Origin of the sequence: Mycobacterium ostraviense, assembly GCF_002705925.1 — a bacterium.
Lineage (GTDB): Bacteria > Actinomycetota > Actinomycetes > Mycobacteriales > Mycobacteriaceae > Mycobacterium > Mycobacterium ostraviense.
Window position 1 is genome coordinate 4,853,650 of the sequence record NZ_NKRE01000001.1, and the last position, 53,959, is coordinate 4,907,608.

The window sequence follows — 53,959 nt, forward strand, 5'->3', positions numbered from 1 at the left end:
GATACGGCACCGGCATCCGATCCTCACGCACCCACGCATACGCCGTCTGCGGATGCACACCCACCGACCGCGCCCACGCCGCCAACTTCACACCGGCTAATCAAACATACATTCACTCACAAACACGTACATTTACGCGCGTCTTGCCGAACAATTCGCAACCCTTGGCAAAGTGGTGTGCCCCGGTGTCGATGAAGCAGTGACCCCGACCCGAGAGGGTGGCGCTGTCGTCGGTCTGGCCCAGGTAGTTCAGCACGTTGGTGGCGGCGGCTGCTGCGCCGTTCTTCGCGAAGATCGCCGCTTTGGGCAGGGGCTTACCCCACGGGCAGGTGATCGCTGTGATGTCACCGACCGCCCATATCCCCGAGTGTTGTGTCTGCATGGTGGCCGGGTCGACTGCGATCCACCCCGGTTCACCGAGGGTGATCGCGGGCTGATGCGACGGAACGAACACCAGCAGATCGAAATCGACGCTCTGGCCATCCTGGAAATGGATTGTCCGGCCGCCTGGATCGATGCGATCGACGGTCTGTTCGCAATAGACGTCGATGCCTTCAGGATTCAGCAGGCCGACGAGTTCGGGACCGGCGTCGGGACCTGCCGACGGCATCGGTTGCTGCTCCGGGGTACAAATCGAGATCTGAGTCGCGGCACGGGTTCCGTTCTCACGCAACAAGTCTGCGGCCAACAGAGCCCCCTCATACGGGGCCACCGGGCATCGGTACGGCTGCGAGGTGATCAGGAACACCAGCTTGCCTCCGGCGAATACCGACAGCGCGCGGTGTGCGGACGCTGCCGCTGCTGTGGCGTAATAGTGGACGGCCGAGCCGCTGGCGACCGCTTCCGGCAATCCGGGGATCATCTCGATAGCGATGCGTGATCCCGCTGCGAGCGCGTTTGCTTCATAACCGATTTCGGAAATGTCGGCCAATGCGACCGTCTTGGCATCGGGATCCACACCGGTGACCCTGGCGGTGATGGTGGTGATCCCGGACAACGCTTCAACGGTGGAAAGGATCGGGACGCTGTCCTAGTCGCGCCATCCCCGCATGACCCACGGCAAGGTGAATCCAAGGAAGTGCGAAAAGTCTTCATCGATGAGGGTGATGTCCAGATCCGTTACCGGCGTTGCGGATCGGCGGATCTCGTCGACACGCTGAGTCCACCGATCCCGGCGCCGACGATGACCAGTTTCTTGCTCACTGTTGATGCCTTTCATTCTCGCCAGACAGTGGATAGCGGGTTGGCTCAGGCGGCCGTCATTACGCGCTCGCCGGCCCCAGCGTTCCGGTGAAGCTCCCTTCCGCGGGTGAACCTCACGATCGAGGTTGGATATTTCAGCTGAAAACTTCGACAGCCCAATACTTTCGGTTACGCAGCTGCGGATTAGGGCGTCGGCTGGCGGCTCGACGGCCCCGTCGGATCGAGGCGACCGCTCGTAGTCTTCAGAATGTCGAATGCAGTTGACAATAAAATAGTAGAAGGCGGCAAGTGATACTGTCAACCATAGTTGTCTAATACGGACAGGCGGGACCGGGCGCGCGCGGTCCCGCCCATTACGGCGGCCGGCGGTGCTCAGACATGGCCGCACCGCGCTGACCCGGGGTGGGTCTCGACCGGTGCGGCTAGTGCAAGTGCAGGGCAAGCGCCAGTGCCACTACCACGAACAGCAGCACAAAAAGCGCGACGACGACAAGGCTGACGAGCGCCGCAGGGGTGATTCTTCGCCGGGGCCGGGGTTGTGGCTCCGACACCCCCGCAGTTTGCGCCGAGTCCGGCGGCGTGGAGCCGGGCGTGACACCTCCGCCGGGTTCGAGGGCCGGGGTTCTCGCCGGATCGGGATCCGGGGGCAGCGCGGTCATGGGTTTGTGGCCTCCCTCGCGGCTCAGGCATGGTAACTGGCAACCAGGTCATTGGTGGGTACCCCGTCGAAGCGATGTCACACGGTCCATGCGTTGCCCGGTGGGCCGCAGGTTGCCGGTAAGGGCGACGGCGTTGTCGGCTTACCGCTCGGCTCGTCTGCGGTGGCTTGTGGGTGGCGAAGTCGCCTTGCACCCGGCTGCTGCAGATGGCGAACCGTCAACCGTGGGAAACCTCACACCGTCTGCCACCACGGCCCAAAATGCCAGCGCCTCACCGGATTTTCCGCTGCCGGAGCTCTCACGAATCTCCGTGAGTCCCAAGGCGATCCGGGCCAAGACCAAGACGGCCGCAGTGCGACGCCGGAATTGCCGAACCGATGTGTCCACCGTCGGCATTCGACCGGCGACAGGTTTCACAGCCACAGCACCGGGCCCCGAGCGATCTAATTAGATGTACTATCGGTCGGTCGGATCTGCGGCGTAACGCGTCGCCATGCCGCGTTTCAACAGATGCCAACGGCAGCGCCGCCGCTTGGGTCCGCAACATAAGGAGTGGTCGATGAACGGGATAGTGGCTTCGGGTGTCCGCGGCACAATGACGAAAATTGCACTGGTCGCGGCGCTTGTCGCGACGCCCATGGCGGGTGTGACGGTGCCGGCGAACGCAACTCCCGGCTCCGGTCGCACGCTCGCCCCGCCGGTTCTGCTCGACGATCCCAACCCTGGCGATCCTTCCGGCGCGGACGCTCCCACCAGCCCCAATGATCCGCGATGCATCCAGATGCCGTTGGACCCGATATGCCACGGTGGCCCGTATTACCAGGGTCCCCCCACCGGCCCCGACGATCCGCAGTGCGCCAGGATGCCCGGCGATGGGGTGTGCGCCGGGGGTCCGTATGCCCCCAAGCCCATGGAGCCGGTGGCCCCACCGATGGACACGGACCCACCGCCCGAGGCCCCGCGGGTCGACGCGCCACAGCTGCCCGAGGCCCCGCACATCGATGCACCACAGATGCCCGAGATGCACTTCCCGTCGGCACCCGGTCACATTTAGCGGGCAATGCTTTCGGCCGCGATGGCGGCTGCGACGCACCCGGCACTGACGCAGACCGGCAGGTGCTCGCATTGCCGGCCGGTCTGGCGCCGAATCCCCCTGAGCGCCAGCGCCTTCAGCGCACCAATCAGGGGTCGGCGGCTTGGAACTCGAGCCTCGACCGATTCCTGCCCTGCGGCGGGCTGGTGTCTGCAGCGTTGCCCGGCGTCAGGCGGCGATGCGTTCCGCCGCCGCCTGATCGAAGCGATCCAGCACCGTCTCGGCAACCAGATGGTGTGCACCCAAAGGCGCTGTGATCGGAATGCCGGCGCGATCCGCGTAGCTGTGCACCCGGTCGGTCAGCACGCCCGGCGCGAGGAACCACGACGCGATCGCCAGCCGGCGGGCGCCGCGGCCGAGCAACTCGTCGACGGCGATGGGCAGCGAATCGGGCGCGGTGGCGAAGGCGATTGTGGCCCCGGCCCATCGGGTGCCGGCGGCCAGCTTCGACGCTACCGCCGCGGTGCGGGCGTTGGCCGAAGCACTCGACGACCCGATTGCCACCACCAGCACACCGAGGGCGTCATCGCGGCGCGAAGCCCCGAGCTCCGCCAGCCGCTGGTGCAACACCGTCACCAACCGGTCGTCCTCGCCGAGCACATCGGCCCGCCGGACCGTGTTAGTGCGCCCAAAGGCGACAGAGCCGGCAATCTGGCGGGGGATGTCGACGCGGGCGTGGTACGCGTCGGCCAGCAGCAGGGGAGTGACGATGGCGTCGGCAGCACACTCCCGGAGCACTTCGGCCAGGCTCGGCGGATTGTGTTCGCAGAACGCCACCTGCACGTCAACGCCCGGCCGCAGGCCAGCCAGGCGGTCTGCCACCGCCCGCGCATTGGCCGCCGACCGAGGATCCGCGCTGCCGTGCGCGGTCAGGACGAGTGTCGTCACGATGCGTGCAGCCCGCATTCGGTCTTGGTCAGCCCTTGCCAACGGCCGCTGCGCGGGTCGGCGCCGTCACTCGGCTTGGCTGTGCATGGGGCGCAGCCGATCGACGGATAGCCTTCGTACACAAGGGGATTCACCAGCACGTCGTGTTCGGTGATGTAGTCCTGCATATCCTGGTCGGTCCAGGCGGCCAGCGGATTGACCTTCACCAGTTTGAACGCTTCGTCGAAGCTGATCAGCGGGGCGTTGGCGCGGGTCGCTGCCTCGACCCGGCGCAGTCCGGTCACCCAGGCCGAATAGCCGCGAAGGGTCTTGCCCAGCGGGACGACCTTTCGCAGCCGGCAGCACTCGCCCGGGTCGCGGGCGAACAGGTCCTTGCCCAGTAATTCGTCTTGTTCGCCGACCGAATGCTCCGGAGTGACATTGAGGACCCGGACGTCGTAGACGGATTCGATCGCATCGCGGGTGCCGATGGTCTCCGCGAAGTGGTATCCGGTGTCCAGGAAAATCACCGGCACGCCCGGCCGCACCTTGGCGGCCAGATCGACCAGCACGGCGTCGGCCATGTTGGAAGCGACCACATAGTTGCAGGTTGCCCGGCCGCGGGGTCCGTTGACGCCGCCGAAGGTTTCATCGGTCCAGCGCAGCAGTTCGGTGGCGCTGGCGCCGTCGAGTTCGGCTGCAGCGCGCGCCGCCAACTCCCGCAGCTCCGATTCGGTCGGTTTAGTTGCCGGGGAAGTCATCGCAGGTCGTCCTCCTCGGCCCGAATCGCCCACTGCGCGAAGCGTTCGCCGTCGGCTCGATGTTTGATGAAGTTGCGCACCACCCGCTCGATGTAGTCGCCCAGCTCGTCGCTGGTGACCTTGTGCTGACGCAGTTTGCGGCCGAAACCACTGTCCAGGCCGAGGCTTCCGCCCAGGTGCACCTGGAAGCCCTCCACCGAACCGCCATGACCGTCGTCGACCATCTGCCCTTTGAACCCGATGTCGGCGACTTGGATTCGCGCACACGAGTTCGGGCAGCCGTTGATGTTGACCGTGATCGGTACGTCAAGTGCGGAGTTGATGTCTTCCAGCCTGCGCTCCAGTTCGGGCGCCAATGACTGTGCCCGGACCCGGGTTTCGGCGAAGGACAGCTTGCAGAACTCAATTCCGCTACACGCCATCAGATTACGGCGCCAGCGCGACGGGCTGGACTGGAGACCCAGCGCCTCCAGGCCGGCGACGGTGGCGTCGAGCGAGGCGTCGGGTATGTCGAGGATGACCAGCTTCTGGTACGGCGTGAACCGGATCCGATCCGACCCGGCCCGCTCGGCCAGCTCCGCCGCCGCCGACAAGATGGTGCCGGACACCCGTCCGGCGATAGGTGCGACTCCGACGGCGTTGCGGCCGTTTTTGAGCCGTTGCACCCCGACGTGGTCGATCGGATGCTTGATCGGCTCGGGGGCCGGACCGTCGATGAGGGGACGCTTGAGGTATTCGGTTTCGAGCACCTGCCGGAATTTCTCGATACCCCAGTCCTTGATCAGGAACTTGAGCCGCGCCTTGGAGCGCAGCCTCCGGTAGCCGTAATCACGGAACACCGAGGTCACTGCCGCCCACACCTCGGGCACCTCTTCCAACGGCACCCAGGCACCGACCCGCTGGGCCAGCATCGGGTTGGTCGACAGCCCGCCGCCGACCCACAGGTCCAGTCCCGGCCCGTGGTCGGGATGGTTGACACCGATGAACGCGACATCGTTGATCTCGTGCGCGACGTCCTGCAGGCCCGAGATGGCGGTCTTGTACTTGCGCGGCAGGTCGGCGAAGTCGGGCTGGCCGATGTAGCGGCGCACGATTTCGTCGATCGCCCAGGTCGGGTCGAGCACCTCGTCCAGCGATTCACCGGCCAGCGGTGAGCCCAAGATCACGCGCGGGCAGTCACCGCAGGCTTCGGCGGTCTGCAGTCCGACCGCGTCCAGCCGCCGCCAGATTTCGGGGACGTTTTCCACTTCAATCCAGTGGTATTGCAGGTTCTCCCGATCGGAGATGTCGGCGGTGTCCCTGGCGAATTCGGTCGAAATCTGGCCCAGGGTGCGCAGCGCCGCCGTCGAGATGGCGCCGCCGTCGCAGCGAACCCGCATCATGAAGTACTTGGCCTCGAGCTTCTCGATGTTCTCGTCACCGGTCCAGGAGCCGTCGTAGCCCTGTTCACGTTGGGTGTACAGGCCCCACCAGCGGAACCGCCCGCGCAGGTCGTCCTTGTCGATGCTATCGAATCCGCTTTGGGCGTAGCTGTTTTCGATACGTTGCCGGACGTCGAGCGGGTTGCCCGCCTTTTTCAGCTCTTCATTGGCGTTGAGTGGCTCCCGATCTCCCAGCGCCCATTGGCCCTCGTTGCGGGGCTTGGCGGGACGGGTTGTGGTCATTGGGCCGTTCTCCTTCGCGAACATTGCCGACCTTGGCGCGCGGAAACCACCGATTCTTACGGGGAGGCGCAGATCCGGTGGCCAGCTGGAGGTACAGGTGGGCTGGGTCTACGACGTCAAGGCCGACAGCAACAGCTGCAGACGCGCTTGAGGTCGATGTGCCGACGCACTACCAGCGCAAGAAGCGGGGTCGAATGGGCGACGGTCACACCGACATTCTGCCATGGCCCGCAGCCGGCCGTGCGACCAGGTCCGATTTGTTCTCACCGTGAGCAAAATCTGGGGGCAATCCCGGCTGGATGGGGGAGGAGCGTGGCTGCGGCGCCCTGGTCGGGAGGTCGACCGGGCGATCGCCGCCAAAACGTTATTTGGCCGCGCTAGAAACTGTTGCGCTAAGAAAATAATTGTCGCCTTCGTTTCCGGATTAGGGGTTGTACGGGTCGGAGCACGTGGTCGGGCATATCAAGCGCTCGCTGCCCAAGCGTCGGCATTTCATGTTGTCCAGAATCTCGCCGCGAGTGCGGGCTCCTATGCCAGTGCCGAGGCCGCTAATCCCGCACAGAGCATGCTGAATGCGATCAACGCGCCCAGCTTGGCACTGCCGGGCCGTCCGCTGATCGGCAACGGCGCCGACGGAGCCCCTGGCACCGGGGCAAATGGCGGGCCCGGCGGCGTATTGATCGGAAATGGCGGCGCGGGCGGCTCTGGCGGAACCGGCCAAAACGGCGGAAATGGCGGGCCGGCAGGGTTATTCGGCAACGGCGGCGCCGGCGGTAACGGCGGAATCGGCAATACCACAAACGGTGGCAAGGGCGGGGCCGGCGGTGCCGGCGGATTGTTTGGCTCCGGCGGTGCCGGCGGAAACGGCGGGCTGTCAATACTTTTCGACGGCGGCCAGGGCGGGGTGGGCGGCGCTGCGGGAATCGTCGGCAGCGGCGGAGCAGGCGGCGCCGGCGGATTTTTCGGTGTGGGTGGCGCCGGCGGCCAGGGCGCACCTGGCGCGACTGGGGGCGACGGCGGCCGCGGCGGCGACGCCGTCGTCATCGGCAACGGCGGCAACGCTGGTAACGGCGGCCTGGGCCCACCCAACGGTAACGGTGGCCTGGGCGGCGCTGGCGGGTCGTTGCTGGGCCAGCCGGGTCTGACGGGCACCGGGTAGGCGGCGCGGCGCACCGGCACGCCGTGCGAAGATTTGGCATGACTCTTCGCGAGCGACCAGTCGAGCTACCTGGGATGCTGCGCAGTCGCGGACAGCCGTTCGGGCTGTACGTGCATGTCCCGTTCTGCGTGACCCGATGCGGGTATTGCGACTTCAATACCTACACCCCGGCCGAGCTGGGCGGCGTCAACCCGGACGCCTGGTTGCTGGCCCTGGGGACGGAACTCGAGCTGGCGGCCACACGGCTCGACGCGCCCACGCTGAACACGGTATTCGTCGGCGGCGGGACGCCGTCGCTGCTCGGTGGTGAGCGCCTGACGACGTTGCTCGGCATGGTTCGCGACTGTTTTGCGCTGGCGCCCGATGCCGAGATCACCACCGAGGCGAATCCCGAGTCCACCTGGCCCGAGTTCTTCGACGCGATCAGGGCGGCCGGCTATACGCGGGTATCGCTTGGCATGCAATCGGTGGCGCCGCGGGTGCTGGCCACCCTGGATCGGGTGCACTCGCCCGGCCGGGCCACCGCCGCCGCGCGCGAGGCCATGGACGCAGGCTTCGAACACGTCAACCTCGACCTGATCTACGGCACCCCGGGGGAGTCCGACGACGATCTACTGCGTTCGATAGAGGCCGCGATCGACGCCGGCGTCGACCACGTTTCGGCCTACGCCCTGGTCGTCGAGGACGGAACGGCGCTCGCCCGGCGCGTGCGGCGCGGTGAGCTGAGCGCCCCGGACGGCGACGTGCTCGCCCATCGTTACGAGTTGGCCGACGCGCGGCTGACCGCGGCCGGGTTGAGGTGGTACGAGGTGTCCAACTGGGCCCGCCCGGGTGGCGAGTGCCGACACAACCTCGGGTACTGGGACGGTGGCCAGTGGTGGGGCGCCGGTCCCGGTGCGCACGGTTACGTCGGCGCGACGCGATGGTGGAACGTCAAACATCCCAACGCCTACGCCGAGCTGGTGGCCGGTGCGACGCTGCCGGTGGCGGGCTTCGAGCAGCTCGGAGCCGACGCGTTGCACACCGAGGATGTGCTGCTGAGAATCCGGTTGCGTCAGGGGTTACCGGTGGCCCGGCTCGACGCCGCCGAACGCCAACGCGCCGAAGCCCTGTTGGCCGGCGGGGCGGACGAGGCGTTGCTCGTCGCCGAGGGTGACCGGTTGGTCCTGACCGACCGGGGGCGCTTGCTGGCCGACGCCGTGGTGCGCACGCTGCTGGGGTGATCCGCGGTCACGCGGAGGTATGGAACCACTGCCCGACCATGCGGGCGACCTCGATGTAGAGCGGGATCCCGATCGTGACGTTATAGGCGAACGTCAAACCCAGCGATGCGGCGAGCGGCAGCGTCGGACTTGCCTCGGGGATCGCCAGCCGCTGCACCGCCGGAACGGCGATGTAGGACGCCGCGCCGCACAGCACCGCGAACAACACGTAGGTGCCCGGCTTGAAGTCGCTATTGGTCAGGTAGGCGTAGCTGTGGGCGACCACGATTCCGAGCGTCGCAAAGAGGTTCGGCGCCACTAGGCCGAAGAAGATGAACCCCCGACCCGCGGTCCTCAGGTCCTTGAGCTTGCGCGATGCCGTCATGCCCATCTCGAGCAGGAACAGCGCCAGTACACCCTGGAAGGCGGTGACGAAGAAGGTGTCGTCGTCGTGGACGACTTTCTCTCCTTGCAGTCCGCTGACGAGGCCGATGACGATGCCGCCGAGCAGCAGACACAGCCCAGGGTTGAGGAAGACTTCCTGCAGCAGCTCACGCGAGAACAGGGATGCCTTACGGCTGCCTTCCGCGGCTTCCTCCCAATCCGGGTGCTCCTGCTTTTCCAGCGAGAGCTCCAACTCCTGCTCGATTCCGCGGTCGTTGATGGCCTCGAGGGTTTCCCCGCGGGCCGGCCGTGCCGCGGTTCCCGGCCCGAGCGAGACCTTGGCCGGGGGGGTGTAGCCCGGCTCGTCGGGCATGTACCCGGCCTCGTCCATTCCCCGGTGCCGCAGGCGTGCCACCAGATAAAGCGCCACCAGGCAGCCGGGAATCTCCATGACAGCCAACATGACCGGCATGTAGGCGTTGAAGGCGATGCCGACGCTGGTAAGCACCGCGACGCAGGTGGCGAAGGTCCCCGCGGAATCCGACCCGTAGTAGCCGGCGACAGTCGCTCGATCGACTCGCCGCATCGAACTCATGCGGCTCAGCAGCAGATAAGCCAGACCGCCGATCGCGAAGTTCAGGAGAAAGCCCAAAACCATGAATCCGACGATCGTGCCGATGCTGGACGCCTTGATCTTGGCGAGCTCTTCACCGCCATGCCAGCCGATGGCCAGCAGCAGGTACATGGTGAGGCCCTGGTAGATCACGTAGGGGAACTCGAACCGCACCTTGAGGATCGGGATCAAGAACCCGAAGTAAAAGAACAGCAGCAGCGGTTTGAACAGGTTGTGGCTGAAATTCTCCCAGAACTCATGCAGCATTGGCGCCTCCCATGCTTCGTGCCGCGATCCAGGAAGCAACCACCTTCAGCGGAGCGACCGGGAACACCCCAGACAACGCTGAGAATTTAGCGAGGCTGCGGCCGGACCGCTACTCTTGACGCGCGCAAAATCCCTGGATTCGCGGTATTTTCGGGCACCCAGCGACCCCCGGTACTGCCGTGTGGCAGTCCGCGGTGCCAATTGTGCTGGCAGTGTGCTGTCAGCACCCTAATGGCGTGAGTTCAATGTGAATCAGCTGCCAATATGCTGTGATCCGGTTCGGGCTATCAGCGTGCGGAAGAAATCAGTGACGGCCGGACACCGATGCCCCGCTTGCGGTGGGTCACCGTCCGCCACGCAATGGGCGAGTAGTGCGTCGTGGTCTCCTCGAAGCCATCGACCTTGCATACCGTAAGCACGCCGGTGTCCTGGTTGATCGAGAGCTCCTCGCTTTCACCATGGACTTCTTCGCCGTCCGCGAGATGGATCACGAACATGTGCTGGTCCCTCCTCGTGCGCTTGCCTGCGGGTGGGCATACGGCTGTCGCCGGCGGACACACACCCGGTTAGGCAGTGATGCTAGGAGAGTCGCGCGCACAGCAATCTGGCGTTATGTGGCTGGCAAGTAAACGATTGGTAAATGTTTGGCGTTTCCTGTGTCTGGCGTGAGCACTGGCGAGCCGCCGGGAACGACCGCCCACCTGGCGGCAGCCTGCGGAAGAAGACAGAAACTCGGCCCGGCCAGGTGGCGCCACTCCGGCCCGATGATGCCATGAGGAAGGCCCCCCACAGCGATCGACTCACGGTGAGCCCTGGTGCGGACGGCATCTGCGCGGCAAGGCCACGGAAGCATTTAGTAGGTTAGGCTACATTTACTAATGCTGTGGAGGGGAGCATCGCGATCAGTACTGCCAGTACCGCTGAAGTGTCGATTCCGATGCCGGCCAACCTAGAGCCGGCTGATCTTGCGGCCGGGTTGGCCGCCGCCCTCTGCGAGACCCGCGGCGAGCAGTACCTGCTCTACGAGTACGACGGGCAATGGGTCCTGGCCTTGGGCGTGCAGGCGATGGTGGAGCTGGACAGCGACGAGCTGCGCGTGATCCACAATGGCACCACTCGCCGGCAAGCCTGGTCGGGGCGGCCGGCGCTGGTGCTGGGCGAAGCCATCGACCGGCTGCTGCTGGAGACCGACCAAGTCTTCGGCTGGATCGCCTTCGAATTCGGCGTCTACCGGTACGGGCTGCAGCAGCGGCTGGCGCCCCGCACGCCGTTGGCCCGGGTGTTTTGGCCGGGAAGCCGCATCGTGATGACCCGGACCGAGATTTGCTTCATCGGGGCCTGCGCGCAGCACCGCCAGGCGGTGCACCAGTTACTGCGCGACGGGATAGCCGGCGTGCCGCAGTCCCGCAGCGTCGACTTGTCCGCCGACCCGTCCGGATATCGCGACCGGGTGGCCACGGCCCGCCGCGAGATCTTGGCCGGCCGGTATCGCAAGGTGATCCTATCCCGTTGTGTCGACGTGCCTTTCGAGCTGGACTTCCCATCGACCTATCGCCTGGCGCGTCGGCACAACACTCCGGTGCGATCGTTCATGTTGCAGCTTGGCGGAATTCGGGCGCTTGGCTTTAGCCCGGAACTTGTCATGTCCGTTCAGCCCGACGGCGCCGTGGTCACCGAGCCATTGGCCGGCACACGTGCGCTGGGCCGAGGCGTCGCAGACGACCTGCAAGCTCGCCGCGACTTGGAGTCCAACGCCAAAGAGATTGTCGAGCATGCTATTTCGGTGCGCACGTCATTTCGGGAGATTGCCCAGATCGCGAAGCCGGGAACCGCGGCCGTCACCGATTTCATGACGGTGCGCGAGCGCGGGAGTGTGCAACACCTCGGCTCAACGATCAGTGCGCGCCTAGACCCCACGAGCGATCGGATGGATGCTCTGGAAGCGCTTTTTCCTGCCGTAACGGCGTCGGGAATTCCCAAAGCGGGCGGGGTCGAAGCCATTTTGCGTCTCGACGAAGGTCCGCGGGGATTGTATTCGGGTTCGGTCGTGATGTTCTCCGCAGCCGGCGGCCTCGATGCGGCGCTGACGTTGCGGGCGGCCTATGAACGCGACGGGCGCACGTGGCTGCAAGCCGGCGCCGGGATCATCGAGGCCTCGCAACCCGAGCGGGAATTCGAAGAGACCTGCGAGAAGCTTTCTGCGTTGGCGCCGTACCTGGTTGAACGTCGGTAGCCGGCGCCGGAGTCCGGTTCGACCGGACCCGCGCGGTGATCAGCAGCACATCTTCACAGGGACTTTCGGCCCTAGCGGACCGTGAGGCGGCCGGGGACGCTTCGACTCAAGCGATCAGTTCGACTGCTGTTCGGGCCGAAGAAGAAAGCGGGGTCGCTGCGGGGTGTACGCGCTCAAGCCGTGGTCGGTGGGGGAATTCCCCAATGTCACAGTGCTTTCCGGCCCACGGGTGTCGGCTTCGCAAGGTGAGTACATGGCGCGTTCGGTGGGGCGGGTGCTGGCCCATCACGAGATCTCCGGAGGCGCTCGGGTTCGGTTGAAAACCGGCGCCTGTGGCCGCGGGCCGCTGGTCATGCAGGTGAACCTGCGCGTCGGCGACCTACCGGCGCGGGTGCTCGCCGTCACGACGGGTATCGACGACCTGACACCGGCATTGCTGCGGCTGGATCGTCATATCGCGCGGATGTACGGGCAGTGGCGACCTCGCTCCTGGCCCGATCCGACCCGCAGGCTCTTGACCATCGCCACCGGGGCCGTCGTGGTACGCCGGAAATCGGCGGTGCTGCAGCGCACCACGCCGTTGGAGGCGGTGGCGGTGATGGATGCCATGGACTACGACGCGCACCTGTTCACCGACGTGGAGACCGGCGAGGACGCGGTGGTGTACCGGGCCGGCCCCTCGGGGCTGCGACTGGCTCGCCAGCGCCATGTGTATCCGCCGGGATGGGCGTGGTCGTCGAGCACGTCAGAGCCGGCGGTGCCGCTGATCGTGAATTCCCGCCCGACGCCGTGTCTCACCGAGGACGCAGCAGTGCACCGCGCCGGTGAACACCGGCTTCAGCTGCTGTTTTTCACCGACCCGGCCACCGGTCGCGGCAACCTGCTCTACCCGCGCTACGACGGCAACCTCGGATTGATCACTCCGTTCCAGCGTGTCTGACTTGCATGTAACCGGGGTTCACAGATATATTCACTGTTACTGAACGGCACACATAGCTGGGAGACCCCTCATGCCGAAGGAAATGACCAACCTGCAGCTACTCCATGAACTTGAGCCCGTGGTGGAGCAGCTGCTCAACCGCCACCTCTCGATGTTCAAGGAGTGGAACCCGCACGACTACATCCCTTGGTCGGACGGCAAGAATTTCTATGCCCTCGACGGCCAGGACTGGGAGCCCGGGCAGAGCCAGCTCACCGATGTGGCCCAGGTGGCGATGGTCCAGAACCTGTTGACAGAGGACAACTTACCGTCGTACCACCGCGAGATCGCGATGAACTTTAGCATGGATGGACCCTGGGGGCAGTGGGTCAACCGATGGACCGCCGAGGAGAACCGGCACAGCACCGCGTTGCGTGACTACTTGGTGGTGACCCGCGCGGTGGATCCGGTCGAGCTGGAGAAGCTTCGCATGGAGCAAATGACACGGGGTTTCAGCCCGGGCCAGAACCACCAGGGCGATATGTTTGCTGAGAGCGTATTCGACTCGGTGATGTATGTCTCGTTCCAGGAGTTGGCCACCCGCGTGTCGCATCGCAACACCGGCAAGGCCAGCAACGACACCATCGCCGAGCAGTTGATGGCCAGGGTGTCGCACGACGAGAACCTGCACATGATCTTCTACCGGGACGTCAGCGGCGCCGGACTCGACATTGCGCCCAACCAGGCGATCAAGTCGGTGCACCGGATTCTGCGGAACTTCAAGATGCCCGGCTTCACCGTGCCGGAGTTCCGCCGCAAGGCCGTGATCATCGCCGTCGGCGGCGTCTATGACCCGCGCATCCACCTCGACGAGGTGGTGATGCCGGTGCTGCGGAAGTGGCGGATTTTCGAACGCGAGGACTTCACCGGCGAGGGCGCGTGGATGCGCGACGACCTCGCGGTGCTGATCAAGGAGCTCGAGGAGGCCAGCGACAAGTTCGAGGACTCCAAGCAGCGCTATCTCGAGCGGGAGGCTCGCAGGGCCGAGAGGATCACCGCTGACCGGGTGCTCAAGACCGCGGGAACGTTGACGCTCAGCCGACGCTGAGCTGCTCACCGCGCCTGTCGTTAGCCGAGCCCGGCTCCCCATCCACGCCGACCTGGTCGACGAGGGTTGGAAGGTCGGGGTGAACACCGTCGCCGGCGCCCAACCTCAAGTGGTGTACGACATCACTGAAGCCCCCACCGGCGAGGGGAAGCCCTTGTGGCCTCGACGCTTGATTTGTGCGGACGGCGGCTGCTGACCTGCCCGATGGTCGGAACACCCGGACGCCCAGCTAGCCGGCGACGCGATGAAGATAGCCGCCACGGTGCGCGGCTGGCGCGCCGTGATCGATGGCGTGATCTCCCATAACTGACCGCGGATCCACTTATACCGCGAATGATTTCACGAAGCTCTGCCGAAAGCTTTGGGGTGCGCCAATCGCCGGGATGCCTCCGGTCCTGCTTCGACAACGCCGCCTCCAAGTATTCTTCTCCACGCTTGAACAGGAGTTGTTGTCTCCGGCATCATTTCGCGACCGAGGCGCAGGCCCGCGAGGTCATCACCGTGTGCCGGTACGCGTGCTGCAGCACTCGATGTCGGCATGGCTCGGCCGGGTTGCCGCCGCCCGCTGAGCACCGGAAGATCACGGCCACCCGACCGGAGGTGGCTTAGCGGGAGCCGGTGTGCCCTGGCATGCGATGTGCTCGGCCGGCAGCCCGAGGGCGTCGACCAGCCTAGCCATGGGAACACTTCTCCTCTGTGGCGGCGAGGTCGTGTGCGGTCCTGCGCTCGGGGTGGAAGTCGCATCCTCCTGCTGCGGTGAATGGGTAGGTGAGCTGTGACCAGTAGCGGGTCGGGTAGTTGGGATGAGCGGCCAACCCGATCTGATCGCTGTCGAACCGACGGAATGGGTCCTGGCTGTAGGTGCGCATGAGATGGTCCCAGACGAGCGTGAAGAGTCCGAAGTTGACGTCGCCGACGCCGGCCCATTTGAGGTGGTGGAAGCGGTGTCCCTCGTTGAGCGCGAGAACGTGTCGAATCGGTCCGACGCGGTAGTCCGCGTTGGAGTGCTGCAACAGCAGTTGCAGGGCGGTGAGTACCGCCAAGGCGTAGGCAACGGTCATGGGCAGTCCGATCAGGATCAGCGGAGCCACTCCAGCGGTCATCTCCACCCCTTGGTGGAGGGGATGTTTCATCAGGCCGTTTAATCCGTAGAACCGTTTGACGCTGTGGTGCACGGCGTGGAATCGCCAGAGCCAATCGGCTTTGTGGCTGGCCAGATGTACCAGCGTGATGCCAAGGTCGGCGACCACGACGGCAAGCAACACCTGGGCGGGGAAGGGCCACAGTGTTGGCCAGATGCCCTGCCACGGGACGAGGGCCGCTAGCGCGGGGATCGCGGAGACCGAACACAGTATTAGCAGCTCATTGACGACGACGTGGATCCGGTCGCGTCTGGTGTCGGCGTGGTCGCTGTTCCAGCTCGTGTCGTAAGGTATCGCTCGCTCAGTTGCGAAGGACGCAGCGATGCCGGTGAGCAGCAGCGCGATGAGCAAGTACTTGGGGGCGCCGGCACCGGCGATAACGACCGCCGCGCCGCCGAGCCCAGCAAGCATGAAAGGCGCGTATCCATAGCGCAGCACCGCGGACCCAGCCGTTGCGAGGGAGGTAGCCATGCTCTCGATGGTGCGGCACAACCCGATGAGCGGCTTGAACGTTTCGGCTCACTCGAGCGAGACATCGATGTGGACGTGGCGCTGCAGGCTGGACGGCGCCAACCCGAACATCGCGCGGCTGGTACGGGTGAGGTGGGCGCTATCGGCGAAGCCGGCCGCGTGGGCGGCGGTAGTGAGGTCGTCGCCTGCGGCCACGGCGCGAAGCGCCATCATCAATCGCAGCCATAACACGTAACGGCGCAGCGGCAGACCTACCTCAGCGGTGAACAGGTGCGTCAGTCGGGTGGTGGAGATGCCGATCCGTACGGCGATATCAGCGGTGCGTACCGGTCCTTCCGGCGCCAGCTGTGTCAGGAGGTCGAGGGCATCGGTGACCGCACGGTGACGCAACTGATCGCCGGTGCAGCCGGCAGTATGGAAAGCACCGGCAACAGCCCGCGCCACAGCGGGTAAGTCGCCATCATCGATGGGGCCGGGTAACAAGTTCGGTTGCTGCCAGACGGCAATTCCGATTGAGTGTGCGTTGCGGCCGGGTGCGGTGGCAGGGTCGAGGAACACAATCACACCAGGGCCATCGGCAGAGGTGATGCGGTGTGCGGTGTTGGCCGGGATCACGAGGCGGGTGCCGCGATGCACCCGACCATGGTCGCCGACAACGTCGACTGGCTCGGTGGTGAGCAGCACCTGAACCGCGTGGTGGGCATGGCGGCCGGTCGGGCCGATGAGGCCCGCGTAGACAAGCATGCCGGGCTGCAACAAGGCACGACCGGCCCATCCTGCCGCGGGCGATGAGCCGGTGGTCGCGTCGCCGCGAGCCCCCGTCGCTTCCCTGGGCGCCGCGGACTCCGGGGGATATGACAACGACGACGGCACACCCGGCGCAGCAGCGGCGGCGGCTACGCCGGGTGGCCGGTCATCGCCCGGCAACCGCCCGACCGTCGACGTGGGCGCCACGGCCTGCACCGCCGCCGATCACCGCCGCCGATGAGGTAGGCCCCAGGATCAGCATCCGCAGCATCTCCGGTGTCATCGAATCGGCTAACCCCAACGTGTGCCCAACCGCACCAGTGGCCATGTCCATCCGCTGTCTATACCCCATAGGGGTAATATCACCAAGCGCACGGGTGCTCACAACGTCCGCTCACGCACCACTTTGGCCACGTCCATTCGTCCGATGACGCGGAATGCCGGGATCAGCGTCAGCAGTGAGGCGATCAGGACCCCCGCGGTGACTAGAAGCGGAGTCGTGGTGTGCATCATCAGGTGCCATCGATACCCTTGCGTTACGTAGGTAGACAAGAACCATTCAGCGAGCCACGTCCCGGCGATCAGACCGGCCGGCAGACCGATCGCGACCAGCGTCATATTCTCCGCCGCCACCAGCCGGCCCAGTTGGCGGGCATCCATTCCGGCGGCCTGTAGTGTACTTAACTCACCGGTGCGTTCACTGACGTTGGCTGACATCGCGTTGTAGAGCAGCGCCGCGGACATCACACCGGCGGATAACAAGGTCAGTGCAACCAGCACGTTATACAGCTCGAAAGCCTTGCGGATGGTGGTGGAGACCGAGTCGGTGGGCACGTAGGCGACCACGCCATGCAACGCCGTCACGTCCTGGCCCTTGGAGTCCTGGTTGACGCCGGGGGCCAGCTTGAGCAACACGCCCGACGGTGCAAGGGCAGGCACTTGCTCGGCCGCGACATATACGACCGGGCTCATCGGCTCGTCGGCGAAGCCGGCGACGGGTTGCTCAAGACGGATTCCTTTCTGGGCGTTGGTTATTGCGATTTTGTCACCGACGGTGACGCCGAGAATGGCCCGTAAGCCCGCTCCCAGCAACACACCGTCGCGGGGAAGGCTGCGGCTGGATCCACCAAATGGGAATCGGTGCATCCGGGTTGCCCGCGGCAAGGCGATCAGCAGGGTGTCGTAACGGTTGTTGCTGCCCTGCACCGTGACATCCAGTCGCGTGAACGGTTCTGCGGCGGCGACTTGGGGGTCGGCGCGTAAAGCACCCGCGACGGCATCGGCAGTGCCCGCGGCGGTGATGACTTGAGCGTCTTGAAGTTCGATCTCTCCGTACTGTCGATCAATGACGCCATTGACGGTGTCGCGCATGCCGGCGAACACCATCACCAGGCAGACCGAAGCCACCACCCCGGCCACGGTAAGGATCGTTCGGCGACGGTTGCGGGTGATGCCGCGCAACGTCATTCGCCACCGTGTGGGTATACGCCGCAGCGGCGGCAGCAGTCGTTCCGCGACGCTTACGCCGCCGCGTACGCAGGTCGGCGAGATTCGCATCGCATCGGCCGGGCTCACCCGCGATGCGGCGCGGGCCGGGGTCCACGCCGCGAGTGCGGATGCCGCAGCACCGGCGATGGCCCCGATCAGCAGACTGCTGGGATACAGCGACGTCGCGCGCTGCGGCAGTCCCAGTGCCTGGGTGTATTGGGCGGTGTACCAGCCACCGAGAACATAGCCGCCGATCATCCCTGCCGTGGCCCCCGCAACACCGACCGCCACACCATAAGTCAGGTAGTGGCTAAGGATCGTTCGGCCGGACAGTCCGTTGGCTGACAGGGTGCCGATCACCGCTCGTTGCGCGGCAACCAGTCGCGACAAGAGCACCTGCGTCCCGACCACCGCTGCCACGAGAAACACCCAGGGCAGCAGTCTTGCGAACTTGCGTACCGATTCCATGCCGTCGCGCAAAAAGCTGTAGGACGGCAGCTCGTCGCGCGACGTGGCCACCATTGCGTGTGAGGACGCCAATTCCGTTGCAGCGGTGACCAATGCGTGTGCTTGGTCGCGGTCGCGCGCATACGCCAGCAGCTGATCTGCCGGGCGAGCCGCGAACTGCACCATATCGGGTGCCGGTACGAACACCACGCCGAAGTACTCCGGTGTGGTGACCGTCTCCGCACGCGAGCGGGCCGGCCACAAATATTCCGTCGACACGGCAGACCCCGAAACGGACACCGGGCGCCAACCGGACGGTCCGAGCAGTTCGATGGTGTCGCCCGGATGCAGGCCGTAATGGGCGGCGACGTGCTCGTCCACCAGCACCGACCCACGGGGCGGCAGACCACCGGATCGGACTGCCAACTTCGACACTGCGGGTTGGGTTGCAACGGGCACGCCGACTGCGCGACCGAACAGGGTGCGGCCCCTGATCCGGATACTGACGTCAGATTGTTGGCGAAGCTCAACGTTGGGATGACCGGGAAGGGTTCGGGCAGCCTCGTCGAGCCCGAACACGCCGGGCCCGCTGATCACAACGTCCGGCAGCAGTTGCGTGGCATAGACCCGGGCGAATGACTGCTGCAAGTTGGCATAGGCATCTGTGGCGCCGACGAAGACCGCCACACCGATCCCCATCACGACCGCCGCGGCCAGGAACTGCGAGCGCTGTCCCCACAGATCCCGGCGCACCTTGCGCAGCAGGATGCGGCTCACCAGTCGAGGTCCTGCGCCGGCACCGGAGCAGCGACCCGTTCCTGACGGGCGACCCTTCCGGAGCGCAACCACACCACCCGATCGGCAATCTTGGCGATCGCGGAATTGTGCGTAACCAAAAGGACGGTGTGACGGCCCTCCCGGGCCAACTCTCGCAACATCGTCAAAACCTGGCGGCCTGTGGTCAGGTCCAGACTGCCGGTCGGTTCGTCACACAGCAACAGCGGCGGGTCTTTGACGACGGCACGGGCGATCGCCACCCGTTGCTGCTGACCACCGGACATCTGTCCGGGAAACCGGTCGGCGAGGTCAGTGAGGTCGACTTTCACCAGCGCTCCGCGACTGCGGTGAGCGCAGTCCTCGCCGGCGAGTTCGGCGATGATCTCCACATTCTCGCGTGCGGTCAAGGTCGCTACCAGGTTGAAGAACTGGAACACAAAACCAACCTGGTCCCGTCGATATGCTGCGCGCTTCCTAGTGCTTAGCGCGGCAATATCATTGCCGGACACCAGGATTCGTCCACACGTGGGCGCTTCGATGCCGCCCACCAGATTGAGTAGCGTCGTTTTGCCCGAACCTGACGGACCCAGTATTACGACGAACTCACCGGGCCAAACCTCGAGGTTGACATCCTTGAGCGCGTCCACTGCTGTCGGTCCGGATCCGTAGGTTCGACTCACCGCCTCCAGCCGTAACGCCGGACGCCCACAGGCTCCCGCAGCCTCAGTGGCGACGTCCGATGAACGTAATGGTCCGCTCATGACACGCCCTGCGAGTATTCGCTTGAAGATTGCGTCACCCGTTGATGTTGGTCCTCGTAAACATGCTTGCCGGCGGCGCAGGTCGGGCGACCGGAACGCGACCACTTAACATTGGGCTTCGTTCTGCCCACAAGCTGGTCGGGCGTGCAAAAGAGCCCGGAAACCTCAGTGGATCCGGCTCGGATTAATGTGCGTTCGAGTTGTCGGCCGTACATACGGAGCGATTGGGTGGTCAGCATTTCTTGATGCGTGGAGTTGACCGAGTGCACGGTAATGTCGCCCGTAACGTAAGGTCGCCAACTTTGCAGCAGAGATAAACTCCGATCGCTCGCATCCCGCACAGCTGAGAATATGATCATGTCACCATCGAATACATCGGGTTCGTGGGTCTGATACAACGCCATACCACTTGCGATGTTTTGCACAAACAAATCCAGAAGCTGTTTGTATCGGAGAAATTCGGTGGCGCCTGGCTCTCGGATCAATTTTTCTATCTGCTCGTAGGTGAGCGGTTCGTCTTGTTCTGGAACATCGATGCCATAGAAGCGCAAGACTTCTAACTGCTTCCTCCAGTCGCCCAGATCCTGGATGTCGTCGATACCGGGATCCGCGTCAAGAAGGACAAGACGTGCAATTGCACATCCGCGTCGCTGAAGCTCGATCGCGAGTTCGTGGGCGACGACGCCACCAAAAGACCAGCCAAGAAGGTTGTAGGGGCCGGTGGGATAAACCCCTTGGATCCTGTCGGCATAGTTTTTCGCCATATCGCGAATTGATCGAGGTTCGGCTTCTTCGCCCTGCGGAATTTGCTGGATTCCAATGATCGGGCAGTCCAAGTAATTACCAAGAGCCTGATACGGCCAACTCACGCCACCCCCGGGATGAATGCAGAACAACGGAACGCCGGCGCCCTTTTTCAGAGTTTGAACCGGAACGACTTCTTGTACGGAAATCGTGTTTGTGTTGCGGTGCAGGTGGTCGGCGAGGTCGGCGACGGTGGGGGCGTCGAATATAGACCGCACCGGTACTTCGGTGTTCAGTGCCAGTTGCAGTCGGGTGCTTAGCCGGGTGGCGAGCAGGGAGTCTCCGCCGAGGGCGAAGAAGTCGTCGTCGAGGCCGGCGCGGTCGAGGCCCAGGACGTCGGCGAAGACGTCGGCGACGATGTTTTCGGTCGGCGTCTGCGGTGGCCGGTATTGTGCGGCGGCGAACACTGGTGGGGGTAATGCGTTTCGGTTGAGCTTGCCCGAGGAGGTCAGCGGGATGTTGTCGAGCGGCAGCACTTGAGTCGGGATCAGGTAGGCGGGCAATCGTGCGCTGAGCTGCTGGCGTATCGCGGTGGGGTCAAGGGAGGCTGAGCCGCTGATGTAGCCGATGAGGTGGGGGGTTCCGGTGGTGGTGTGGTGGATGGTGGCGGCGGCTTGGGTGACCTGCGGGCAGGCCAGTAGGGCGTTTTCGATGTCCATCAGGATCCGCGCCTGGGCGCCTACTCCGAACAGCTCGCGTTGGGCCGCGGCCATCCCCAGCAGGCCGGCGTGGCCGACCGCCACTCCCTTGGGGGCGCCGGTGGAGCCGGAGGTGAAGATCACATAGGCGGTGTTGTCCACGCTGAGCGGGGAGCGCCGGTCGGTGTCGGTGATCGGGTCGGCGCGGCGATCCGAGAGGTCCAGCTCGTCGACGCGGAGCACCGGGCGCGCCCCGGCCCCGGCCAGGCTGTGGGCGGCGCAGCTGAGCACACACACCGCGTCGACCGCGTCGAGCACCGCGGCGATGCGCTCGACGGGATGGGCCGCATCCACCGGCACATACACCCCGCCGGCCTTGACCACGGCCCACCACGTCACCACCAGCTCGGCACACCGGTCCATGGCCACGCCCACCGCGCGCTCGGGCCCGACCCCCGCCTCGATCAGCACCCGCGCCAACCGCGTCGATGACTCATCGAGCTGGCGATACGACACCTGCCGGGCACCGTCGATGATTGCCACCGCGTCCGGATCGGCCGCCACCGCCGCGGCCAACACCTGCGACACCACCCCCACCGGCGCCGCCACCCCGGCGCCAGTAAACCCCGACACCACCAGCTCACGCTCACCGCCATCGAGCAACGACACCTCACCCACCACCACCGACCCATCCGCCACCAGTAGGCGATCACAGAGCGATTCCAGACGGGTTATGTGCCTGGCGATGTCGTCGGCGCTGTACCGATGCGGATTCCACGCAAACTGAATCCGCGGCGCGCCGTGACCCAGCCGCGGATAGAGGTTGACCGCAATGTCTTTTACGGGGCCGTTGGTCAAGACGTTGTACGTCGGTTCGGAAGACCCGAAACGAAACGGGGTGGCGAAATCGAGGATGTTGATGATCGGGCCGAAATTGAGGTTGTCGAGATGGGCTGCGTCGGCAATGAGGTCCGGCCAGCGCCGGAACTGCTGATGCCGCAGCGCACCGACCAAGGCCTTGGCGACTTGGTCGGTCAGCGCGCCAATCGTGTCGCCGTCATCGACGCGGATGCGCAGCGGCACCATATTGGCCACCATGCCCGCAGCTCTTTTCAGCGCCGCGGTGGTGCGCGCCGAGACCGGCAGCGACATCGAGACGTTCTGGCGTCCTGTAGTTTTCGCGATGAAAACCGCCATCGTCGCGATAACCCTTGCGACATCGAGCTGGCGGCTCTCCGAGAGATGCCGGCACACCAGCTCACGCATCTGCGGGTGGTGCGGCCCCGCTGACCTGCCGCCCCCGCCCAGGTCGGCGACGTCCGCGGGGCGATCCACGATGTTTTGCCAATACTCGGCATCAGCATCACTGCGCGCAGATTGTTGATACTTCTGATCTGCCTGACGGATCAGGGCAAATTCTGAGAAGTCGACTTCGGTGGCGGTCGCGGCCGATCCCGAGTAGGCGGCCGCGATGTGTCGGATGAAATTGTTGGCGCCATACCCGTCGAAGAGCACGTGGTGCGCACGCAAGTAGAAGTACGACAGATTGTCGGTGATCCACAGCAGCGCAATGTCGGTCAGTCGGTCATGGACCAGGTCAATTGGCCGGTAGCAATTGTTGTTCATCCAGCTATGAGCAGCGGCGACCGGGTCGGACTCGGCGCGCAGATCGATGCAACGCAGAGAGCGTAGGTTCTGCGGGAGTGAGCGGTCGACCATGAAGACCGGGTCGCCGTCCACGAGGGACAGCCGCGCACATTGTGTGCCGAACCGCGCGGCCGCCGATTCACATGCAGCCGTGAGCTTCTCGACGTCGACATGGTGATCGATGGCGAGAAAACCGGCGATCGCGTAAGGGACTTCGGGCTGCAGTTGTTGGACAGCCCACATGGACCGCTGGCCGGCGGCTAACGGTCCCAGGATGTCGGGTTGCGCGCCGTAGTTGAGCATAAAATTCACAAACCCCCTTTGACCGGCAAGCCGGTGTCCGGCTTGCCGGCATGCAACATGGCAACCTCCACTGTTGTTGTCCGCCGGCGGCCGCGGGTAGAGACCTCCTGCCCATGTGCAGTGGCCTTAGGTCCCTACCGCTGGGGGTATATAAGGTGGGCTCCCGCCCACCGGCGCCGGTGGGGCGACGTCTGCGACCCATCAACCGGTCCACTGTGCATGCCGCGGCCTGATGGCCTTAGCGGGGCGAAACTTTTTGGGCGTCGGCGACCTGCCGGGCAATAGCCTTCTTGTCGATCTTGCCCACGGGCGTTTTCGGCAACGACGGCATTGCCACCAGCAGGTCGGGGCGGGCGTGCGCTGCCACGCCGCATTCGTCGAGATAGCGGTTCAGTTCCGCCAGCGTCAGCGTAGGTCCGGCGAAAACGACTGCAAGGCAGATCTTTTCGCCCAAATCCGGGTCAGGCAGCGGGACGGCCGCAGCCGACCAGACCGCGGGATGGCTTAGCAGCCGTTCTTCGAGAGCTTGGGCCGAAATGGTCTCACCGCACCGGCAGATGACGTCCTTGACCCGGCCGGTGACTATCAGGTAGCCGTCCTCGCGGAGGCGGACCAGGTCGCCGCTTCGATAGAAACCATCGGAATCGAAACACCGCAGGTTCTCTTGCTCAGCGCGGAAGTATCCGTTGATGGTGTATGGCCCCCGCACCAGTAGTTCACCTTCGTCACCCGGCGCCACCGATTCGCCATTGCCATTGACGATGCGCAGTTCGTCGGCATCCGACAGCGGCCGCCCCTGGCTGTGTTCTACCACTTCGGGCGGATCGTCGAGGCGAGTGAAATTTAGCAGCCCCTCAGCCATTCCGAATACCTGCTGCAATCCGGGGGTCAGCGCGGCCCGTATCCGGGCCGCATCCTCGGGCTCGAGCTTGGACCCGCCCACTTGCAGGAGCCGCAGGGTCTTTGGCGTCACCGGTTCCCATTGGCAGGCCTGCGCCCACAGTTTGGCCAGGGCCGGCACTGTCGCGGTGACGGTCACGCCGTGCCGATCGATCGTGGGGAACGCGACCTCCGGGCTAGGGTCGGCGCTGAAAACGACGGTAGCCCCGACGGTCATCGCGCCGAGGATGCCGGGGCACGCCAGTGGGAAGTTGTGCGCAGCCGGCAGCGACACGAGGTAAACGTCGTCATTCGTCAGCTGACACAGCCGCGCGCTCGCGGTGGCGTTGTAGACGTAGTCGTCGTGCGTGCGGGGAATCAGCTTCGGCATGCCCGTGGTGCCGCCCGACACGAGCAGTAACGCGGGGCCGGCGGTGTCGACCGCAATTTCGGGCGGTGCGCCGCTGGGCAGCGCTGACCACGGCAGGAAGGGATCGGCGTCACCGTCGACGACAACGTGGCGCAATTGCGGATACGCGGCAACAAGCTGTTCGGCCATTGCCCGGTAATCGAAGCCGCCCGCGGCGTCGGCGATCACCACCCCGACCGCACCGCTGACCTGGGCGAAATGACTAAGTTCTGCCAGCCGGTGTCCGGGCAGGCACATCACCGGAACAGCCCCGGCGCGCAGCAGGCCGAAGAGAGCGACGGCGAAACGGCACGAGTTCGGCAGCTGCAACAGCAGTCGCTCACCCGGAGCGATCCCGAGCGAGGCGAACCCGCCGGCGGTTCGGCTGACCAGATCGTCCAGCTCGGAGTAGGTATGGCTGCTCACCGCATCCAGCACGGCCACCCGGTCGGGCCATCTGATCGCGGCCTGTCGCAGCAGGGAATCGACAGTGCGGCCGGTCCAGTAGCCGCCCGCACGGTAGGCGGCCGCACGCTCCGGCGAAAAAGCTACGAAGCCGTCCCGCGACGCCGAGTGCAGCGGCTGGGTAGGGGATCCAGGCATGGCGCGACTTCCTTTGGGGCGAACGTGTCCAACGCCGCGGACATGAGGTAGCGTACATGAAGTTAGGGCAGCCTGAGCTAAGCAGCGGAGGTGGGGTGTGGGCCGCGCATCGAAAGCAGGCGTGCTGGCGAACTGGGACTGCGACCCCCAAAACCTGAAATTTCCCCCCAATCTTTCGCGGATGGCGGCTACCTCATGAGCGGCACGCTGGCGATCGTCGGGGCCGGCGCGAAGGCCGTCGCCGTGGCCGCGAAGGCGGCGGTGCTGCGCGAGATGGGCGTCGACGTGTGCGACGTCGTTGCCGTCGAACGCGCCGGCGTTGCGGCCAACTGGCGGCAGGGCGGCGGCTGGACCGACGGCAGGCAGCGGCTGGGCACCAGCCCGGAGAAAGATGTTGGCTTCCCGTACCGGTCGGCGCTGGCGCCGGGACGTAACGCCGAACTCGACGAGCAGATGATGCGCCTTAGCTGGCAGTCGTATCTGGTCGCAACGGACCAATTCGTCGGATGGATCGACCGGGGTAGGCCGGCGCCAACTCACGAAACGTGGGCCGGCTATCTGCGCTGGGTTGCCGACGTGGTGGGGTTGAAAGTCGTTCGGGGTGAAGTGGTTCAGCTCTCGCTCGAGGCGCCGAACTGGGTTCTCCACACTCGTGAGTCGAGCCTGTCCGCAGACGCGGTCATGATCACCGGTCCGGGTCAGCCCGAGCGTTCGATGCTTTCCGGTTCTCCGCGAGTCTTGTCGATCGCGCAGTTCTGGCAGCGCGCCGCGCGCCACGACCGCATTGTTGCCGACAATGTCGCGGTCATCGGCGGCGGCGAGACTGCTGCCTCGATTCTCAACGAGCTGTTCCATCATCGGGTTTCGGCGATCACGGCCATCTCACCGCAAGCGACCCTGTTCACCAGGGGGGAAGGTTTCTTCGAGAACTCGCTGTTTTCCGACCCCACGGGCTGGCGCCGCCTCACGCAAGGCGAACGGCGTGACTGCATTGCCCGCACCGACCGCGGCGTCTTTTCGGCCCGGGTTCAAGAGTCGCTACTGGCCGACGAGAGAATCAAGCACCTGCGCGGGCGCGTTGCTCGCGTCGTCGCGCGTGACGGCCGAATCTGGATCACGCTGTGCACCGACAATTGCGGAGAACCGCTCGAGACGCTTCACCGCTTCGACCTCGTCATCGACGGATCCGGTGCTGATCCGCTGTGGTTCGTGCCACTATTGAGCCCGGCTGCTGTTGACTTGCTCGAGCTGGGGGTGGGTGGGCCCTTGACCGGCGAGCGGCTGGAAGAATCCATCGGGCAAGACTTGGCCGTCGCCGGTGTCACCCCGAAGCTCTTCCTGCCCAATCTGTCCGGCATCAATGAGGGCCCGGGATTTCCCAACTTGAGTTGCCTGGGGTTACTTTCGGATCGGATTCTCGGCGCCGAGAGAGGCGTGACCGAGCCCCGAATGGGCAGAAGCGATGCGTACCAATCTGTTTGACGACGCCACCTGCTATGTCGTAGTCAACGACCACTGAGGCGATTGCCACCTACTGGACCGGCCGCGACTGTCGGTCATGGCCGGCGTGCGGAAACGGCTACCGGGCTCAGCTGTGCCAGAACGTCGGCAATGGATGCCCCGCCGAGGAGTTCCGACACCTCTAGATCGTGATCGAACTCTGACTTCACGCGGCGACGTAACTCTAACGCCTGCAACGAATCCAGGCCGATGGCCACCATCGGCACGCTAGTGTCGATCATCTCGGGCCGCTCCACACCGATGGCCTCGGCCAGCAGGCTTACCAACCGTCGTGGCAGCTCTGCCCCCTCAACGGCTGCCGGAGCCTTGACCACGGTTGACCTGACGGCGCGGGAGGTCAGCTGTGAGATCAACGGGCCGTAGCCGAACACGTCCAGTACTGAGCGGGCGCGTTCGAAATCGAACGCCGCAACGATCGAATTTTCGTGAAACGCATTCATTCCCACGGCGATTGCATCAGTCGGAGCCATTGGGAGAACTCCGATGGCGGCCAGCTGGGCCATGCTGTCGGCATCCAGATCGAAGTGGACGGTCCATTGGCCCCACTGCACCGAAACGCAGTCCAAACCCTCGGCCCGAAGCCGGTGCGCCATGGCGTCGAGCATGCGATTGGCCGCCGCGTAGACGACTTGTCCGCGACCGCCGATCGTTGCCCTGGCCGAAGAGCATAGAACTACGCGACAGTCGTTGGCCCTGGGAAACATTCGCAGGACATGTGAGATGCCGACCACCTTGGCGCGCAACGCGTTATCGACCTGCTGCGCAGTGATATCCGTGAATTCGACAGGAGAATACTCGACGGCGGCATGGATTATCAGATCCGCGGGCCACTCCTGGTTGTCCGCAGCCAGTCGCGCGACCTCGGCTTCGACACCCACGTCACACTTGGCGGCACGGATTTGTGTCGTTGTGGCCGAACGTGTCTGCCGCAGCCGATCTGCGACCGCGGCGGTTTCGCCCGATCTGCTTACCAGAGTGATGCGACGCGCACCACGGCGTGCGAAGTGCTCGCAGAATTCCAAGCCGAGGTGACCCGTACCACCGATAATCAGCACATGGTCATAGGCGGTGCCATCGGTTCCGGGCTCCGGGCTTTCGACTGCAACGATTCGTTTGGCGTACAGGCCGCCATTGCGGAGGGCCAGCTCCGGCTCTTCCTTGGTGTGCAGCGCCGAAAGGATCGCTGATGCCGCATCTGACGTCTGGACTTTCCCCGGGAGGTCGAGGTGGCGAAATCCCACACCGGGATAGTCGGCGCCTACGCTACGAAATCCGGCGCTGATTGCCGCGTGCACCAGATCCGGCGGTGCATCGCCGGCGGCCACTGCCTCACCGCCCACCGTGACCAGCCAGCAATCTGCCAACGCACCATCTATGCCCGGCCACCAGCCGCGATCGGAAAAGAATGCCGCGACCGCGGCTGCGGCGGCGCAGTCGTCTAATCTCGGCGATCTCGGAATCAGTATGACCAGTGTGTCGATACCGCCTTCGTCACACCAGTTTTCGGCATCGATCACCCGAGCCGTTGCTCCGGCCTCGTCGGCCGCTACCCGTACGGCATTCGCCAAGTCCACGCAGGCTCCGGTGTGGTCAACGATTCCAATCGCCCGCGGTGCCGTGAGCGAGCGCTGGGAAAGGCGAACCCATTCCTCGACGAGACGGCGTGCGGGTGCGGTTTCCGCGACGGGGGTGCGAGACGACGTCGCCGCAGTGGTCACGGCCGTGACCTCGGCTGTGCGACGGGCGCGTCGGGGCAAGACCTCGTCATACGGCAACCACAGCCGGGTCTCGTTCATCCTGGTATTGGGAAAATCGGCTAGCGGCGGCTGGACTGGACCGGATCCGGTGCGCAGCGACTCCCACGAGTAGTCCAAGTCGTGAACCGCCAATTGGGCGAGGTTTCCGGTGAACGCGTCGAGATCGGCGGCGGTTCGCTCTGATGTGCCGACGGTGATGGCCGGGCACACATCCGGAATTCGTGCGAGGTTGTCTTGAATCGCCGACTGCAGCATCGGGTGTTCGGCCAATTCCACGAACGTGTCGATGCCGCGCTCGGCGGCGGCCGCGATTGCCTTGTCGAATCGAACCGGGTTGCGCAGGTTCCAGAACCAATATTCGTCAACCGGCAGGTCCGGTGTCAGGGGGCTGCCGAGAGTGGCGCCAAGGCAGTCGATGTCCGTCTCGAGGAACTTGGAATTTCGCAGTTGGCGCCGCATGGTCGCCCGTAACGAGGAAGCGAACTCGTTGATCATGCTGGTGTGGGCTGGATATCGCACGCCGATCACTCGCGCGAACACGCCACGTTCCGTCAGCGTATCCACTATGTCCTGCACGGTTTCCCGATCACCGGAAATACCCACCATGCGTGGCGAATTGATGACCGAGAGCTGCGCCCAACCGGTGCGGTGTGCGAGCAGGTCCTCACAGGTGTCGCGGTCGCAGGCAACCATCGCCATGGCATAGGCACCGGAGACGAACTCGTCGGCCGCGCGTGCGCGGATCCCGATCACGCAGACGGCGTCAGACAACGTGATGGCGCCCGATACGTAGGCGGCGGCGATCTCGCCCTGGCTGTGCCCGATGGTGACACCGGGCGTTATGCCGAATGATCGCCAGGCGGCGGCCAGCCCGGCCATGTGGCAAAACAACGCGGGCTGGACGGTTGTCGCGCAATTGTCGGCCTGAACCTGTTGGTCGAGAAGGTAATTCAGCGGTGACTCGCCGAGTTGTGCCTGGCAGGTCTCGGCGCAGCGATCCACCTCGGCACGGAACGCGGGGACCGTTTCGTAGAAAAGCCGCCCCATGCCCGGTCGCTGCCCGCCCTGGCCGGGAAAGACATAAGCGCGCCGCCGCGTGCCGGCGGGTGTTTCGGTGCGAACCACCGATGGATGTTCGCGCCCATCGAATACCGCTTGCAGCGCGCTGACCAATTCGTTGCGGTTGGTCACCATGGCCAGGGCTCGGTGCCGGCGGGCGATCCGCGTCCGAAACAGCATTCCGGCGATCCGGTCGGGTGCAACTTCGCGATGAGTTGCCATGTAAGAAAGGAGGGCTGCGGCCTCATCGCGGACGAGGTTGGGGGTATCCGCTGAGAGGAGGACGGGAATAGTGCCGTTGGGAAGACGATAGCTAGGAATCACTGTGCTCCCTGGCGGGCATGGCGATGATTGCGTGGGCATTGGCGCCGCCGGCGCCGAATGACGACACCGCACCGTAGCGAACGCCTTCTTTGGGTTCCCACTCGTGTAGTTTGGTGGCCAGTCGCAGGCCCGTCATGTCCCAGTCGACCGTCTTAGTCGGGTTGTCCGAGAACAGGGTTGGTGGGATTCGACCGTGCTGGCCCGCGAGGAGCAGTTTGATCAGTCCGAGGATCCCCGATGCGGCCTGGGCATGTCCGGCGTTGGACTTTATCGAGCCCACGAGGGCCTCTGATCTCGCTGCGCCGTAGGTTTTGAACAACGCGATCAATTCCACCGGATCGCCGGCAAGCGTCGCGGTGCCGTGCCCCTCGATCATCCCGACGTCGGCCGGGTCGATTCCCGCCGCGTCGAACGTTTTTCGGATGACCTGCTCCTGCGCGCGTACCCGCGGAATGAGTATCGGCTTGCCTTTGCCGTTGTGGTTGGTGCGGATCGCCAGGATGCGCCCGTAGATCGAGTGTCCCAGTCGACGGGCTCGTGACTCGCGTTCGACGAGCACCATTCCCGCGCCCTCACCCCATACGGTTCCGCTGGCGTCGTCCGAGTAGGCGCGGCAATGCCCGTCATCGGAAAGCGCGTTGAGCCTTGCGAACTCGTAGAAAGCTCCCGGCGACCCCATCACACACACCGCGCCGGCAAGCGCCCATTCGCACTCGTCTTCCCGGACCGCCGTGGCGGCCAGGTGCAGCGCGGTCAATGACGATGCACATGCCGTATCGAGGCTGATCGAGGGACCAGTCAGGCCAAGGCAGTGCGAGATCCGGCCGGCGGCTCCCAGTTGCCCCAACGCGGCGATCCGGTGTCCGCTATAAGCATCGGCCACCGCCGCACGCGGGCCGTACTCCATCGGCGACATGCCGACAAAACAACCGGCATCTGCGCCATCGAGTGTTCCCGGGTTTATCCCGGAATTCTCCAGCGCCTTCCACGCCACCCGCAGCGCAACCCGCTGCTGAGGATGCATCACGATGGCCTCGCGATGGGTGACGCCGAAGAAGGGCGGGTCGAATGCGGTTGCGCCGTGCAAGAATCCACCTGCGTCGCAAACTGGCCCCCAGCCGTCTAGCTCGGACACCGACAGAAGGTCGTCGATTGGCCAGCCGCGATCGCGTGGAAAGGGGCCGATCAGCTCTTTTCCTTCGGCAAGTGCCGACCATAGGGCGCCGGGGCCGTCGATTCCGCAAGGCGCTTCGACCGCCATCCCCGAGATGACGATCGGGTCAGTTGCCGGCGTGCATTGGTTGCTGCTCACAGTGTCCACTCGCATTGCGTGCTCGACGCCAACAACTTTGCGACGGCGTCAATGTGTGTTCTCAAGTAGAAATGCCCGCCGTCGAACATCGTGACGCTGACCGTCTCGGTGTGCTTACCCCACCCGTAGAGGTCTCCAAGCGCTATGTATGGGTCCTGATCACCGCCCATCGCCTGGATGGGCGTCGCGACCTTGACGTCTTCGGCGCAGGAGTACGCATCGAAGGCTTTGTAGTCGGCTTTGAGCACCGGAAGTGCCAGCCTCATGAGCTCGCGGTTCGCGAACACATCCGAGTCGGTGCCCTCCAGCGCCGCCAGATGGTTGAGAATCGACTCGTCGTCCTTGGGGTGTGGTGGTTTGGCGGCGACGTGACAAGGCGCAACCGCCGCCGACGCGTTGAGGCGCCGCACAACAATTCCGGCGGCTTCGGCGAGTCGGACGAACTCGAACGCGACTAACGCCCCCATGCTGTGACCGAATGTGACTATCGGAATGTCGCGATTGTGGTCCGATGTGGAAAAGTCGCCGAATGCTCCCGCAGCGATTTCGGGCAGCGATTCCAACGGGGCCTCAGCCGCTCGGTCCTGTCTTCCCGGGTACTGGAAAACGATGACATTGAACGTTGGGCTGAGGATTTTGGAGAATTCGCGGTAGGCCGATGCACCGGCTCCTGCGTGCGGAAAGACCAGCAGCGGAAGGCTGTTGGACGACTCCGGTCGGTGGAACTGCCTGATCCAGCCCAGTGCGCGCGGCATGCCTAAACCCCTCTGCGGTTTGCGGCTTGGCTCATAGCGCATTCCGGTCGCGGACCATGAGGGCGGCTCGCTTGTCCGGCAGGTTCATATCGGTGATGCGGCGGAACCCGGCGTGCTCGAGTGACCGGATCACCCGCACGTTGTCGACGTCGGGCTCGGCGACCACCCGGGCGGCGTGCGGATCGGCACCCAGCTGCCATGTCGAGACCGCGCGCAGCAGGTCGACGGCCAGCCGTCGGCCGCGGTACTCGGCCGGACCCAGCAACATGTGCACGCCGGCATCGTGCTCCCGGGCAGGGTAATGCTGGGCGAGCGGGTCGAGGTCGGCACGGTAGAGCTCCCAGTAACTCATCGCAACACCGTTGAGCAGGCCCAGGTACGGCGCCGAGTGCGCGCTGCGATGCTGTCGGTGTAGATATGCCGCGATCTGGACCCGTGGCCACGGCTTGCGCCAGAAGCGCGCCACCTCCGGGTCGTTCATCCAGGAGTGCACCACGTCAAGGTCGAGGTCGGGCTCCAGTGGACGCAGCGAGAACTCGCCGGAGAAGACCTCGTGATCCAGTACCGCGCGGCATTGCCGCAGGTCGAGCGTGTTCACACGCGTTCCTCCCGTTGCCGCACCGGCCGCAGCAGCCAACCAACTTAGCGAAGGCTAACATAAGCCACTGGGCTGTCGGATGGCGCTGGCAAAAGTGGTGTCATCGCAGTTCAGCCCGACCGCACGTGGGGTTGGAGGGGAACTACGGATTAGGGGTGAAACGGGCCGTGGCAGATGATGTCAAGACCTTGCAGGAACGTCGCCGGGAACTCCTGCGCAGGCGTATCGCTGAAGGCGGTATGGCGACCGCGAACAAAGCGGCCGCATCCGTCTGCGCGGGAGAACGCTACCGCCTATCGGCCGGCCAGCGCCGAATGTGGTTCCTGCAGGCGATGGACGCACGGGACGTCACGTTGAACATCTGTGTTGCCTATCGACTCACAGGCGCCTTGGACGAGGCAGGCTTGCGGGCCGCATTGAGCGCCGTTGTCGAGCGCCATTCCATTTTGCGCACCGTCTACGGAGTGGACTCGGAAGGGGAGCCGTATCAAGTGTTTTCCGACGGCGCCGAAGTGAGTTGGCGAACCGACGACATTACCCATCTCCCCGCCGACGAACGTGAGCCGCACATCGAGACCCTGGCACGAGAAGAGTTCGGGCGGCCATTCGATCTCACGAGCGAGTGGCCTTTGCGCGCAACCCTTATCCGCTCGGGTACCGACGAATGTGTGCTGCTCCTTGTCGTGCATCACATCTGTTGGGACGACGGCTGCTGGGCCATTTTCCTGGGGGAGCTGAGCGCCGCTTATAACGGGCGGCAACTTGGCGGCTCGGCGCCACAGTTCGTGGCAGTCGAGGTGCTCGAGACCTCGGCGGAACCCAGCATTGCGGATATCGGCTACTGGGCGGACACTTTGCGGCCGTCACCCGAGCCGCTGCAGCTTCCCGGAGTAGCCGCTGTACGTCCGTCCAGGCTCGCCGAACGCCGAACTCAGGCCTTGCCAGCCGATCTGTTCGGCCGTGTCGAGGACTTCGCCCAAAAACGTTCAGCCTCACCATTTATGGTATTGCTGGCGGCCTTCGGCGCGCTGATTCGCCGCTATACCGGCTCTTCGGATTTCCTGATTTCCGTGCCGGTCACCGAGCGCAGGGCGACGGCTGAGCGTGCCATCGGATATTTCGGTAACACGTTGTTGCTGCGCATCGTCGCGCGACCCGATGACACGTTCACCACCCTGGTCGACGCGGTGCGCGAAACCTGTCTCAACGGCTTCGCCCACCAGTGCGTCGGCATCGATCGGGTGGTCCGCGAACTCAACCCGGAGCGCATGGGACACGACGGCATGGACCAGTTGGTCCGGCTCGGTTTCAGTATGCGCACGAGCGCCAGCGGATTCGGGCTGGCCGGCGTCGCGGTGCGACAACTCGAACTCGGGGCCGTGACGGCCCATCTTCCCCTTGTCTTATCGGTCGTGCTCGACCCGGACGGCGTGAGGGTCGAGTTCGAATACCAGATCGACGTTTTGGGCTCTGCACTCGTCGGTCAGATGCTGGCCCACTACCTGCAGCTACTGGCCAGCGCGCTGGACGAGCCCGAACGTCGCATCGCCGGTGTGGACATGCTCGGCGCTGCCGAGCGGGAGGCCGTCCTGGCGAAATCGCACGGCGAACTGGTAGCCACGCCGGCGACCACCATGGTGGCGGTGCTCGATGCCGCCGCAGCCGCCACTCCCGAAGCGATCGCCCTGGCTTCCGACGAAGCCGAGCTGACCTATGCCCAACTACACCGCCGCGCAAACCGGCTGGCTCGCTGGCTGGTCGCACAGGGGTTTGGTGCTGAGGACCTCATCGGTCTGCGAATGACCGCCTCGATCGAGTTCATCGTCGCGATGCTGGCCGTATTGAAAACCGGCGCGGCCTACGTTCCCATCGACCCGACCTATCCGGACGAGCGCATCGAATACCTCGTTGCCGACGCATCCCCACGAACGGTTTTCGGGTGGCAGGAACTCGCCGCCGCCGAACGGGCCGCCGCACAGCTGCCGGACGTCCCTCTCACCGACGCCGACCGGCTGCATCCCGTGCTTCCCGACCACTTGGCTTACGTCATCTACACTTCCGGCTCCACCGGGCGCCCCAAAGGCGTGGCGGTCTCTCATCGCGCCATCGCCGAGCACGTGGACGGCTTCGTCGCCGAGTGGAATGTGACCGCCGGCGACCGGTGGCTGCAATCGTCGTCGGTCAGCTTCGATGCTTCGCTGGCGGAGATCTTCATCACGTTGTCGCTTGGCGCACAGCTGATCGTCCCCAAGCCCCAGGCCTTCACCGACCTCGGTTACCTTGCCGAGCTGATCAGTCGCCGCGGCGTCACTGTGCTGCATATGGTGCCGTCGATGCTCAGCACCCTGCTGATGGGGCCGCAAGTCAGCGAATGGCGGGGGTTGCGACACGTTCCGGTGGGCGGGGAAGCGCTTCCCGGTGAATTAGCGGACAAATTCGCCGGCTACTTCGACGCGGAATTGCGCAATCACTACGGCCCCACCGAGGCCGTCGTCTGTTCGACACATTCGCTGGTCGAGGGATCGCAGGGGGCCCGGGTCGTGCCTATCGGTGTGCCGAACCGCAACGTCTACGCCTACGTGCTCGACGAAGAGTTACAACCGGTGCCCGCGGAGGTGATCGGCGAGCTGTATCTGGGTGGTGTCCAGTTGGCACGCGGGTATCTGGGAGCTCCCGCGTTGACCGCGCAGCGGTTCGTCGCAGACCCGTTCAATGCTGGCATGCGGCTGTATCGATCGGGAGATCTGGTTCGCCGCAATATGTCTGGTGAGCTGGAGATCGTCGGCCGAGCTGACGAGCAAGTCAAGATTCGCGGATTCCGTATCGAGCTTGGCGAGGTCGAATCGGTGATCGCGACCCATCCAGCGGTGCGGCATTGTCTGGTCGTCGCGGCAGACGCCGAGGCCGGCCCGACGCTTGCCGCGTACCTGGTGCCCGCATCCGGCGAAACATCGTCGGCTCAGCCAGATCTCGACGAGATTCGCGCACATGCCGCATCCTTGCTGCCGGAATACATGGTGCCTAGTGCCTTCGCGGTGATTCCCGAGATTCCGCTGACCAGGAGCGGCAAACTGGACAAGCGGGCGTTGCCGGCGCCGGCGCCTATCTCGGCGCGCCGCTACCGCGAGCCGGCCACTGTCACCGAGCGCAGGATCTGCTCGATCTTTGCCCGGCTGTTCGGATGGGAGCGAGTCGGAGCAGAGGACTCCTTCTTCGGCCTGGGCGGCCATTCCCTGTTGGCGGCTCGGCTGGTCGCGCAGATCCGCGCCGAATTCGGGATAGAGCTGACTGTCCGCGCGGTGTTCGATAGCCCAACCCCGGCCGGGCTGGCCGCTCGGCTGGTCCAACGATTCCATGCCGAATTCGAGATCGACCTCGACGCGCTGGAGGCCGAGGGAACTTTCGACGATGCCAGGTCGGAACCGATAGCTGCTCGTCCAGAACTGGCCGGCTCGCAGCGTCAGGAACGGCCCCCATTGTCCTACTCCCAGCTGGCCGCGTGGTTTCAATACCGGATCGAAGGTGCGCAAGACGGTTTCAACATGCCACTATCGCTTCGATTCGAAGGTCCGCTGGATGTCGGCGCCCTCACCACGGCGCTCAACGACGTCGTGGCACGGCACGAGGCGCTACGGACGAATTTCGGCGAGCACCAAGGTGTTCCGTATCAAATCGTGCATCCGAGCCTGGAATTGGAGCTGCCGGTCCGGCAGACGGACTCCGAGAACCTCAACCAGGTGGTGACGCAGCTGCGCCGGCACGTGTTTATGCCGGAATCTGGGCCGCTGATCAAGGCCACCCTGTTGGCGCTGGGGCCGGATACCCACGTGCTGCTGTTGATCGTGCACCACATCGTCAGTGATCACGCGTCGCTCGGCATTGTCTGTGACGACCTGATCGACGCCTATCGCGCCCGGGTGGAGGGGAGTGCGCCGAGGTGGGCCGCGCTGCCCATTCAGTTCGCGGATTACGCGCGGTGGCAAAGAAGCGCACTTGACTCGGAATGGGGGCGGGCGCAGCTGTCGTATTGGCGCGACGCATTGGCCGGCTTGCCCGACGAGATTTCAATCGCCGCCGACCACCCGCGCCCACCGGCCCTCGGCAAGCGTGGGGCAGTGGTGAGTTTCACTGTTTCCGCGGCGCGCCGGGCCGCCCTCACGCAGTTGGCCGAAGCGGCCGAAGCTACCGAATTCATGGTGTATCAAGCCGTCCTTGCGGTACTACTGCACAAGCTCGGTGGTGGCACGGATATCGCGTTAGGCAGCCCGGTAGCGTCCCGGGTGGAGACGACCACCGCGAACCTGGTTGGGCTGTTCGCCAACGTGGTGGTGCTGCGCAACGACTTGTCCGGCGACCCCAGCCCGCGCACCATGATCGCGCGCAGCCGCGAGACGGTAATCGATGCGTTCGCACATCAGGAACTGCCCATCGAGCGTCTGGTCGAGGCGCTCAATCCGCCACGCTCCCTGTCGCGAAACCCGCTGTTTCAGAACATGATCCACTTCCGCGGCGAGGATTGGGCGCTGACACCGCGCGATCTCACGCCGAGCGGTCAAACCACGGTTGTTCCAGTTGCCATGGACTTCGATGTCTCATTGCTGGACCTGGATGTGGGCATGACCGTGACGCCGCATGGCGAACTGGACGTGCGGGTGGTCGCCAATGCCGATCTGTACGAACCTGCAACTGTTGCGCTGATCGCCGAGGCGCTGAACACCGCACTGGACGGATTTGCGTCGACGCCGGACCGTCCGATATCGACGCTGGAGCTGCTGTCCGCGGCTGCTTTGGCGAAGCTGGTTGCTCGGCCGACCCCAACGATCTCCTCGGCCCGCGAACCGGCCACGGGCGGCTCGGTGGAAACCGAGCAGGTCCTGATCGCCTTGCTGGAGGAGTTGCTCGACATCACCGGCGTGGACCGCGATGACAACTTCTTCGCTCTTGGCGGTGACAGCATCATTTCGATCAAATGGTCGGCGCAGGCCACCGCGCAGGGTCTGCCGTTCACCCCGGCGATGGTGTTCGAGCACATGACGATTGCCGAGCTGGCCGCAGCGGTCGACACGGCCGCCGAGCAGGCGGCGGCCGAAACCGAGTCGCCGCCGGAACAGGGATCCTCGCCGATGAGTGCGTCGGGGCTCAGCGCCGACGCGTTGGCCAAGCTCACCGCATCCTGGCTCAGCGGGTCGTGAAGGCTGTCATGGCCACACCTGCGCCGCCGATCGAGGATGTCCTTGCCCTCAGCCCGTTGCAGGAGGGGCTTTTTGCGTTGCACCGATTGGCCGAGGACGGCGTCGACGTTTACAGCATGCAGTTCGTGGTCGACGTCGACGGACCGGTCGACGTGGATTTGCTTCGCCGCAGTGCTCAAGCCATGCTGGACCGGCATCCGAATCTCCGGGCCGCCTTCTGGGATCGCGACGTACCGAGGCCGGTGCAGATCGTACCCGCCCGGGCCGAGTTGCCGTGGTCCGAGAGATTCGCGTTGCCAACGGAGTTCGACGCCATCGCGCGCTCGGAACGGCGCCGGCGCTTCGACTTGCGGCGCGGGCCGGCATTGCGTGTTGTGCTGCTCACCGTGCCCGGTGGGGCCAGACGCCGGATCATCTTCACCGCGCATCACATCTTGGTGGATGGCTGGTCGCTTGCCGTGTTCTTCACCGAGATGCTGGCCATCTACCGCGCGGGCGGATCAGTCGACGGGCTAGGTGTCCCGCGTCCATACCGCGACTACATCGTCTGGCTTGCGGCCCAGGACAAGACTGCGGGCATTGCCCGATGGATTCACTACCTGCAGGTCGTGTCCGGACCGCTCATGGTGGCAGATGGCCCGGCACCGGGCGCTGCCGCTTGCGGCGACCGTGTGCCGGAGAAGTCGGAATTGCTGTTGCCCGCCGCCGATACGGCACGACTGCGCGGGTGGGCAGAACGCAACCGATTGACGCTCAATACCGCAGTGCTTTTCGCCTGGACCGTCGTGCTCAGCAGGCTCACCGACCGCCGGGATGTGGTTTTCGGAACCATCGTCTCCGGTCGACCGGAGAGCTTGCCCGGCGTGGAAAGCATGGTCGGACTGTTCATCAACGTCGTGCCGGTTGTGCACCAGGTGAATAGCACCGACACCGTGGTAGAGCAATGCTCCCGATTACAGCGGGAGACATCGGCGATGCGCGACCTCGGCTATCTCGGTCTTTCGGAAATCCAGCGCGAATACGGCCGTGGAACCTTGTTTGACTCCCTGTTCGTTTTCGAAAACGCACCGATCGAAGATGCGATCCGTTCGGTCCGTACACCCGACGGCGCCCAGTTCTGTCCGGTCGAAATGGAAAGTCTGACGCACTACCCGTTGACGGTGGTGTCGCACATGCGGCACGACGCGCTGGTGGTGCTGGTCGAGGCGATTACTGCGGCGCTGCCGCATCTTCGGCCAACCGAGATCGGCGAGCGATTGCTCGCAGTGCTGCGTCAACTCCCCGATATTGCCGACGGCACCCCCGACGCGCTGGACGTTCTCACCGCCGCCGAGCGGCATGAGTTCGATCACCTTACGACTGGGCCGGCGCCGGGGCCGGAGTGCACCTCAGTGTGGGAGATGTTTGAGCGGCAGGTTCGCGCCACACCGCACGCCGTCGCCCTGACCGCCGGCGACGACGAACGCTACACCTATGCCGAATTACACGCCCACGCATGCCGGCTGGCGAGAGAGCTTGCCGCCCGCGGGGTCGGGCCGGAACAAGTCGTCGCGCTGTTGTTGCCACGCTCGGCTCGGTCGGTGGTCGCCATTCTGGCGGTGCTCGCCGCCGGTGGTGCCTATCTGCCCGTCGACACCACGCTGCCCCAGCCGCGCATCGAAACGACCTTGCGCCGTGCAAATCCGGCGCTCGTTATCACGGAGGACGGTTACTCACGGTTGGCCGGTGTCCCGGTAAGCACCGTATTCATCGATGATCCTCTTGTGGCAGAGCGTATTTCGCGACTTCCCGCCAACGCCCCGGTCATCCTTCGCCATCCCCAGCACAGCGCCTATGTCATCTTCACGTCCGGGTCGACCGGTGAACCCAAGGGAGTCATCGGCACCAATGCCGCATTGCTGAGTTACTTCGCCGACCATCGCGAGCGGGTCTATCGCGCAGCCGCAAAGCGTCTGGGCCGCCCGCTGCGGATCGCACACGCTTGGTCGTTGAGCTTTGATGCCTCGTGGCAGCCCATGGTCGGACTGCTCGACGGCCACGCCGTTCATCTTTTCGACGCCGTGGACATGCGTGACGCGGACCGGTTGGTCAAAGGTGTTGCCGCCCAACAGATCGACATGATCGACACCACCCCGTCGATGTTTGTGCAACTGCGTGCTGCTGGACTCTTGGATCAGAACCTTTCGGTGTTGGCGTTGGGCGGCGAGTCGATCAACACGGCGTTGTGGCGGCAACTGCGCGCTCTGCCGGCAGCGTCGATATGCGACGCGGTCTACAACTGCTACGGGCCTACCGAAATGACGGTTGAGGCGGTGGTGGCCGCGGTCAAGGAATATCCGACACCGTCGATCGGCACGGCGAACGCCGGCACCTTCGCCTACGTCCTGGATTCGGCGTTGCGAAGAGTTCCCAACGGTGTGGTCGGTGAACTGTATCTGTCCGGAGCACAGCTGGCCCGTGGTTATGTTGGCAGCTCGGCGATGACCGCTGTTCGCTTCGTGGCCGACCCGCTGCGCCCCGGACATCGTATGTATCGCACCGGTGACCTGGTGCGCCGCCTACCTGACGGTGGTTATGCCTATGTCGGACGGGGCGACACGCAGGTCAAGATTCGCGGCTACCGCGTCGAGGTCGGCGAGATCGAGGCCGCACTGCGTGACCGGCCTGGGGTGCATGACGCGGCAGTTTCGGTTGTACGTCGTGGGGCCGGCGCGAGCTTGGTGGGCTTCGTTGCGTGGCAGGGAACTACGGATGCTGATCCGGCGCAGTTGCGTGCCGCCCTGGCAGATCGGCTGCCTATCTACATGGTTCCGGCCCGGATCGTGGTCTTACCGCAGCTGCCTGTCAACGCCAACGGCAAGCTGGACAACCGCATGTTGGACCGGCTGGCCGAGAATGCGCTCGCGCAAGTCACGAAGGGGGCCGTGCCGGCTACCGATACCCAACGGGCGCTGTGCGACGTGTTCGGCGAGCAATTCAACGGTGTTGTGCCCCATATCGATGACGACTTGTTCTCGCTCGGATTGGACAGCATTGTGGCAATCTCGCTGGTCCACAAGGCTCGACGGCGCGGTCTCGGATTAAGTCCGCGGATGTTCTTCACAGCCCCGACGATTCGCCAACTCGCGGCCGTTGTCGATGCGGCGTCCGATTTGGATGCGGTTGTCCAGAGTGCCGAATACGGCGAGGTGGCGCCGTTGCCGATGGTGTCGTGGCTTTACGAATATGGCAACTATCGCCGCTTCGCCAACACCATCTTGCTGCAGTTGCCGTCCGACATCGAGCGCCCGGCAATCGAGTTGATGCTGCAAATGTTGCTCGATGGACACGAGACCCTGCGATCGATTCTGGTCGACACTGCCCGTGGCCCGCGCCTGGTCACCCGGGAACCCGGAGTTGTCCGTGCCACTGACGTGCTTGACCAAGTGTCGCTGCCGATTTCAACCGATGCCCAGCGAGAGTCGGCTATCACACACTGCGCACGGAAGGCCATCGACGAAATTGATCCGCACGCCGGCACCATGGTGCGGGCGGTGTGGTTGTCCGCGGCCGAGCACGGCCACCTGTTGTTGCTCACCGTGCACCACCTGGCGGTGGATGTGGTGTCTTGGCAGATCATGCTCAGCGAGCTTGCGCAGGCGTGGCGGTCTGTGAAGTCCGGTGTGGCGCCGAAGACGCTGCCGGAGTTCACTTCCTACCGCCGGTGGTCGGAACTGATGTGGGAACGCGCCGCCACGCCGGAGGTGCTCGCCCAGCGCGACTACTGGATTGCTCAGGTCGGTGCTTCCGAGGCCCCGTTGGGCTTGCGGCATCCCGACCCGACTCGTGACACTTGGTCCACGCTGCGAGTCACACAGGTGAGCACACCAGTCAGGATCACTGAGCGGATACTGGCCAGGCTTACCCGGGATAACGGTATGCGCGAATTTCTCCTAGCCGCAACCACAGCCGCCGTTGCGAGTTGGCGTCGTGTTCGCGCGCAAGATGCGTCTTCCGGCGTGCTCATCGCTTTGGACAGCCATGGGCGAGCTGATACCGTTCTGGGCGCCGACACGACGACCACGGTTGGTTGGTTTACCAGCGCATTCCCAGTCCGGCTCGGGGCTGGCGCTGCGGCTGTCGAGATCGAGCAGATCGAGGCGGATCCGCAGGCCGCCCGGACACTACTCGACTCTGTAACCGCCTATCTCAGCGCAGTTCCGTACGAAGGCTTGGATTACGGCCTGCTTCGTTATGTCGGCGAAGTCTCTGAACTGCGGGAGGCTACCGAACCGCAGATAATGTTCAGCTATCTGGGTCGGCTGGACCTCAGCGGGCTCACCGAGCAGCCGTGGTCACTGTCGATGGATCAGCAAATCGATTGTCTGCCGGTCGATCCCGAGCCAGATCTGCCACTCCGCTTTGCGCTGTATCTCAGCGTGTTGGTGCGTTCGACGCCCGAGGGCTCGCAACTGACCGCCAACTGGCTGTGGAGTGACGCGCTATTCGCGCTCTCCGACATCGACCGTCTGACGCAGTTCTGGCAGCGTAGCATCGCCGCGCTCGCCGCTGGTATCGCATAGAACGGAGCCGGGGAGGAGCGGTATGGAGTCGGCGCGAGGGTTGGGCGACGGAATGGACTGGATCAGCAAGGGCGAAATCAGGGCTACGGTTGCGGACCAATTGGGCTGCCGGACCGAAGATGTCGCCGACGACGACGATCTGATCCAGTTGGGCTTGAACTCGATCCGGATGATGGCTCTGGCTGGAGGTTGGCGTCGACGCGGGGCCGACATCACCTTCGCCCAACTCGCGGCGCGTCCCACCATCGACTCTTGGTACGGCCTGCTCACTGCCGCTGAGCTGGGAAGTGCGGCAGCGTCACCGCCACCTGCGCCATCCGGCCCGGTTGCCGAGGACGCCCCGTTCCCATTGGCCACCATGCAGCACGCCTACTGGATCGGCCGCTCCGATGATCAGGCGCTCGGCGGTGTGGCGGCCCACCTATACGTCGAATTCGACTGCACGGCAATCGATCCGGGCCGCCTGGAGCGCGCGGTGTCCGATCTCATCGGGAGGCATCCAATGCTGCGTACCCGATTCCTCCCGGATGGGACTCAGCAAACGGTCTCCGGGCCGAGTGGGCCGGTGTTCGACGTCGTCGACCTTCGCGGACAGAGTTCTGACGCGGTGGAGGCCACCCTGGCGAAGTTGCGTGACCGCAAGACACACCAGCGGCTCGCAATCGAAGACGGTCAGGTCATCGATATCACCCTGACCCTGTGCGACGACACCCGCGCGAGGCTGCATCTCGACATCGACATGCTGGCCTGCGACGCGATGAGCTATCGCGTGTTGGTTTCTGATCTGGCCGAGTTGTACCGGGGCGCGGCGCTGCCGAAACTCGGTTACAGCTACCAGCGTTACCGCACCGAGCGCCAAGAGGACCATGCCGCGCGTGAGCGAAACCGGCAGTGGTGGCAGCAGCGGCTGCCGGAGCTACCCGACGCGCCGGAATTGCCGACCGTCCCGGTCGGACAACGTATGGCCGCGCATCGCACGGTCCGTTACGACTACTGGTTGGCGCCGGAGGCCAGGCAACGCCTGATCGCAGGCGCGCACGCGCGGGGTGTCACACCGGCGATGGCGTTGGCGGCAATCTTCGCCGACACCATCGGCGGTTTCTCCGCGCAGGACAGGTTCCTGCTGAACGTGCCGCTGTTCCAGCGTGATTCGGTGCACCCGGACATTGACAGGGTAGTCGGTGACTTCACCTCCTCAGTCATGCTCGAGGTCGATCTCGCCGACAACGTGTCCGTAGCCGACCGGGCCCGCGCCATTCAGCGCAGCATGTATGAAAGCGGTTCACACGCTGCCTATTCCGGACTCGACGTGTTGCGCGACCTGGGCAGGTATCGCGGCAAGCCGGTATTGGCCCCGGTCGTCTTCACCAGTGCACTCGACCTGGGCGAACTGTTCGCCGATGAAGTCACCCAGACCTTCGGACAGCCGGTGTGGATCATCTCGCAGGGGCCGCAGGTGTTACTGGACGCCCAGGTGACCGAGCTGCGCGGCGGACTGCTGGTCAATTGGGACGTTCGTGGATCGGCCTTCCCGCCGGGCCTGATCGACGCCATGTTCACCACGTTCACCAAGGCAGTGGAACGGCTTGCCGAGGGCGACGCAGGCTGGGAAGCCGAGGCGGCGGTGCGGTTGCCCAGCACTCAGGCGGCGGTGCGCGCAGCGATCAACGCAACAGATGGCCCAGTCAGCCGACGATGCCTGCATCAGGGCTTCTTCGCACATGCGGCGGTGAAACCGGATGCACCGGCTGTCCTGTGGGGCGTCGGTGACAACCAGGGTGCGTGGAGCTACCGGCAACTGTGCACCCAGTCTCTTGCCATTGCCGGTTTGCTTAGAGCCCGCGGGGTGAGAACAGGTGACGCAGTCGCTGTCCAGTTGCCGAAGGGACGCGATCAAGTACCGGCGGTGCTCGGGATCCTCGCAGCCGGCGCAACATATGTGCCGATCGGATTCGACCAGCCAAATGCGCGGCGCGCCAAAATTCTTCAGACCGCTGATGCTGTTATGGCGCTGACAGTCGAAGGTGCGAATATGGGCTCAGGGGTTTCGTGCGTGTCCATCGACGCGGCGCGCAACTATCCAGAACCGCTCCCGGCGCCCGTCTTGCCCGACACCGCTGAGATCGCCTACCTGTTGTTCACGTCCGGCTCGACGGGTCTCCCGAAAGGCGTCGAAGTGCCGCACAGCGCGGCGATGAACACCATTGACGCGCTCAACGAGTGGTTCGGGGTCGGCGGCAATGATCGAGCGCTTGCGCTCTCCGCCCTCGAGTTCGATCTTTCGGTCTACGACATCTTCGGTTTGTTGTCAGTGGGCGGGGCGCTGGTCGCTGTCGATTCCGGGCGCTCGGCCGCGCCGGCCACGTGGGTGAAATTGCTTTGCCAGCATCGCGTTTCGATTATCAACTGTGTGCCTAGCATGCTTGACATGATCTTGGCTGAAGGTGGGGATCGGCTGGGCGATTCCTTACGTGCCGTCATTCTCGGCGGCGACTGGGTGGGTGCTGACCTGGCTCGCAGGCTGGCCAAGCAAGTGCCCGGATGCCGGTTCGCCGGTCTCGGCGGCGCCACTGAGACAGCGATTCACAGCACCGTTTGTGAAGTAGCTGGTGAACCGCCAGCACACTGGGCGACCGTGCCGTTCGGTATCCCATTGCGAAATGTTCGGTGTCGGGTTGTTTCGCCGGCCGGGCGCGATTGCCCCGACTGGGTTCCCGGTGAACTGTGGGTGGGTGGCGCCAATGTTGCTGCGGGCTACCGTTGCGACCCGACACGCACCGCGGAGCGATTCGTCGAGCATGACGGCATTCGCTGGTACAAGACCGGTGACATAGCCAGGTACTGGCCTGACGGCACCGTCGAGTTTCTCGGTCGGGCCGATCACCAGGTGCAGATACGCGGATATCGGGTCGAACTCGGCGAGGTCGAGAACGCGCTTCGTACGGTTCCCGGAGTGCGTCACGCCGTGGCTGCTTTGGCCGGTGTCAGTGCGCCGCAGTTGGTTGCAGCGGTCCTGGGTGATCCCGACGAGATTGGCGACATCAGCGCGGCAATCGCTGATCTGTTGCCGAGCTACATGATTCCAGTACGCATCGGATTCTTCGACCGGTTTCCGTTGACGCGCAACGGCAAGCCGGATCGCCGCGCGGTGGCCGCTTTGCTCGAACCGGAAGCCGCCGAAGACAAGGACGGTGCCCCCCGCAACGATCTGGAAGCTGCGCTGGCCGACATCGTTGCCGAGGTGCTGGGCGTGCATCGGGTCGAAGTGCATGACGATTTCTTCGCCCTCGGCGGTGACTCGGTATTGGCCACCACCGTCATCGCGCGGGTGCGCGACTGGTTGGACATCGATCACGCCGTGGTCGCGGACCTGTTTGCGACACGAACCGTGGCCGGGTTGGCCGAGCGGTTGAACGCCCGGGAAGCTCAGCGTGGCACACCAGAGCGATTGAGTATGATCGCACGGCACTATCTAGACGTCGCCGCAATGACCGATGAAGAGGTTCTCGCCGAAGGTTAGTCGGAGACGCAGGAGCCGACGACGATGCTGCCGACGCTGCACTCCTGCAGTTCATCGACTCCGGTGGCCGCAATAAACGCGGCGGCGTCGGCGAATCCTTGCGCACAGACACCGAGGCCCATTGCGGTCGCGGCCAGATAGATCGTCTGCATCAGCACCCCAACGTTTTTGAGAATCGTGGCATAGGCAATCTGCTCATAGGTCCACATCATGCGACCGCTGCGCGCGGCCATGATGACGAGCACCTGTGGCTCGGCGCCTCCGGTCAGGGTCGCCGAAGCGGGCTTCAGCAGCGCGGCTACCGCCTTCGAGTCCGCCGCGGCCACCGGGCGCAGGACGTGGTCGAAGGAATCGTAGTGGTACATGCCGGGTTCGAGGCCCGCCACGTTGCGCACCACGGGATACAGCTCGAGTTCGTAAAGACTGCCGCCGGAAGGATACGGGCGAGACAGAAGTTCATCGCCGTCACCGAGGCGCTGGGTGCTGCGTGTGCGCGCTGTGCGGTAGAGCAATTCAGCCAGTTGCTGGATCGTGATCGGGTGAGCGTCATCGAATGTTCTTGTCGAAATCCGGTCTTCCAGAACGGCTGTCAGCGTGGGGTCCTGGATCCGCTTTGTCGCCAGGTCTGGGATCGGTAGGGCGGTCGGTTCGCCGGGGTAGTTGCTTCGGCGCGCGCGCGGCTGGGAAAACCGACCCTTGGCCCATTTGGTTGGACCGAAATTCTCCCAGGTGACGGTGCGCTCACCGAGTGTGCTGTGCCGGTGAAACCACAGGTCGGCTGCGCTCCAACTGCAGGTTTCGAACCTGTCGTCCTCGGCGCCGGCGGTTACCAACATGCCACACCACTTGAGGTCCTCGATGAACTGTGACGTGACCGTGGTCGGCAATCCGGTGTCTTTTGCTGCCGGCTCGTCGAGCAGCACGAGCAGACGTAAGTCGTGGATGCGTACATCGCACCAGGCAAGCGGATGCTCGAGCACAAAGCCAGCCGAGTCACGATGCATGACAACGAACTTTGAAAGCACCGCGGATTGCGCCGACGACAGCGCCGGCCGCGCGGGCGGTTGTCCGACCGGGAGCATGGAGTAGAACTCTTTTCCGTTGTCTCGCACGGTTACCGCCAGCCAGCCGCCCATGGCGAGGTGATTCATGAGAGTCCCGACATCGCTTTCGCCTGTCGGAGAAGCCAACTGAGAAATCGTTGCGGGCGCCAGGTTGAGCGCCTTAAGTGCCTCTAGCTGAGCCGCCGACAATCCGTTGAGTTTCTGGCTGCGCGGCGGATTCAGCAGCACGGCTCCTGCGGGCGTGGTCAAACAAGTGGCGCCGGAACGTAATGCGAATCTGGTTTGGTTCGGGTACACGACGGCAGGCAATCTGTAACCTCTTCCGTTCCTTGCTATCCGATGCGCCGAGCTGGCCCACCGGGACCAGCCGGCGGGCGATTCTCATGGCTGCTACCGAGGTCCGGCACAGCTTAATCCGCAAAGTGCGCCGGTAGTTCGGAGGTGACAAAAGCCGCTGCGGCTAGGCTATTGCCAGGACGATTATTAGGACTATCAGTTGTGAACCAGGGGGAGAGCATGATGATGAAATCCGTCGCTACTGGCCTGGCCGCCGTGGCCGCGATCGGGGCTGCCGCCGCGGGTGTGACGTCTGTCGCATCCGCCAGTCCGACGCCGCAGCCGGTGCTGCCGGTGGTCTTGGGAGCGCCCTTGCCGCAGGACCCCGCCCCGGCCGCAAACCTGCCGACCGCCGCTCAATTGACCAGCCTGCTCAACAGCCTTGCCGATCCCAGCGTCTCGTTCGCGAACAAGAGCGACCTGGTCGAGGGGGGTATCGGCGGGACCGAGGCCCGCCTGGCCGACCATGAGCTGAAGAAGGCCGCCAAGAACGGGGACCTGCCGTTGTCGTTCACCGTGTCCAACATCCAGTCGGCCGGCGCCGGGACCGCCACCGCCGACGTTGCCGTCTCAGGCCCCAAGCTGACCTCGCCGGTCACACAAAACGTCACGTTCGTCAACCAGGGCAGCTGGATGCTGTCGCGCAGCTCGGCGATGGAACTGCTGCAGGCCGCGGGACACTGACCCGTCCTACCGGTTCAGCGCGCCCAGATCGAGCTTGGCGATGCGCCGCGGATCGGCCAGCACGTCGATCGCGGCGATCCTTCCGTTGCGCACCAGGAAGCCCATGATCGCGGCGGCACGGCCGGCGACGAAGACGACCGCGCCGGCCGCGCCGTTCACGGTCGCGGGCAGCACCTCGCGTTCGGGTGCCGCATAGCTGCGGGCCAGTCCGGCCACCGCCGAAGCGCCGTGCGCCGAGCGGATGGCACCGGGTCCCAGGTCGCCGCGCAGCACGACGCCGGGATCCAGCACCGAGACCAGGCGGTCGAAGTCACCGCTGCGTCCTGCCGCGAAGAAGGCGTCGACGAGCCGGCGTTGCGTCACCAGGTCGCCGTCGGGAACCGGGTCCGCCTGTTCGATGCGCCGCCGGGCGCGGCTGGTCAGTTTGCGAGTAGCTTCCGGCGAGCGCTCGACGATGGACGCGATCTGCTCGAACGGGACGGCGAACACGTCGTGCAGCACGAAGGCCAGCCGCTCCGCCGGGGGCAGCGTGTCCAGCACGACAAACAACGCCAGGCCCACCGCGTCGGCCAGCATCGCCCGATGCTCGGGGTCGAATTCCCCGACCGGGTCCACGATCGGATCCGGCAGCCGCTCGACCAGCTCCTCGCGGCCGTGACCGCGGCGGTCGCGCAACATATTCAGGCAGATCCGCGCCACCACGGTGGTCAGCCACGCGTCGAGGTTGGTGATGCCGCCGGCCCGATCCGTGCTGGTGCCGAGTCGCAACCACGCCTCCTGCACGGCGTCCTCCGCGTCGTCCACCGAGCCGAGCATCCGGTAGGCCATTGCGCCCAGCTGCGGCCTGGCCGCCTCGAAACGCGCGGTCAGCGCCGGATCGGCCGTCATCGTGGTGTGGTGTCGGGCAGCGCGCACACCCGGTTACCCGAGAAGCCCGAAGCTCCGATGCCCAGCGCGATATTGAACCGGGCACGCAGATTGCCCAAGGTGACGATATGGGTGAGCGCGACGAGTTGAGCCGTGTCGAAGTGCGCGCGCAGCGCCTCGAACAGCTCGTCGCTGACCTCGACGGGGGTGCGGCTGATCGCCGTGGCGTACCGCAGGACCAGCTTGTCGACGTCGGAGAAACAGTCGGCCCGCTCGAAGTCGGCCAGCGCCAGGAGGTCCTGGTCGCCGAGCCCGAGGCCGCGGGCGATCTGTGAGCCCAGGTCGATGCAGCATTGGCAGCCCACGGTCGTCGCCGCCGTCAGTTCGGCCAGGGCCCGCACCCGGGGGCTGAGCATATCCAGTTTCGATTCGGCCTGCTCGAGCCGGCCGTAGGCGTTGAGCAACCTAGCTAGGGATGTGGGCGTACATCCGCGGTGGTTCCAGCATGGCGGCTGTTTGCAGTCCGGTCATCTTCACCAGCTTGCGCCTGGTGACGAAGAAGGCGATTTTGGCGGCCGGGCCGGCGTCGCGATCACAGACCCCGGTAAGGCGGGACATTGGCGTGCTCCTCACGGATTGGTGGTCTTTCTTTGATCGACACCTGGCGGCATCAGAATGTGACCGGCCGATCCGCACCCGACGGCAAGCGAGCTAGTTCGGGCGGCCCAGTAACGGTTCACGCGGGTCCGGCGCTGCCAGAACCGGGTTAGGTTTTCATTCTGCGCTGAGGGCGACGAAATCGCGGTCCGAAGCGCTCTGGGCGCAGACTGGATGCCCTGGATGCAGACTCGCACGTCAAACCGCCCGGGAAACGGCAGGCGACTCAGCTGATCGCCAGGGCGGCCAGTCCGGTGGCGCCGAAACCCACCATCATCGAAATCATCGGGCACACCCCATCATCCGTGTCCCCGCCAATCAGCCCGACACCCCAGCCGGCGTGTTACTGACCCGCGCTCCTAGTTCGGGCGGCCCGGCTGCATGTCCATGTCGAATACCCGCGCGTGCAGCACCGTGCGGTTACGCAGCGCCGCCCGCACCGCCCGGTGCAAGCCGTCCTCGAGATACGTCACCCCGCGCCACTTCACCGCGTGCGGGAAGAGGTCGCCGTAGAACGTGGAGTCCTCCGACAGCAGTCGGTCCAATGCGAGCACCGTGGTCGTGGTGACCAATTCGTCGAGGCGTATCTGTTGTGGCGGGATCTGCGACCAATCCCGATAGGACAACCCGTGGTCGGGATACGGCTTACCTTCCCGCACGCCCTTGAAAATCATTGGCGGATCGTCGCTGACGCGCCGTGGGAGCCGCACATGATCATGCCGAACAGGCTAGCCGCAACGGCGCCGTGGAAGCAGACCTGCACCGAATCTGCCGAATGTGCCGGCCGGCACCGTCCCGGTGACGCGGTGCTATTCCGCAGCTGGACGGTCAGCTACTTCCGAGACCGTAAAATGAACCCGGGCGATCGGGCGCAAAGGAGGTGACAGTCGATGGGAAGCGCGGACGAGCGCCGCTTCGAGGTGCTGCGTGCCATTGTCGCCGACTTCGTCGCCACTCAGGAACCGATCGGCTCGAAATCCCTGGTAGAGCGCCACAACCTGGGGGTGTCCAGCGCCACGATCCGCAACGATATGGCGGTGCTGGAAGCCGAGGGATACATCGCCCAGCCGCACACCAGCTCCGGGCGGGTGCCCACGGAGAAGGGATACCGGGAGTTCGTCGACCGCCTCGACGACGTGAAGCCGCTGTCCAAGGCGGAGCGGCGGGCGATTCAGCGCTTCTTGGCCTCCGGTGTGGACCTCGACGACGTGCTGCGCCGGGCGGTTCGGCTGCTGGCCCAACTGACCCGGCAGGTCGCGGTGGTGCAGTACCCGACGTTGTCGAGTTCGACCGTTCGCCACCTGGAAGTGATCGCGCTGACCCCGGCGCGGCTGTTGATGGTGGTGATCACCGACTCGGGGCGGGTCGACCAGCGCATCGTGGAACTCGGCGACGTCATCGACGACCACCAGCTGTCCCAGCTGCGCGAGCTGCTCGGGCAGGCGCTGGAAGGCAAGAAGCTCTCGGCGGCCTCCATCGCGGTCGCCGACCTTGCGGGGCGGCTGCGCGGCGCCGGCGGTTTGGGCGACGCGGTCGGCCGCTCGGCGACGGTGTTGCTGGAGTCGTTGGTGGAACACACCGAGGAGCGGCTGCTCATGGGCGGCACCGCAAACCTGACCCGCAACGCCGCGGACTTCGGCGGCTCGCTGCGCTCCATCCTGGAAGCGCTCGAGGAGCAGGTGGTGGTGCTGCGGCTGTTGGCCGCACAGCAGGAAGCGGGCAAGGTGACGGTGCGCATCGGCCATGAGACGGAGGTCGAGCAGATGGTCGGGACCTCGATGGTGAGCACCGCCTACGGCTCCAACGACACCGTCTACGGCGGCATGGGTGTGCTGGGGCCAACCCGGATGGACTACCCGGGAACTATCGCCAGTGTCGCCGCGGTTGCCATGTATATCGGCGAAGTGCTGGGTGCTCGATGACCGCGCACCCGCTGCAGAGGTTGTGGACAGCCGCGTAGGGCGGCACAGGAAGGTTAATCGTGGCACGCGATTACTACGGGCTGCTCGGCGTCAGCAAGGGCGCCAGCGAAACAGAGATCAAACGCGCTTATCGCAAGCTGGCCCGCGAACTGCATCCCGATGTCAATCCCGACGAGGCGGCGCAGGCGAAGTTCAAAGAGATCAGCGTCGCCTACGAAGTGTTGAGCGACCCGGAAAAACGCCGGATCGTCGACTTGGGCGGGGATCCGCTGGAAAGCGCCGGCGCGTCGGCCTCCGGGTTCGCCGGCTTCGGCGGGCTGGGCGACGTCTTCGAGGCGTTCTTCGGGGGCGGCTTCGGTGGCGGTTCGGCGTCGCGCGGTCCGATCGGCCGTGTTCGGCCGGGTTCGGACTCGCTGCTGCGCATGCGGCTGGACCTCGAAGAGTGCGCGACCGGTGTCACCAAGCAGGTCACCGTCGATACCGCGGTGCTCTGCGACCGCTGCCAGGGCAAGGGCACCCACGGCGATTCCGCCCCGGTGCCCTGCGACACCTGTGGTGGCCGCGGCGAGGTGCAGACCGTCCAGCGTTCGTTGCTCGGGCAGATGCTGACGTCGCGCCCGTGCCCCACCTGCCGCGGTGTCGGAGTGGTCATTCCCGACCCCTGCCATCAGTGCATGGGCGACGGCCGGGTGCGGGCGCGCCGTGAGATCACCGTCAAGATTCCTGCCGGTGTCGGCGACGGTATGCGGGTGCGGCTCGCCGCCCAGGGCGAAGTCGGGCCGGGGGGAGGGCCGGCGGGCGACCTGTACGTCGAGGTCCACGAGCAGGCCCATGACATCTTCGCGCGCGAGGGCGACGACCTGCACTGCACGGTGTCGGTGCCGATGGCCGACGCGGCGCTGGGCGTCACCGTGACCCTGGACGCCATCCTGGACGGCCACAGCGAGATCGTCATTCCGCCGGGGACCCAACCGGGTTCGGTCATTACGCTGCGGGGCCGCGGGATGCCGCACCTGCGCTCCCACACTCGCGGAGACCTGCACGTCCACGTCGAGGTGGTGGTCCCCACCCGGCTGGACCACCACGACGCCGAGCTGTTGCGCGAGTTCAAGAACCGCCGAAGCCGCGACGTGGCCGAGGTACGGTCGGCGCACGGCGCCGGCGGCGGGCTGTTCAGCCGGTTGCGCGAAACCTTCACCGGGCGCTAGCCGGTCGGCGGCGCGCGCATGGTGGCGACGCTGTTCTACGTCGACGCGCTGCCCGACACCGGCGCGCTGGCCGTGGTGGACGGAGACGAAGGTTTTCACGCCGCGACTGTGCGGCGGATCCGTCCGGGCGAGGAGGTGGTGCTCGGCGACGGCGAGGGCGACCTGGCCCGCTGCCGGGTCGAGCGGGCCGGACGCGACGGCCTGGCTGCCCGGGTGCTGGAGCGTTGGAGCGCCGTGCCGGCACGGCCGGCGGTGACGGTGGTGCAGGCGCTGCCGAAGTCTGAGCGCTCCGAACTGGCGATCGAGCTGGCCACCGAGGCAGGCGCCGACGCATTCGTGGCATGGCAGGCGGCGCGCTGCGTGGCGAGCTGGACCGGTGCGCGCGTCGACAAGGGGCTGCGCCGGTGGCGAGCGGTCACCCGCTCGGCGGCGCGGCAAGCACGGCGGGCGTTTATCCCGGCGGTCGACGGCCCGCTGTCCACGGCCGCGTTGACCGGGCGGGTACGTGACGAGGTGGCCCGCGGTGCGATAGTGCTGGCGTTACATGAGTCGGCGACCTGTCGGCTTGCCGAAGTTGGCCTGGCACAGGCGGATTCGCTGACGCTTGTGGTCGGTCCCGAAGGCGGCATCGCGCCGGCGGAGATCGCCGCGCTGACCGACGCCGGCGCCGTTGCGGTCCGACTGGGTCCGACGGTGTTGCGGACGTCGACCGCGGCCGCGGTCGCGCTGGGCGCGCTGGGGGTGCTGACCCCCAGGTGGGACTAGGCATCACCGGCGATTCGACACGTTTCGGCAGCTGGACATTGGAAGCGAGTGGGCGGGTTTCTCGGTCGTTGACGGTGAGAACCGGGAAAAGTCCGTAACTCTAGCGCAAATGAGGGAATTTCCCCCCGGATCGGCACTTTTCCTGCTACTTTCGTAGCCCTTACCCGCGATGGTGGCCAGTCGGGAGGCACCCATGTCGTATCTAGTTGCATTCCCGGAAGCTGTGTCGACGGCAGCGGCGGACGTGGCGGACATTGGCTCATCGCTGACGGCGGCCAACTTCGCCGCTTTGGCCCCAACTACGGCAGTGGTGGCAGCCGCCGGCGATGAGGTCTCGGCTGCGATCGCGGCGCTGTTTTCTGGCCACGCCCAGGAGTATCAGGCGCTGAGCGCGCAGGCGGCGGCGTTCCATAGCCAGTTTGTGCAGGCGTTGAGTGGGGCCGGAGGCGCGTATGCGGCCGCTGAGGCGGCTGCGGCTAACCCGTTGCAGACGTTGGTGGACAGCATTCTGGGTGTGATCAATGCGCCCACCAATTTGCTGTTGGGGCGCCCGTTGATCGGCGACGGTACCAACGGGGCGGCTGGGACCCTGTCTCTTATACACATCT

Annotated in this window: 35 protein-coding genes and 3 pseudogenes; 15 read left to right on the forward strand and 23 right to left on the reverse strand. The window is 65.1% G+C overall.

Going from position 1 to position 53,959, the window contains the following annotated elements; all coding sequences use genetic code 11:
* Nucleotides 1-160: 160 nt before the first annotated feature.
* Both CDN38_RS22620 and CDN38_RS22625 read right to left on the reverse strand, forming a co-directional pair.
* Nucleotides 161-1,203, reverse strand: a pseudogene (locus CDN38_RS22620) (NAD(P)/FAD-dependent oxidoreductase); the annotation flags it as partial.
* Nucleotides 1,204-1,625: 422 nt separating this feature from the next.
* Nucleotides 1,626-1,862 carry a DUF6480 family protein gene (locus tag CDN38_RS22625; RefSeq protein WP_075511407.1) on the reverse strand — a complete coding sequence of 79 codons (237 nt, stop codon included), beginning with the start codon at nucleotides 1,860-1,862 and terminating at the stop codon, nucleotides 1,626-1,628.
* Between the two features lie 559 nt (nucleotides 1,863-2,421).
* On the opposite strand from CDN38_RS22625, the gene CDN38_RS22630 reads away from it, so the two are divergent.
* A complete protein-coding gene (locus CDN38_RS22630; RefSeq protein ID WP_142361317.1) occupies nucleotides 2,422-2,916 on the forward strand; it encodes a hypothetical protein in 495 nt (164 codons plus the stop codon).
* A 207-nt stretch (nucleotides 2,917-3,123) separates the two neighbouring features.
* Here the strand turns inward: CDN38_RS22630 and CDN38_RS22635 are convergent, their stop codons facing one another.
* From CDN38_RS22635 to CDN38_RS32490, 4 genes are all read right to left on the reverse strand, one after another.
* Nucleotides 3,124-3,861, reverse strand: coding sequence for a sirohydrochlorin chelatase (locus tag CDN38_RS22635; protein ID WP_075511405.1), 738 nt, complete (start codon nucleotides 3,859-3,861; stop codon nucleotides 3,124-3,126).
* A complete protein-coding gene (locus CDN38_RS22640) occupies nucleotides 3,840-4,583 on the reverse strand; it encodes a phosphoadenylyl-sulfate reductase (RefSeq protein ID WP_075511404.1) in 744 nt (247 codons plus the stop codon). The genes CDN38_RS22635 and CDN38_RS22640 overlap by 22 nt, the downstream gene beginning before the upstream one ends.
* Nucleotides 4,580-6,247: a nitrite/sulfite reductase gene (locus CDN38_RS22645; protein WP_180276373.1), complete on the reverse strand. Its 1,668-nt coding sequence runs from the start codon at nucleotides 6,245-6,247 to the stop codon at nucleotides 4,580-4,582. The genes CDN38_RS22640 and CDN38_RS22645 overlap by 4 nt, the downstream gene beginning before the upstream one ends.
* Nucleotides 6,248-6,363: 116 nt before the next feature.
* Nucleotides 6,364-6,456, reverse strand: a complete 93-nt coding sequence (locus CDN38_RS32490) for an Ms4527A family Cys-rich leader peptide (RefSeq protein WP_368773218.1) — start codon at nucleotides 6,454-6,456, stop codon at nucleotides 6,364-6,366.
* A 233-nt stretch (nucleotides 6,457-6,689) separates the two neighbouring features.
* Between CDN38_RS32490 and CDN38_RS22655 the strand changes: the two are divergent.
* Nucleotides 6,690-7,403 (forward strand): annotated as a pseudogene (locus CDN38_RS22655) (PGRS repeat-containing protein); the annotation flags it as partial.
* 41 nt (nucleotides 7,404-7,444) lie between these two features.
* Complete coding sequence (gene hemW, locus CDN38_RS22660) at nucleotides 7,445-8,629, forward strand: radical SAM family heme chaperone HemW (RefSeq protein ID WP_099319192.1); 1,185 nt, start codon at nucleotides 7,445-7,447, stop codon at nucleotides 8,627-8,629.
* 7 nt (nucleotides 8,630-8,636) lie between these two features.
* Here hemW and CDN38_RS22665 read toward each other — a convergent pair whose 3' ends face one another.
* The gene (locus tag CDN38_RS22665; RefSeq protein WP_075511402.1) at nucleotides 8,637-9,872 is read right to left on the reverse strand and encodes a sodium-dependent bicarbonate transport family permease; all 1,236 of its coding nucleotides are present in this window, start codon (nucleotides 9,870-9,872) and stop codon (nucleotides 8,637-8,639) included.
* Between the two features lie 287 nt (nucleotides 9,873-10,159).
* On the reverse strand, nucleotides 10,160-10,369 hold the full coding sequence (locus CDN38_RS22670; protein WP_075511401.1) for a hypothetical protein: 210 nt from the start codon (nucleotides 10,367-10,369) through the stop codon (nucleotides 10,160-10,162).
* A gap of 440 nt (nucleotides 10,370-10,809) precedes the next feature.
* On the opposite strand from CDN38_RS22670, the gene CDN38_RS22675 reads away from it, so the two are divergent.
* The 3 genes from CDN38_RS22675 to CDN38_RS22685 all read left to right on the forward strand — a co-directional run bounded on the left by CDN38_RS22675 (nucleotide 10,810) and on the right by CDN38_RS22685 (nucleotide 14,132).
* Complete coding sequence (locus CDN38_RS22675; protein WP_075511417.1) at nucleotides 10,810-12,105, forward strand: salicylate synthase; 1,296 nt, start codon at nucleotides 10,810-10,812, stop codon at nucleotides 12,103-12,105.
* Between the two features lie 253 nt (nucleotides 12,106-12,358).
* On the forward strand, nucleotides 12,359-13,045 hold the full coding sequence (locus tag CDN38_RS22680) for a sigma 54 modulation/S30EA ribosomal C-terminal domain-containing protein (protein ID WP_082277196.1): 687 nt from the start codon (nucleotides 12,359-12,361) through the stop codon (nucleotides 13,043-13,045).
* A 70-nt stretch (nucleotides 13,046-13,115) separates the two neighbouring features.
* Nucleotides 13,116-14,132, forward strand: coding sequence for an acyl-ACP desaturase (locus CDN38_RS22685; protein ID WP_075511399.1), 1,017 nt, complete (start codon nucleotides 13,116-13,118; stop codon nucleotides 14,130-14,132).
* 671 nt (nucleotides 14,133-14,803) lie between these two features.
* Here the strand turns inward: CDN38_RS22685 and CDN38_RS22690 are convergent.
* From CDN38_RS22690 to CDN38_RS22720, 7 genes are all read right to left on the reverse strand, one after another.
* Nucleotides 14,804-15,745, reverse strand: a complete 942-nt coding sequence (locus CDN38_RS22690) for a sterol desaturase family protein (RefSeq protein ID WP_180276374.1) — start codon at nucleotides 15,743-15,745, stop codon at nucleotides 14,804-14,806.
* A gap of 48 nt (nucleotides 15,746-15,793) precedes the next feature.
* On the reverse strand, nucleotides 15,794-16,699 hold the full coding sequence (locus CDN38_RS22695; protein ID WP_233026988.1) for a helix-turn-helix domain-containing protein: 906 nt from the start codon (nucleotides 16,697-16,699) through the stop codon (nucleotides 15,794-15,796).
* The gene (locus CDN38_RS29050) at nucleotides 16,659-16,826 is read right to left on the reverse strand and encodes a hypothetical protein (protein WP_161951651.1); all 168 of its coding nucleotides are present in this window, start codon (nucleotides 16,824-16,826) and stop codon (nucleotides 16,659-16,661) included. The genes CDN38_RS22695 and CDN38_RS29050 overlap by 41 nt, the downstream gene beginning before the upstream one ends.
* Before the next feature lie 47 nt (nucleotides 16,827-16,873).
* On the reverse strand, nucleotides 16,874-19,204 hold the full coding sequence (locus CDN38_RS22705) for an ABC transporter permease (protein WP_099319194.1): 2,331 nt from the start codon (nucleotides 19,202-19,204) through the stop codon (nucleotides 16,874-16,876).
* Nucleotides 19,201-19,884, reverse strand: a complete 684-nt coding sequence (locus tag CDN38_RS22710) for an ABC transporter ATP-binding protein (RefSeq protein WP_233026989.1) — start codon at nucleotides 19,882-19,884, stop codon at nucleotides 19,201-19,203. The genes CDN38_RS22705 and CDN38_RS22710 overlap by 4 nt, the downstream gene beginning before the upstream one ends.
* A 77-nt stretch (nucleotides 19,885-19,961) precedes the next feature.
* Entirely contained in the window at nucleotides 19,962-23,357 is a 3,396-nt protein-coding gene (locus CDN38_RS22715; protein WP_099319195.1) for an AMP-binding protein, read from the reverse strand.
* A gap of 238 nt (nucleotides 23,358-23,595) precedes the next feature.
* Nucleotides 23,596-25,248 (reverse strand): (2,3-dihydroxybenzoyl)adenylate synthase, encoded by a 1,653-nt coding sequence (locus tag CDN38_RS22720; protein ID WP_075511396.1) that lies wholly within the window; start codon nucleotides 25,246-25,248, stop codon nucleotides 23,596-23,598.
* Nucleotides 25,249-25,443: 195 nt separating this feature from the next.
* Here CDN38_RS22720 and mbtG point away from each other — a divergent pair, with 195 nt between their 5' ends.
* Complete coding sequence (gene mbtG, locus CDN38_RS22725; RefSeq protein ID WP_099319196.1) at nucleotides 25,444-26,730, forward strand: NADPH-dependent L-lysine N(6)-monooxygenase MbtG; 1,287 nt, start codon at nucleotides 25,444-25,446, stop codon at nucleotides 26,728-26,730.
* 74 nt (nucleotides 26,731-26,804) lie between these two features.
* On the opposite strand, the gene nbtC is transcribed toward mbtG, so the two are convergent.
* The 4 genes from nbtC to CDN38_RS22745 are packed head-to-tail and all read right to left on the reverse strand — an operon-like array spanning nucleotide 26,805 to nucleotide 32,574.
* A complete protein-coding gene (nbtC, locus tag CDN38_RS22730) occupies nucleotides 26,805-29,948 on the reverse strand; it encodes a nocobactin polyketide synthase NbtC (protein WP_082277190.1) in 3,144 nt (1,047 codons plus the stop codon).
* Nucleotides 29,899-31,236: a beta-ketoacyl [acyl carrier protein] synthase domain-containing protein gene (locus CDN38_RS22735; RefSeq protein ID WP_075511393.1), complete on the reverse strand. Its 1,338-nt coding sequence runs from the start codon at nucleotides 31,234-31,236 to the stop codon at nucleotides 29,899-29,901. The genes nbtC and CDN38_RS22735 overlap by 50 nt, the downstream gene beginning before the upstream one ends.
* Nucleotides 31,218-31,976, reverse strand: coding sequence for a thioesterase II family protein (locus tag CDN38_RS22740; RefSeq protein WP_075511392.1), 759 nt, complete (start codon nucleotides 31,974-31,976; stop codon nucleotides 31,218-31,220). Before CDN38_RS22740 ends, CDN38_RS22735 begins: the two co-directional genes overlap by 19 nt.
* Before the next feature lie 31 nt (nucleotides 31,977-32,007).
* Nucleotides 32,008-32,574 (reverse strand): GNAT family N-acetyltransferase, encoded by a 567-nt coding sequence (locus CDN38_RS22745; protein ID WP_075511391.1) that lies wholly within the window; start codon nucleotides 32,572-32,574, stop codon nucleotides 32,008-32,010.
* Nucleotides 32,575-32,741: 167 nt separating this feature from the next.
* Here CDN38_RS22745 and CDN38_RS22750 point away from each other — a divergent pair, with 167 nt between their 5' ends.
* Genes CDN38_RS22750 through CDN38_RS22760 form a run of 3 tightly spaced genes read left to right on the forward strand, consistent with a single transcriptional unit; the run spans nucleotide 32,742 to nucleotide 45,848 of the window.
* Entirely contained in the window at nucleotides 32,742-37,766 is a 5,025-nt protein-coding gene (locus CDN38_RS22750; RefSeq protein WP_075511414.1) for a non-ribosomal peptide synthetase, read from the forward strand.
* 8 nt (nucleotides 37,767-37,774) lie between these two features.
* Nucleotides 37,775-42,328, forward strand: a complete 4,554-nt coding sequence (locus CDN38_RS22755; protein WP_075511413.1) for a non-ribosomal peptide synthetase — start codon at nucleotides 37,775-37,777, stop codon at nucleotides 42,326-42,328.
* A 52-nt stretch (nucleotides 42,329-42,380) separates the two neighbouring features.
* Nucleotides 42,381-45,848 (forward strand): non-ribosomal peptide synthetase, encoded by a 3,468-nt coding sequence (locus CDN38_RS22760; RefSeq protein WP_075511412.1) that lies wholly within the window; start codon nucleotides 42,381-42,383, stop codon nucleotides 45,846-45,848.
* Here the strand turns inward: CDN38_RS22760 and CDN38_RS22765 are convergent.
* Nucleotides 45,845-47,221 (reverse strand): SagB family peptide dehydrogenase, encoded by a 1,377-nt coding sequence (locus CDN38_RS22765; RefSeq protein WP_075511390.1) that lies wholly within the window; start codon nucleotides 47,219-47,221, stop codon nucleotides 45,845-45,847. The two genes, CDN38_RS22760 and CDN38_RS22765, sit on opposite strands and share 4 nt — an antisense overlap.
* Before the next feature lie 207 nt (nucleotides 47,222-47,428).
* Between CDN38_RS22765 and CDN38_RS22770 the strand changes: the two genes are divergently transcribed.
* A complete protein-coding gene (locus CDN38_RS22770) occupies nucleotides 47,429-47,932 on the forward strand; it encodes an MTB12 family secreted protein (protein WP_075511389.1) in 504 nt (167 codons plus the stop codon).
* Between the two features lie 6 nt (nucleotides 47,933-47,938).
* Here the strand turns inward: CDN38_RS22770 and CDN38_RS22775 are convergent, their stop codons facing one another.
* The 3 genes and pseudogenes from CDN38_RS22775 to CDN38_RS22785 all read right to left on the reverse strand — a co-directional run bounded on the left by CDN38_RS22775 (nucleotide 47,939) and on the right by CDN38_RS22785 (nucleotide 50,130).
* Nucleotides 47,939-48,820, reverse strand: coding sequence for a sigma-70 family RNA polymerase sigma factor (locus tag CDN38_RS22775; protein WP_075511411.1), 882 nt, complete (start codon nucleotides 48,818-48,820; stop codon nucleotides 47,939-47,941).
* A pseudogene (locus tag CDN38_RS22780) lies at nucleotides 48,817-49,417 on the reverse strand (carboxymuconolactone decarboxylase family protein). The gene CDN38_RS22775 and the pseudogene CDN38_RS22780 overlap by 4 nt, the downstream one beginning before the upstream one ends.
* Before the next feature lie 398 nt (nucleotides 49,418-49,815).
* Entirely contained in the window at nucleotides 49,816-50,130 is a 315-nt protein-coding gene (locus tag CDN38_RS22785) for a type II toxin-antitoxin system VapB family antitoxin (RefSeq protein ID WP_023365661.1), read from the reverse strand.
* A 216-nt stretch (nucleotides 50,131-50,346) separates the two neighbouring features.
* On the opposite strand from CDN38_RS22785, the gene hrcA reads away from it, so the two are divergent.
* The 4 genes from hrcA to CDN38_RS33590 all read left to right on the forward strand — a co-directional run.
* Complete coding sequence (gene hrcA, locus CDN38_RS22790; RefSeq protein ID WP_075509467.1) at nucleotides 50,347-51,378, forward strand: heat-inducible transcriptional repressor HrcA; 1,032 nt, start codon at nucleotides 50,347-50,349, stop codon at nucleotides 51,376-51,378.
* A gap of 59 nt (nucleotides 51,379-51,437) precedes the next feature.
* Nucleotides 51,438-52,586: a molecular chaperone DnaJ gene (dnaJ, locus tag CDN38_RS22795; protein WP_075509468.1), complete on the forward strand. Its 1,149-nt coding sequence runs from the start codon at nucleotides 51,438-51,440 to the stop codon at nucleotides 52,584-52,586.
* 18 nt (nucleotides 52,587-52,604) lie between these two features.
* Nucleotides 52,605-53,351, forward strand: coding sequence for a 16S rRNA (uracil(1498)-N(3))-methyltransferase (locus CDN38_RS22800; protein ID WP_099319197.1), 747 nt, complete (start codon nucleotides 52,605-52,607; stop codon nucleotides 53,349-53,351).
* 193 nt (nucleotides 53,352-53,544) lie between these two features.
* Nucleotides 53,545-53,959, forward strand: a 415-nt coding sequence (locus CDN38_RS33590) for a PE family protein (RefSeq protein ID WP_142361365.1), incomplete at its 3' end; no start/stop codon positions are given.

What these genes read in the sequence shown, in the direction of transcription:
- CDN38_RS22685 (WP_075511399.1), top strand. Translation starts at nt 13,116, where the DNA reads ATGCCGAAGGAAATGACCAACCTGCAGCTACTCCATGAACTTGAGCCC.
- CDN38_RS22690 (WP_180276374.1), bottom strand. Translation starts at nt 15,745, where the DNA reads ATGGCTACCTCCCTCGCAACGGCTGGGTCCGCGGTGCTGCGCTATGGA.
- CDN38_RS22640 (WP_075511404.1), bottom strand. Translation starts at nt 4,583, where the DNA reads ATGACTTCCCCGGCAACTAAACCGACCGAATCGGAGCTGCGGGAGTTG.
- CDN38_RS22770 (WP_075511389.1), top strand. Translation starts at nt 47,429, where the DNA reads ATGATGATGAAATCCGTCGCTACTGGCCTGGCCGCCGTGGCCGCGATC.
- CDN38_RS22670 (WP_075511401.1), bottom strand. Translation starts at nt 10,369, where the DNA reads ATGTTCGTGATCCATCTCGCGGACGGCGAAGAAGTCCATGGTGAAAGC.
- CDN38_RS22675 (WP_075511417.1), top strand. Translation starts at nt 10,810, where the DNA reads ATGCCGGCCAACCTAGAGCCGGCTGATCTTGCGGCCGGGTTGGCCGCC.
- CDN38_RS22645 (WP_180276373.1), bottom strand. Translation starts at nt 6,247, where the DNA reads ATGACCACAACCCGTCCCGCCAAGCCCCGCAACGAGGGCCAATGGGCG.
- CDN38_RS29050 (WP_161951651.1), bottom strand. Translation starts at nt 16,826, where the DNA reads ATGGACATGGCCACTGGTGCGGTTGGGCACACGTTGGGGTTAGCCGAT.
- CDN38_RS22740 (WP_075511392.1), bottom strand. Translation starts at nt 31,976, where the DNA reads ATGCCGCGCGCACTGGGCTGGATCAGGCAGTTCCACCGACCGGAGTCG.
- CDN38_RS22720 (WP_075511396.1), bottom strand. Translation starts at nt 25,248, where the DNA reads ATGCCTGGATCCCCTACCCAGCCGCTGCACTCGGCGTCGCGGGACGGC.
- nbtC (WP_082277190.1), bottom strand. Translation starts at nt 29,948, where the DNA reads ATGCCCACGCAATCATCGCCATGCCCGCCAGGGAGCACAGTGATTCCT.
- hrcA (WP_075509467.1), top strand. Translation starts at nt 50,347, where the DNA reads ATGGGAAGCGCGGACGAGCGCCGCTTCGAGGTGCTGCGTGCCATTGTC.
- CDN38_RS22665 (WP_075511402.1), bottom strand. Translation starts at nt 9,872, where the DNA reads ATGCTGCATGAGTTCTGGGAGAATTTCAGCCACAACCTGTTCAAACCG.
- CDN38_RS22715 (WP_099319195.1), bottom strand. Translation starts at nt 23,357, where the DNA reads ATGCTCAACTACGGCGCGCAACCCGACATCCTGGGACCGTTAGCCGCC.
- mbtG (WP_099319196.1), top strand. Translation starts at nt 25,444, where the DNA reads ATGAGCGGCACGCTGGCGATCGTCGGGGCCGGCGCGAAGGCCGTCGCC.
- CDN38_RS22630 (WP_142361317.1), top strand. Translation starts at nt 2,422, where the DNA reads ATGAACGGGATAGTGGCTTCGGGTGTCCGCGGCACAATGACGAAAATT.
- CDN38_RS22625 (WP_075511407.1), bottom strand. Translation starts at nt 1,862, where the DNA reads ATGACCGCGCTGCCCCCGGATCCCGATCCGGCGAGAACCCCGGCCCTC.
- CDN38_RS22785 (WP_023365661.1), bottom strand. Translation starts at nt 50,130, where the DNA reads ATGATTTTCAAGGGCGTGCGGGAAGGTAAGCCGTATCCCGACCACGGG.
- CDN38_RS22800 (WP_099319197.1), top strand. Translation starts at nt 52,605, where the DNA reads ATGGTGGCGACGCTGTTCTACGTCGACGCGCTGCCCGACACCGGCGCG.
- CDN38_RS22635 (WP_075511405.1), bottom strand. Translation starts at nt 3,861, where the DNA reads ATGCGGGCTGCACGCATCGTGACGACACTCGTCCTGACCGCGCACGGC.
- CDN38_RS22680 (WP_082277196.1), top strand. Translation starts at nt 12,359, where the DNA reads ATGGCGCGTTCGGTGGGGCGGGTGCTGGCCCATCACGAGATCTCCGGA.
- CDN38_RS22775 (WP_075511411.1), bottom strand. Translation starts at nt 48,820, where the DNA reads ATGACGGCCGATCCGGCGCTGACCGCGCGTTTCGAGGCGGCCAGGCCG.
- CDN38_RS22760 (WP_075511412.1), top strand. Translation starts at nt 42,381, where the DNA reads ATGGACTGGATCAGCAAGGGCGAAATCAGGGCTACGGTTGCGGACCAA.
- CDN38_RS22755 (WP_075511413.1), top strand. Translation starts at nt 37,775, where the DNA reads ATGGCCACACCTGCGCCGCCGATCGAGGATGTCCTTGCCCTCAGCCCG.
- CDN38_RS22735 (WP_075511393.1), bottom strand. Translation starts at nt 31,236, where the DNA reads ATGCGAGTGGACACTGTGAGCAGCAACCAATGCACGCCGGCAACTGAC.
- hemW (WP_099319192.1), top strand. Translation starts at nt 7,445, where the DNA reads ATGACTCTTCGCGAGCGACCAGTCGAGCTACCTGGGATGCTGCGCAGT.